The organism is Deferrisoma palaeochoriense (genome assembly GCF_054656955.1).
Genome location: NZ_BAAHXI010000021.1, coordinates 1 through 55,963 on the forward strand (window position 1 = coordinate 1; position 55,963 = coordinate 55,963).

General features: G+C 70.5%; 44 protein-coding genes, 5 tRNA genes and 2 pseudogenes. 39 read left to right on the forward strand and 12 right to left on the reverse strand.

Annotated elements, in window-relative coordinates; translation table 11 throughout:
• Positions 1-143 precede the first annotated feature (143 nt).
• Both ACYQ8L_RS07635 and ACYQ8L_RS07640 read right to left on the reverse strand, forming a co-directional pair.
• Positions 144-998: a DMT family transporter gene (locus ACYQ8L_RS07635; RefSeq protein WP_459941194.1), complete on the reverse strand. Its 855-nt coding sequence runs from the start codon at positions 996-998 to the stop codon at positions 144-146.
• Complete coding sequence (locus ACYQ8L_RS07640; RefSeq protein ID WP_459941195.1) at positions 995-1,627, reverse strand: methyltransferase family protein; 633 nt, start codon at positions 1,625-1,627, stop codon at positions 995-997. Before ACYQ8L_RS07640 ends, ACYQ8L_RS07635 begins: the two co-directional genes overlap by 4 nt.
• A gap of 237 nt (positions 1,628-1,864) precedes the next feature.
• On the opposite strand from ACYQ8L_RS07640, the gene ACYQ8L_RS07645 reads away from it, so the two are divergent.
• Positions 1,865-1,962, forward strand: a tRNA-Sec gene (locus ACYQ8L_RS07645).
• A 70-nt stretch (positions 1,963-2,032) separates the two neighbouring features.
• Here ACYQ8L_RS07645 and ACYQ8L_RS07650 read toward each other — a convergent pair.
• The gene (locus ACYQ8L_RS07650; RefSeq protein WP_459941234.1) at positions 2,033-2,929 is read right to left on the reverse strand and encodes a protoglobin domain-containing protein; all 897 of its coding nucleotides are present in this window, start codon (positions 2,927-2,929) and stop codon (positions 2,033-2,035) included.
• 159 nt (positions 2,930-3,088) lie between these two features.
• On the opposite strand from ACYQ8L_RS07650, the gene ACYQ8L_RS07655 reads away from it, so the two are divergent.
• Entirely contained in the window at positions 3,089-4,777 is a 1,689-nt protein-coding gene (locus tag ACYQ8L_RS07655; protein ID WP_459941196.1) for an acyl-CoA dehydrogenase family protein, read from the forward strand.
• A 391-nt stretch (positions 4,778-5,168) separates the two neighbouring features.
• Here ACYQ8L_RS07655 and ACYQ8L_RS07660 read toward each other — a convergent pair whose 3' ends face one another.
• Together ACYQ8L_RS07660 and ACYQ8L_RS07665 are read right to left on the reverse strand one after the other, a co-directional pair.
• Positions 5,169-6,329: an SIS domain-containing protein gene (locus ACYQ8L_RS07660; RefSeq protein ID WP_459941197.1), complete on the reverse strand. Its 1,161-nt coding sequence runs from the start codon at positions 6,327-6,329 to the stop codon at positions 5,169-5,171.
• Between the two features lie 4 nt (positions 6,330-6,333).
• Positions 6,334-6,711: a PilZ domain-containing protein gene (locus tag ACYQ8L_RS07665; RefSeq protein WP_459941198.1), complete on the reverse strand. Its 378-nt coding sequence runs from the start codon at positions 6,709-6,711 to the stop codon at positions 6,334-6,336.
• A 231-nt stretch (positions 6,712-6,942) separates the two neighbouring features.
• On the opposite strand from ACYQ8L_RS07665, the gene ACYQ8L_RS07670 reads away from it, so the two are divergent.
• The 23 genes from ACYQ8L_RS07670 (at position 6,943) to pcnB (ending at position 31,454) form a co-directional block, all read left to right on the forward strand.
• A tRNA-Lys gene (locus tag ACYQ8L_RS07670) sits at positions 6,943-7,018 on the forward strand.
• A gap of 150 nt (positions 7,019-7,168) precedes the next feature.
• Positions 7,169-7,252, forward strand: a tRNA-Leu gene (locus tag ACYQ8L_RS07675).
• Positions 7,253-7,358: 106 nt separating this feature from the next.
• Positions 7,359-8,684 (forward strand): trigger factor, encoded by a 1,326-nt coding sequence (gene tig / locus ACYQ8L_RS07680; protein WP_459941199.1) that lies wholly within the window; start codon positions 7,359-7,361, stop codon positions 8,682-8,684.
• Positions 8,677-9,270, forward strand: a complete 594-nt coding sequence (gene clpP / locus ACYQ8L_RS07685) for an ATP-dependent Clp endopeptidase proteolytic subunit ClpP (RefSeq protein WP_459941200.1) — start codon at positions 8,677-8,679, stop codon at positions 9,268-9,270. Before tig ends, clpP begins: the two co-directional genes overlap by 8 nt.
• Before the next feature lie 33 nt (positions 9,271-9,303).
• Positions 9,304-10,563 (forward strand): ATP-dependent Clp protease ATP-binding subunit ClpX, encoded by a 1,260-nt coding sequence (gene clpX, locus ACYQ8L_RS07690; RefSeq protein WP_459941201.1) that lies wholly within the window; start codon positions 9,304-9,306, stop codon positions 10,561-10,563.
• A gap of 16 nt (positions 10,564-10,579) precedes the next feature.
• A complete protein-coding gene (gene lon, locus ACYQ8L_RS07695) occupies positions 10,580-13,036 on the forward strand; it encodes an endopeptidase La (protein ID WP_459941202.1) in 2,457 nt (818 codons plus the stop codon).
• An 85-nt stretch (positions 13,037-13,121) separates the two neighbouring features.
• Positions 13,122-13,394 carry an HU family DNA-binding protein gene (locus ACYQ8L_RS07700; protein ID WP_459941203.1) on the forward strand — a complete coding sequence of 91 codons (273 nt, stop codon included), beginning with the start codon at positions 13,122-13,124 and terminating at the stop codon, positions 13,392-13,394.
• Between the two features lie 15 nt (positions 13,395-13,409).
• Positions 13,410-13,486: transfer RNA gene (locus tag ACYQ8L_RS07705), tRNA-Val, on the forward strand.
• Between the two features lie 26 nt (positions 13,487-13,512).
• Positions 13,513-13,589, forward strand: a tRNA-Asp gene (locus ACYQ8L_RS07710).
• A gap of 148 nt (positions 13,590-13,737) precedes the next feature.
• Positions 13,738-14,754 (forward strand): type I glyceraldehyde-3-phosphate dehydrogenase, encoded by a 1,017-nt coding sequence (locus ACYQ8L_RS07715; protein ID WP_459941204.1) that lies wholly within the window; start codon positions 13,738-13,740, stop codon positions 14,752-14,754.
• Between the two features lie 4 nt (positions 14,755-14,758).
• Entirely contained in the window at positions 14,759-15,775 is a 1,017-nt protein-coding gene (gene gap / locus ACYQ8L_RS07720) for a type I glyceraldehyde-3-phosphate dehydrogenase (RefSeq protein WP_459941205.1), read from the forward strand.
• Between the two features lie 473 nt (positions 15,776-16,248).
• On the forward strand, positions 16,249-16,539 hold the full coding sequence (gene groES / locus ACYQ8L_RS07725; RefSeq protein ID WP_459941206.1) for a co-chaperone GroES: 291 nt from the start codon (positions 16,249-16,251) through the stop codon (positions 16,537-16,539).
• Positions 16,540-16,574: 35 nt separating this feature from the next.
• A complete protein-coding gene (gene groL / locus ACYQ8L_RS07730) occupies positions 16,575-18,197 on the forward strand; it encodes a chaperonin GroEL (protein ID WP_459941207.1) in 1,623 nt (540 codons plus the stop codon).
• A 173-nt stretch (positions 18,198-18,370) separates the two neighbouring features.
• Positions 18,371-20,665 (forward strand): PAS domain-containing hybrid sensor histidine kinase/response regulator, encoded by a 2,295-nt coding sequence (locus ACYQ8L_RS07735; RefSeq protein WP_459941208.1) that lies wholly within the window; start codon positions 18,371-18,373, stop codon positions 20,663-20,665.
• 1 nt (position 20,666) lies between these two features.
• On the forward strand, positions 20,667-21,047 hold the full coding sequence (locus tag ACYQ8L_RS07740) for a response regulator (RefSeq protein ID WP_459941209.1): 381 nt from the start codon (positions 20,667-20,669) through the stop codon (positions 21,045-21,047).
• Between the two features lie 47 nt (positions 21,048-21,094).
• On the forward strand, positions 21,095-22,312 hold the full coding sequence (locus tag ACYQ8L_RS07745; protein WP_459941210.1) for a cytochrome c biogenesis ResB family protein: 1,218 nt from the start codon (positions 21,095-21,097) through the stop codon (positions 22,310-22,312).
• Positions 22,309-23,628 carry a protoglobin domain-containing protein gene (locus tag ACYQ8L_RS07750; protein ID WP_459941211.1) on the forward strand — a complete coding sequence of 440 codons (1,320 nt, stop codon included), beginning with the start codon at positions 22,309-22,311 and terminating at the stop codon, positions 23,626-23,628. Before ACYQ8L_RS07745 ends, ACYQ8L_RS07750 begins: the two co-directional genes overlap by 4 nt.
• Positions 23,629-23,693: 65 nt before the next feature.
• Positions 23,694-24,665 carry a TRAP transporter substrate-binding protein gene (locus ACYQ8L_RS07755; RefSeq protein ID WP_459941212.1) on the forward strand — a complete coding sequence of 324 codons (972 nt, stop codon included), beginning with the start codon at positions 23,694-23,696 and terminating at the stop codon, positions 24,663-24,665.
• A gap of 219 nt (positions 24,666-24,884) precedes the next feature.
• Complete coding sequence (locus tag ACYQ8L_RS07760) at positions 24,885-25,370, forward strand: TRAP transporter small permease (RefSeq protein ID WP_459941213.1); 486 nt, start codon at positions 24,885-24,887, stop codon at positions 25,368-25,370.
• The gene (locus ACYQ8L_RS07765; protein WP_459941214.1) at positions 25,367-26,638 is read left to right on the forward strand and encodes a TRAP transporter large permease; all 1,272 of its coding nucleotides are present in this window, start codon (positions 25,367-25,369) and stop codon (positions 26,636-26,638) included. Before ACYQ8L_RS07760 ends, ACYQ8L_RS07765 begins: the two co-directional genes overlap by 4 nt.
• An 85-nt stretch (positions 26,639-26,723) precedes the next feature.
• Positions 26,724-27,119: an Hsp20/alpha crystallin family protein gene (locus ACYQ8L_RS07770; protein ID WP_459941215.1), complete on the forward strand. Its 396-nt coding sequence runs from the start codon at positions 26,724-26,726 to the stop codon at positions 27,117-27,119.
• A gap of 277 nt (positions 27,120-27,396) precedes the next feature.
• Complete coding sequence (locus ACYQ8L_RS07775) at positions 27,397-29,904, forward strand: Lon protease family protein (RefSeq protein WP_459941216.1); 2,508 nt, start codon at positions 27,397-27,399, stop codon at positions 29,902-29,904.
• 233 nt (positions 29,905-30,137) lie between these two features.
• The gene (gene pcnB, locus ACYQ8L_RS07780) at positions 30,138-31,454 is read left to right on the forward strand and encodes a polynucleotide adenylyltransferase PcnB (RefSeq protein ID WP_459941217.1); all 1,317 of its coding nucleotides are present in this window, start codon (positions 30,138-30,140) and stop codon (positions 31,452-31,454) included.
• A 238-nt stretch (positions 31,455-31,692) separates the two neighbouring features.
• On the opposite strand, the gene gltA is transcribed toward pcnB, so the two are convergent.
• From gltA to ACYQ8L_RS07795, 3 genes are all read right to left on the reverse strand, one after another.
• Entirely contained in the window at positions 31,693-33,099 is a 1,407-nt protein-coding gene (gltA, locus tag ACYQ8L_RS07785; RefSeq protein WP_459941218.1) for an NADPH-dependent glutamate synthase, read from the reverse strand.
• A 70-nt stretch (positions 33,100-33,169) separates the two neighbouring features.
• Complete coding sequence (locus ACYQ8L_RS07790) at positions 33,170-34,027, reverse strand: sulfide/dihydroorotate dehydrogenase-like FAD/NAD-binding protein (RefSeq protein WP_459941219.1); 858 nt, start codon at positions 34,025-34,027, stop codon at positions 33,170-33,172.
• Positions 34,028-34,191: 164 nt separating this feature from the next.
• Complete coding sequence (locus ACYQ8L_RS07795) at positions 34,192-36,306, reverse strand: transglycosylase SLT domain-containing protein (RefSeq protein WP_459941220.1); 2,115 nt, start codon at positions 36,304-36,306, stop codon at positions 34,192-34,194.
• Between the two features lie 54 nt (positions 36,307-36,360).
• Between ACYQ8L_RS07795 and ACYQ8L_RS07800 the strand changes: the two genes are divergently transcribed.
• Positions 36,361-37,548, forward strand: coding sequence for a nickel pincer cofactor-dependent isomerase, group 22 (locus tag ACYQ8L_RS07800; protein WP_459941221.1), 1,188 nt, complete (start codon positions 36,361-36,363; stop codon positions 37,546-37,548).
• A 217-nt stretch (positions 37,549-37,765) separates the two neighbouring features.
• On the opposite strand, the gene tgt is transcribed toward ACYQ8L_RS07800, so the two are convergent.
• A complete protein-coding gene (gene tgt, locus ACYQ8L_RS07805) occupies positions 37,766-38,914 on the reverse strand; it encodes a tRNA guanosine(34) transglycosylase Tgt (RefSeq protein WP_459941222.1) in 1,149 nt (382 codons plus the stop codon).
• Positions 38,911-40,407 (reverse strand): sigma 54-interacting transcriptional regulator, encoded by a 1,497-nt coding sequence (locus ACYQ8L_RS07810; RefSeq protein WP_459941223.1) that lies wholly within the window; start codon positions 40,405-40,407, stop codon positions 38,911-38,913. Before ACYQ8L_RS07810 ends, tgt begins: the two co-directional genes overlap by 4 nt.
• 219 nt (positions 40,408-40,626) lie before the next feature.
• Between ACYQ8L_RS07810 and ACYQ8L_RS07815 the strand changes: the two genes are divergently transcribed.
• The 8 genes and pseudogenes from ACYQ8L_RS07815 (at position 40,627) to ACYQ8L_RS07850 (ending at position 48,638) form a co-directional block, all read left to right on the forward strand.
• The gene (locus tag ACYQ8L_RS07815; protein WP_459941224.1) at positions 40,627-41,748 is read left to right on the forward strand and encodes an ABC transporter substrate-binding protein; all 1,122 of its coding nucleotides are present in this window, start codon (positions 40,627-40,629) and stop codon (positions 41,746-41,748) included.
• 213 nt (positions 41,749-41,961) lie between these two features.
• Complete coding sequence (locus ACYQ8L_RS07820; protein WP_459941235.1) at positions 41,962-42,858, forward strand: branched-chain amino acid ABC transporter permease; 897 nt, start codon at positions 41,962-41,964, stop codon at positions 42,856-42,858.
• A gap of 10 nt (positions 42,859-42,868) precedes the next feature.
• On the forward strand, positions 42,869-43,981 hold the full coding sequence (locus ACYQ8L_RS07825) for a branched-chain amino acid ABC transporter permease (protein WP_459941225.1): 1,113 nt from the start codon (positions 42,869-42,871) through the stop codon (positions 43,979-43,981).
• A gap of 6 nt (positions 43,982-43,987) precedes the next feature.
• Positions 43,988-44,212: pseudogene (locus ACYQ8L_RS07830) on the forward strand (ATP-binding cassette domain-containing protein); the annotation flags it as partial.
• A gap of 411 nt (positions 44,213-44,623) precedes the next feature.
• Positions 44,624-45,187 (forward strand): annotated as a pseudogene (locus ACYQ8L_RS07835) (ABC transporter ATP-binding protein); the annotation flags it as partial.
• 10 nt (positions 45,188-45,197) lie between these two features.
• Complete coding sequence (locus ACYQ8L_RS07840) at positions 45,198-45,905, forward strand: ABC transporter ATP-binding protein (RefSeq protein ID WP_459941236.1); 708 nt, start codon at positions 45,198-45,200, stop codon at positions 45,903-45,905.
• A 173-nt stretch (positions 45,906-46,078) separates the two neighbouring features.
• Positions 46,079-46,528, forward strand: coding sequence for a universal stress protein (locus ACYQ8L_RS07845; RefSeq protein WP_459941226.1), 450 nt, complete (start codon positions 46,079-46,081; stop codon positions 46,526-46,528).
• Between the two features lie 22 nt (positions 46,529-46,550).
• Positions 46,551-48,638: a hybrid sensor histidine kinase/response regulator gene (locus ACYQ8L_RS07850; protein ID WP_459941227.1), complete on the forward strand. Its 2,088-nt coding sequence runs from the start codon at positions 46,551-46,553 to the stop codon at positions 48,636-48,638.
• Here the strand turns inward: ACYQ8L_RS07850 and ACYQ8L_RS07855 are convergent.
• Entirely contained in the window at positions 48,619-48,885 is a 267-nt protein-coding gene (locus ACYQ8L_RS07855; RefSeq protein WP_459941228.1) for a hypothetical protein, read from the reverse strand. The two genes, ACYQ8L_RS07850 and ACYQ8L_RS07855, sit on opposite strands and share 20 nt — an antisense overlap.
• A 100-nt stretch (positions 48,886-48,985) precedes the next feature.
• Between ACYQ8L_RS07855 and ACYQ8L_RS07860 the strand changes: the two genes are divergently transcribed.
• Positions 48,986-49,597, forward strand: a complete 612-nt coding sequence (locus tag ACYQ8L_RS07860; RefSeq protein ID WP_459941229.1) for an NUDIX hydrolase — start codon at positions 48,986-48,988, stop codon at positions 49,595-49,597.
• 34 nt (positions 49,598-49,631) lie between these two features.
• Positions 49,632-50,456: a diaminopimelate epimerase gene (dapF, locus tag ACYQ8L_RS07865; RefSeq protein ID WP_459941237.1), complete on the forward strand. Its 825-nt coding sequence runs from the start codon at positions 49,632-49,634 to the stop codon at positions 50,454-50,456.
• Positions 50,457-50,616: 160 nt separating this feature from the next.
• Here the strand turns inward: dapF and ACYQ8L_RS07870 are convergent, their stop codons facing one another.
• Positions 50,617-51,939: a M48 family metalloprotease gene (locus ACYQ8L_RS07870; protein ID WP_459941230.1), complete on the reverse strand. Its 1,323-nt coding sequence runs from the start codon at positions 51,937-51,939 to the stop codon at positions 50,617-50,619.
• On the opposite strand from ACYQ8L_RS07870, the gene ACYQ8L_RS07875 reads away from it, so the two are divergent.
• The 3 genes from ACYQ8L_RS07875 (at position 51,927) to ACYQ8L_RS07885 (ending at position 55,836) form a co-directional block, all read left to right on the forward strand.
• Entirely contained in the window at positions 51,927-52,502 is a 576-nt protein-coding gene (locus tag ACYQ8L_RS07875; protein WP_459941231.1) for a hypothetical protein, read from the forward strand. The genes ACYQ8L_RS07870 and ACYQ8L_RS07875 overlap by 13 nt on opposite strands.
• A 13-nt stretch (positions 52,503-52,515) precedes the next feature.
• On the forward strand, positions 52,516-55,119 hold the full coding sequence (locus ACYQ8L_RS07880; RefSeq protein WP_459941232.1) for an NAD(P)-dependent malic enzyme: 2,604 nt from the start codon (positions 52,516-52,518) through the stop codon (positions 55,117-55,119).
• Positions 55,120-55,221: 102 nt separating this feature from the next.
• Positions 55,222-55,836, forward strand: coding sequence for a hypothetical protein (locus ACYQ8L_RS07885; protein ID WP_459941233.1), 615 nt, complete (start codon positions 55,222-55,224; stop codon positions 55,834-55,836).
• Positions 55,837-55,963 lie beyond the last annotated feature (127 nt).

The window sequence follows — 55,963 nt, forward strand, 5'->3', positions numbered from 1 at the left end:
TTCCGGAACACCGCAAAGTTGAACATCGCCTTCCTCCCCGGGAAAACACCGGACCTCGGGATTCGCTCGTCCCGGCCCATCCGGCCGGGAAACGGCCGCAGGGTATCAAACGGCCCGGGAAAGTCAAGCGGCCAAACGCCCGTTCAAAACGACCCCGCGATGAGACCGACCCCCGCCACCATCACGGCGCCCGCGGCCAACCTGCGCCTCCACCCCGTTTCCCGCAACAAGGTTCCCCCCAGCAGGATCGACCACAGCACGCTCGTTCGTTTGAGCGCGATCATGTAACTGGCCGGCGCGATCCGGATCGCCGCGAAGTGGGCGAGGATCATGAGGGCCGAAAACACCCCCACGCCCAGGAGGTCGGGGCTCCAGCGGGGGGCCCCACCCTTCCCCGCCCCCAGGGCCCAGGGGGTCAGGCACAGGGTGAGCGCCGCGTAGTAGAGGAGCCCGAACGTGGCCGGGTCGGAGTGCACCACCGCGATCTTCCCCAGGGCCGAGGTCACGCTGTAGAGGGCGGCCACGGCCAGCATGAGCCGGCTCCCCCGCTCCCGGGCCAGGGCCCGCAGCGGCTCGGCCCAGCCGAGGCGGGGTTCCAAGTGCAGGAGATAGGCCCCCAGGCAGACGAACCCGATGCCGACATAGGCGGGGCCCGTGGGCACCTCCCCCAGGATCCACCGGCCGGTGAACACGAGAAAGGCAGGGGTGAACGCCAGATACGGCGCGGCGAGCCCCAGGGGCGAGGCCCGGAGGGCGTGCTGGTAGAGGAGCGCCGCGGCGATCTCGAGGGGCAGGGCGCAGGCGAAGGCGGCCCAGAAGACGCCGTCGGGCCGGGTCAGCCCGGTTCCGAGGGCCACGGCGGCGAGCACCGGGAGCGCCAGGGCCGTGCGGACCCAGGCCACCCGCACCGGCGGCAGGGTCGCGAGCGCCCGCTTGGCGAAGAGATCCGCGAGCGACCAGGCGATCGCGCTCGCAAGCGAGAGCGCAGCCCAGGTCACCCCCGCCGCCCCCCCGGCCACCGGGGGAGGAACGCCGGGGTTTCCCGCCGGTACCGGCGGTACGCCTCCCCGAACGCCTCCACGAGCCGGCGTTCCTCGTGCCACGCCCCGATCCAGAGGTAGGCGGACACGGCCAGCGCAAAGGCAAGCCGGTTCGCGGTCCACACCGGGTCGGCCCACACCACCACCATGCCCGCGGCGTACATGGGATGGCGTACGTACCGGTAGGGGCCTTCGACCACGAGGTCCCCGGCCTCCATGCCCGTGCCTGGGGGTTCCTCCCCCCGGCGCCAGGCCCGGAAGTGGTCCCACCCCAGGAACCGCCCCCATCCCACCCGCCGGACGCACTGGCCGATGAAGCCCAGGCCGGCGAGCCGCACCCCCCAGAGGAGCCAGACGACCGGGCCTCCGAGGCGCAGAATCTCCCGGTCGGGCAGCCGGGCGATCCCCGCGATCAGGAGCACCAAGAGAACGGTGGCCAGGGCGTTGTAGCCGAGCCGGAACGAGCCCCGGTAGGCCGCCTCCCCCACGGCGGCCCGCACGGCCCGGCGGGCCGGCTCCGAAAGGAGCAGCGAATGCACGGCCCCGTAAGCCGCCACCGCCAGGAACGTGATCGCGAATCCCGTCACGGCTCTATCTCCTGTGCCGCTCGGACGCCGGGACGTTCGGACGTTTGGACGTTTGGACGCTGGGACGTGCGGACGCGCGGACGCGAATCCCTCCGGCGATCCGGGCGCCGAGCCCGGGCCGGCCGCGAGCGCGCACGGCGGCTCCCGCGCCTGGCAGGATGTCCCCAACAAGCCCCAGGGGCCCACCGGAGCGGTTCCCCGTTGACCGATTCCCCCGCCCCCCCTACAATGCGCCGCGGAGGTGGCCAGGGCACTGGTGGCTCTCCCGGACTTCAAATCCGGTGGGCGGCGTGAGCAGCGTCGCCGGTGGGTTCGATTCCCATCCACCTCCGCCACGACGACGCAACGGGTTGCCGGACGGCCGGCAACCCGTTTTCGTTTCCCGGGCCGAAAACCGGGGCGGGATCATCCCGGCCCGGGGCCCGAGCGCTCCGCCCGGGCGATCAGGATGAAGAGCCCCCCGAGCACGGCGAGGGCCGCCAGGAGAAGGGCAAAATCCACCGCGTTCGTCTTCTCCAGGGCCGCGACGAAGAGCTTTCGGATGAAGGCCACGAGGGCGAGTTCCAGAAACACCCGCAGGGTGAAATGCCCACCCCGCAGGTAGCGCACCTCGGCGTGCAGAAGCTCGATCATCATCCAGAGGATGAGGAGCGACCCCAGGGCCCGGACCACCCCGACGTCGATCCTTCCGGTGGCCACCTCCACCACGTCCGAGACGAAGAGCGCCGTGATCGCCACGGTCATGGCCACGAGCCCCACCACGAGAAGCAGGTTGAGCCCGTAGGTGACCCGCTCGACCCACCGGATCAGCCCGGTCTCCACCCGCTTCGACAGGAACACCCGCCGGAGCTCCTCCTCCCGGTAGGCCTCGGTCATGGCGTCGAGGCTGAGATCGAGCAGCTTGTGGAGGGTGCCCGTGAGGGCCCGGGCCTCGGCCGGGTCGGCCGCCGCCTCCCACACCCGCTCCTCCAGGTACGCCCGGGTGAAGCTCATGGCCGCGGCCACGTAGTGGCCCGGAAGCCCGATGTCCACGTGGGTCTTGCCCGCCCGGCGAAGCCGCTTGAGGTAGCCCCCGTCCAGGGGGTCCCTCAAAAGGGCCACGAGCCAGGCCCGGCTCGTGGCCTTGCGCCGGGCCACGGCCTCGGGGGTCGGGAAGAACCCCTTCGTGTAGGGGTCGGCGGCCAGGTGCGCAAAGAACGCCTCGCTGAACCGGTCGGCCTCGGGCTCCAAGATCTCCCGCAACCGCTGCCGCCGGGCCTCGTCCTCGGGCCCGTACCCGTAGTGCTCCAACACCCTGGTCATGCGTTCCACGCGTCGTTCCTCCTGGGGAGCTCCGGGGTTGCTCGCCCATAGATACCCGAGCCTCGCCCGCCGCGCAAAGCACCGGGCTTCGTTTGACCATGGGCCGGCCCGGTGCTACAAGCGCCCCCGACCCCAAACCCCGCGTCCGGAGGAACCCCCATGGCCGAGAACTTCTTCCTCGACACCCCGGATCTCTCGTTCCGGCTCAGGCAGGCCGACCTCGAGCAAGCGGTGCGCCTCAGGGAACGGGACTTCACCGAGCGGGCCGAGTACCCCGAGGCGCCGGGGAGCTATGACGAGGCCCTCGGGCTCTACGAGGCCGTGCTCGCCATGGTGGGGGAGCTGTGCGCCCGCAAGATCCACCCCCGGGCCCGGCAGGTGGACCGAGAGGGGGTTCGGTTCGCGGACGGGGAGGTGTGCCTGGCCGAGGGCACCCGGCAGAGCCTCGAGGACCTGCGCCAGGCCGGGCTCATGGGGGTCACCCTGCCGCGCCGGTACGGCGGGCTCAACTTCCCCAACACGGTCTACAACCTGATGATGGAGATGGTGGCCCGGGCCGACGCGAGCCTCCACAACCTGGTGGGGCTCCAGGAGATCGGGGAGACGATCCACCGGTTCGGCTCCGAGGAGCAGCGGGAGCGCTACCTGCCCCGGCTCGCCTCGGGCGAGGCCGACGGCGCGATGGCCCTGACCGAGGCCGACGCCGGAAGCGACCTCCAGGCCGTGCGGACCCGGGCCCGGCAGGACCCGGAGACCGGGCAGTGGAGGTTGACCGGCACGAAGCAGTTCATCACCAACGGGTGCGCCCGGATCCTGCTGGTGCTGGCCCGGTCCGAGGAGGGGACCCGCGACGGCCGGGGGCTTTCGCTGTTCGTGTGCGAGGCCGGGCCCCGGGTGCGGGTGCGGCGGATCGAGGAGAAGATGGGGCTCCACGGCTCGCCCACCTGCGAGATCGAGTTCGACGACGCCCCGGCCGAGCTCGTGGGCGCCCGGAGGCGGGGCCTCACCCGGTACGTCATGTCGCTGATGAACGGGGCCCGGGTGGGGGTGAGCGCCCAGGCCGTGGGCATCGCCGAGGCCGCCTACCGCTCGGCCCGGGAGTACGCGGCGAACCGCCGCCAGTTCGGCCGGGCCATCGAGGAGTTCCCGGCGGTCTATGAGATGCTCGTGCGCTCCCGGGTGCGGGTGAACGCGGCCCGGGCCCTCCTGTACGAGACCACCCGGTACGTGGACCTCCGGGACGGGGCCGAGCGCGCCGGCGACGCGGCCGCAGCCAAGCGCTGGGACCGGATCGCCTCGGTCCTGACGCCCCTCACCAAGGCCTACTCCACCGAGGTGGCGAACCAGGTGGCCTACGACAGCCTCCAGGTCCACGGCGGGAGCGGGTACATGAAGGACTACGAGGTGGAGCGCCACTGCCGGGACGCCCGGGTCACGAACATCTACGAGGGGACCACGCAACTCCAGTACGTGGCGGCCCTGGGCGGGGTGATGAACCGGGTGCTCGACCCCCTGGTGGACGAGCTCGCGGGGCTCGGGTACGGGGGCCGCCTCGGGGACCTGGCCGGGGCCCTCGCCGAGGCCCGGGCGAAGCACCGGCGGGCCGTGGCCTACGTGGCCGAACGGCGGGAGGCCGACTACCAGGACCTCATGGCCCGGCGGCTGTGCCACACGGAGACCCTGGTTCTCACGGGGTACCTGCTCCTGCGCGACGCCCTGGCCGACCCGGGGCGCGAGGCGCTGGCCGAGCTCTTCGTGGCCGAGGCCCTGCCCCAGATCGAGCTCGACACCGGCGTGGTGCTCACGGGCGACCGGACGCTCATCGACCGGCGGGGGGAGGTGGTTTAGGCGGGGAAGCTGGGAGGCTGGGAGGCTAGAAGGCTAGAAGGCTGGAAGCTCCCCAGGCCGCGAGGCGCGGCCTGTTCGCAGGGACATAACTTCTCGGTTCCGGCCACAGGGAGGACCACCTCGGCCAGGACCAAGGGACCGAAGACCGGCGACCGTGTCAGGAGTCAGTGGACAGAGGACAGGGGGTTCTCTGACCTCCGGCTTCTGAATTCTGGCCCCTGATACGGCAGCCGCTCCCACGGGTTGGCCGACGCGATGACGCCGGAATCCCGAATGTTCTGAGCCGCCTAGCTGCCGAGCAGCCCAGCCGCCTAGCCGAAGTTACTTGGGAGGCTGGACGGCAAAGCGAACCCGGCCCTTCCTCCGTGTTCTCCGTGTCCTCCGTGGTGGTCTACGCCAGCACGCGGATGCGCGACCGGCGGATCATCCGGGTGGAGCCCGCCACGTAGCGGTCCTCGTCCACCCCGGCCCGGAACCGGTCGGTGTTGACGCCCCAGGCCCGGGCGAGGGCCCGGACCCAGTGGGCCGCGGCAAACGGCAGCAGGATCCCCGCGACCCCGGGCGGCACCGCCGGCAGGGGAACCGCCCAGCCCGGGGGAGGCCCCTCGGGGGTCCAGGTGCAAAGGGCCTGGACCGTGGCCCCGATCTCCCCGGCCACCACGGCCTCGATCTCCCCCACCCGCTCGAAGGCGGGTTCGTCGTGGACGAGGAAGAGCACCAGGTCCCCCGGCCCGGTCACCAGGTACCCGGTGTGGCAGAACTCCTCGGTCTCGTAGGCCGCCGCGGGGATCACGAGTTCCAGGAGCTTGTAGGCCCCGAACCGGGCCGCCGGCCACCCGGGGCCGGTGCCGGCCAGGCCGATCCGGCACCCCGGCCGGGCCCGCTCCGCGGCCCGCGCCCCGGCGGCGGCCGCTGCCCGGCCCGCCGGCCCGGCCGCCCCCGGCAGCGCCCCCCAGGCGCCCAGGGGCCTTCCCGCCAGGGCCTCGCCCACGGCGGCGAGCCCGAGCTGCATGGCCCCGAAGGTCTTGGTCTGGGGAACGGCCCGGTGGTACCCGGAGTAGGCCGCGGCCCCCGGGTCGCGGTAGTCGGTGCGGTCCAGGGCCTCGGCCGGGGCGGTGCCCAGGCACAGCACCCCGTCGGCCTCCCGGGCCAGGGGGGAGCCGGGATGGTCGGTGAGGGCGAGGGTCCGGGCCCCCCGGGCCCTGGCGCAGGCCACGGCCTCGAGCACCCGGGGGGTTTTGCCCGACACGCTGAGGGCCACCAGTAGCGTCCCCGGCCCCAGGAGGTGCGGCCGGGCCCGGCTCACCTCCATGGCCGCCAGGCCCCGCACCGGCACCCCCAGGTGGGGCTCCCAGAGCCACTCGGCCCACTCGGCCGCGGCGTGGCAGTCGCCGCACCCGGCCACCACCACCCGTTCGGGCCGCTCGCCCCCCAGCGCCCCGGCCACGGCGGCCCGGGCCTCCCCGAACCGGCCGAGGAGCGCCCCCCACACCCCGGGCTGCTCGGCGAGCTCGAGCCCCATGGCGTCCCGTGGGCCTTCCCCGGGCGACACGGCGTCAGTTCTCCTCGCCCCGCCGGAACGCGGGCTCCAGGATCTCGGCCTCGATCTCGTCGGGGTCGGGCGCGTTGTACTGGACGAGCCGCAGGAGGTGGGGGAACGACTCGGCAGGCACCTCCACGAAATCCAGGGCCACCCCCCCCTCCTCCACCCGTACCGCCCGCGCGGCCAACACGAGGTCGAGCTCCGCCGCCCCGGGCTCCAGGTGGATCCGGCAGGTCACGCCCTGCCCCGCCTCGGGCCGCGGGCCGGGCGCCGCCGCCACGTAGGCCCCCTTGAGGCTCAGGTCCCGGAGCGCCCCGTGGAGGCTCTGGGCCCCCCACTCCACCGTGGCCTCCTTGCCGGCCGCCACCCTGGTTCGCCGCCGCCGCTGCATCGGATCCCTCCTCGGTACGGATTTCGGGTCCTCGGTCGCCGGGCTCCGCTCCCGCCCCGCGTCCCTTCGGTACGCCTTCCGATCGGACGGGAATGCCCGGCACTTTACGCCCGGGGCGCCAGGCGGGCAACCGGCCCGACGGCGGTGGGCTCGGCCCGGGTGCATTTTCTTGGGGGTGGAGGCCTTGACAACCCCCCCGGGGGTTCGGTACCGTTCGCGCTTCCAAGCCGTGGGCCGTTAGCTCAACTGGTAGAGCAGCTGACTCTTAATCAGCGGGTTCGGGGTTCGAGTCCCTGACGGCTCACCACCCGACAACCAACGGGCGCCGCCCCCCTGGGCGGCGCCGTTTTCCATGTCCCTCCCGCCATTCGCGGGTGCGGGCACCGCGTGGCACCCTTGCGGCCGTCGACCAAAAGGCCCACACTCCGCGTGCACGGGACCTTCAGCGCGAATCCAAGCGAGAGTGGCGGAACTGGTAGACGCACTGGACTTAGGATCCAGCGGCTCGGCCGTGGGGGTTCGAGTCCCCCCTCTCGCACCATTTCCTTCTTCCCGTTTCGTCGCCCCCTGATTCCCGGAAGTTGTCGAAGCGAGGCCGGAGGCCCCGGAGGGAACCCGGTCCGCGTGTGCCGCCGAAGGAGAGCACGATGAAAACCGAGGTCGAATCCATCAGCCCCGTGAAAAAGAAGCTTTCGGTGGAGATCCCGGCCGAGCGGGTGGCCCAGGAGGAAGAGGCCGCCCTGCGGGACCTGCGCCGGTCGGTCACCCTGCCCGGGTTCCGCAAGGGCAAGGCGCCCCTCAGCCTGATCCGCCGCCATTACGGCGACCGGGTCCGGGCCGACGTGCTCGGCCGCCTGATCGAGGAGTCGTACCGGGAGGCGGTGCTTTCGGAGAACCTCGTCCCGGTGTCCGACGCCGACATCCAGATCCAGTCCATGCCGGAGGAGGGCGCCCTGGCCTACACCGCGGTGATCGAGGTCCGCCCCGAGGTGGAGGCCCGGACGTACACGGGGCTTACCCTCAAGAAGGAGCGGGTCGAGGTGGACGAGGCCGAGGTGGACGAGCAACTGGAGCGTCTGCGCCAGTCCCGTGCCACCTTCGAGCCGGCGCCCGAGGGCCACGAGGCGGCCGAGGGCGACATGGTCGTGATGGACTTCACGGGCACCGTGGACGGCGAGCCCCTGGAGGGCGGGAGCGGGGAGGACCGCTCCGTGATCCTCGGGACGGGAACCCTGGTGGAGGGGTTCGAGGAGCAGCTCAAGGGGGCCAAGGCCGGCGAAGAGCGCACCGTGGAGATCACCTTTCCCGACGATTACCCCAACGAGGCGATTGCGGGGAAGACCGCCCAGTTCCAGGTGACGGTCAAGGAGGTCAAGGTCCGCACGGTGCCCGAGCTCGACGACGAGTTCGCGAAAGACGTGGCCGAGGTGGAGGGGCTCGAGGAACTGCGCGACACGATCCGGGACCAGATCCGGGCCGAGAAGGAGAAGGCGGCCGAGAACCGGTTCCGAGACCGCTTGATCGACGCGCTCCTGGACGCGAACCCCTTCGAGGTGCCCCCGAGCCAGGTCCAGGAGCAGCTGGAGTTCTCGATGGCCCGGATCAAGGAGGACCTGGCCCGGCGCGGGCTCGACCTCGCCCAGATCGGGATCGACGAGGGGCAGTTCCGCGAAAACCAGCGGGCGGCGGCCGAGCGCACGGTGCGGTGGGCGTATCTCGTGGGGGCCATCGCCCGGGCCGAGGGCATCGAGATCACCGACGCCGACGTGGACGCCCGGATCGAGGAGATCGCCCAAGCCGACGGCCGGCCGGTGTCGCTCGTGAAGAGCTTCTTCGAGCAGGGCGGTCGCCTCGAGGGGCTTCGCAATTACCTGCTGGAGCAGCGGGTGATCGAGAGGGTGGTCGAGGGGTGCACCGTGGAAGAGGTGGATCCCGAGGAACTGGAGGGCCAGGGGGAGGCCGGCGATGAGTAACCTGATCCCGTTCGTGGTGGAGCGCTCGGGCCGGGGGGAGCGGGCCTACGACATCTACTCCCGGCTCCTCAAGGACCGCATCGTGTTCCTGGGCTCGCCCGTGGACGACAACGTGGCGAACCTGGTGATCGCACAGCTCCTCTTTCTCGAATCCGAGGACCCCAAGGCCGACATCTACCTCTACATCAACAGCCCCGGGGGGCTCGTGACGGCCGGCCTTGCCATCTACGACACCATGCAGTACGTTCGTCCCGACGTGTGTACCCTGTGCCTCGGCCAGGCCGCCAGCATGGGGGCGCTCCTGCTGGCGGCCGGGGCGCCGGGCAAGCGCTGGGCCCTGCCCCATTCGCGCATCATGATCCACCAGCCGATGGGGGGGTTCCAGGGCCAGGCCACGGACATCGAGATCCACGCCCGGGAGATCCTGCGGCTGCGCGAGGAGCTCAACCGGATCCTCTCGCACCACACCGGCAAGGACATCGAGACCGTGGCCCGGGACACCGATCGGGATTTCTTCATGGACGGTCGCCAGGCCCTTGAGTATGGTATCATCGACAAGGTCATCGAACGGCGACCCGACACGTAAGGGCGACCCGTCTCGCCCGGGAGAAGGCACGACGTGAATCCCAGGAAAGGTAAAGGCTCGGGGCTGTACTGCTCCTTCTGCGGCAAGGGGCAGGACGAGGTCCGCAAGCTCATCGCGGGCCCGTCGGCGTACATCTGCGACGAATGCATCACCCTGTGTAACGACATCATCGCCGAGGAGACCTCGGTGCCCGAGGGGCTCGCCGAGGGGCTCCCCTCCCCGGCCGAGATCAAGGCGTTCCTGGACGAGTACGTGATCGGCCAGGAGTCGGCCAAAAAAATCCTGTCGGTGGCGGTGTACAACCACTACAAGCGGATCCACACGCCGCCCCGAAGCCGGGACGACGTGGAGCTCGAAAAGTCCAACATCCTCCTCATGGGGCCCACGGGGTGCGGCAAGACCCTGCTGGCCCAGAGCCTCGCCCGGATGCTCCGGGTGCCCTTTGCCATGGCCGACGCCACGAGCCTGACCGAGGCCGGCTACGTGGGCGAGGACGTGGAGAACATCATCCTGAACCTGCTGCAAAACGCCGACTACGACGTGGACAAGGCCTCCAAGGGCATCGTCTACATCGACGAGATCGACAAGATCGCCAAGAAGTCCGAGGGGCCCAGCATCACCCGGGACGTGAGCGGCGAGGGGGTGCAGCAGGCGCTGCTGAAGATCCTCGAGGGCACGGTGGCGAGCGTGCCGCCCAAGGGCGGCCGCAAGCACCCCCAGCAGGACTACATCAAGGTGGACACCCGCAACATCCTGTTCATCTGCGGCGGGGCGTTCGTGGGGCTCGAGGACATCGTGGAGCAGCGGATCGGCAAAAAGTCCATCGGGTTCGGGGCGCAGGTGGCGAGCCGGGAAGAGAAACGCAAGGCCGGCCTCCTGGACCTGGTGGAGCCCCAGGACCTGGTGAAGTTCGGCCTGATCCCCGAGTTCGTGGGCCGGATCCCGATCCACGCGGCGCTCCACGAGCTCGACGAGGACGCCCTCGTGCGGATCCTCACCGAGCCGAAGAACGCCCTGGTGAAGCAGTACCAGAAGCTCCTGGAGCTCGAAGGGGTGGAGCTCACCTTCACCGACGGGGCCCTTAGGGCCATCGCGGCCGAGGCCATGCGCCGCAACACCGGGGCCCGGGGACTCCGGGCGATTCTCGAATCGGTGATGCTCGACGTGATGTACGAGGTGCCGAGCCTCAAGAACGTGCGCGAGGTCATCGTGAACGAGGACGCCATCACCCGCAAGGAACGCCCCATCTTCTGCTACGAAGAGGACGAGGCCGGCCGGGTCGGCACGGCCTGAGGATCGACAAACGCCCATGACAACCCGCTGGTTTGCCCGTGGCCGCTCCCTGCCGCTCATTCCGCTCAGGGATGTGGTCGTGTTTCCCCATATGGTCATCCCGCTGTTCGTCGGCCGGGAAAAGTCCATCGCCGCCCTCGAGGAGGCCATGGCCGGCGACCGGGACATCCTGCTCGCGGCCCAGAAAGAGGCCAAGATCAACGACCCCTCGCCCAACGACATCCACGAGGTGGGCACGATCGGGGCCATCATCCAGCTGCTGAAGCTCCCCGACGGCACGGTCAAGGTGCTGGTGGAAGGGAAGCGCCGGGCCCGGATCCGGGGATTTTTGGCCTCGGACCGCTATTTCCTCGCCCAGGTCGAGGAGATCCCGGAGCCCGAACTCGCCTCCAGCGAGGGCCGGGCGCTGATGCGCACCGTGGTCGAGGGGTTCGGCGAGTACGTGAAGCTCAACCGCAAGCTGCCCTCCGAGCTCGTGGGCTCGGCCGAGACGATCGAGGAGCCGGGCCGGCTCGCGGACACGATCGCCTCCCACCTGACCCTCAAGACCGCGGACAAGCAGGAACTGCTGGAGATCATCGACCCGATCCGGCGCCTCGAGCGCCTCTACGAGATGATGCGCGCCGAGACCGAGGTGCTCGAGCTCGAGCAGCGCATCAAGCGCCGGGTCAAAAAGCAGATGGAGCGCACCCAGAAGGAGTACTACCTCAACGAGCAGATGAAGGCGATCCAGAAGGAGCTCGGCGAGGGGGAGGACGCCCAGGCCGAGATCCGGGAACTCGCCAAGAAGATCGAAGAAAAGGACATGCCCGACGAGGCCAAGGAGAAGGCGCGCAAGGAGCTCCAGCGGCTCCGGATGATGTCGCCCCTTTCGGCCGAGGCCACGGTGGTGCGCACCTACATCGACTGGATCCTCGAGCTGCCCTGGAACGAGGTGACCCAGGACAAGGTCGAGATCCCCGAGGCCCAGAAGATCCTCGACGAGGACCACTACGGGCTCAAGGAGGTCAAGGACCGGATCCTCGAGTACCTGGCGGTCCTGAAGCTCGTGGGCACGACCAAATCCCCGATCCTGTGCTTCGTGGGCCCGCCGGGGGTCGGGAAGACCAGCCTCGCCCGGTCGATCGCCCGGGCCGTGGGCCGGAAGTTCGTGCGGCTGAGCCTCGGCGGGGTGCGCGACGAGGCCCAGATCCGGGGCCACCGCCGCACCTACATCGGCTCGATGCCGGGCAAGATCCTCCAGAGCCTCCGGAAGGCCGGCAGCTCCAACCCGGTGTTCCTGCTCGACGAGGTCGACAAGATGAGCATGGACTTCCGGGGGGATCCGGCCTCGGCGCTCCTGGAGGTGCTCGACCCCGAGCAGAACGACACCTTCAACGACCACTACCTCGATCTCGACTACGACCTGAGCCGGGTTCTCTTCATCACCACGGCCAACTACCTGCCCAACATCCCGGAACCCCTGCGCGACCGCATGGAGGTGATCCGGATCGCCGGGTACACCGAGCTCGAGAAGCTCGAGATCGCCAAGCGCCACCTGGTGCCCAAACAGATCGAGGCCAACGGGCTCTCCTCCGACCGGATCCGGTTCACGGACGCGGCGCTCCTGGAGATCATCCGGCGCTACACCCGGGAGGCCGGGGTCCGGAACCTGGAGCGCATGATCGCGAAGATCTGCCGCCGGGTGGCCAAGGCCGTGGTGACCGAGGGCCAGACCTCGAAGACCCACCGGATCACGCCCTCGGTGGTGCACCGGTACCTGGGCGCCCCCAAGTACAAGTACGGGGTCAAGGAGGAAAAGAGCGAGGTCGGGTTCGCCACGGGGCTCGCCTGGACCGAGACCGGCGGCGAACTCCTGGGGATCGAGGTGGCCCTCGTGCCCGGCAAGGGGAACCTCACGATCACCGGGAAGCTCGGGGACGTGATGATGGAGTCGGCCCGGGCCGCGGTGACCTACGTGCGCAGCCGGGCTCTGAAGCTGGGGGTGGAGCGGGACTTCTACCAGAAGCTCGACATCCACATCCACGTGCCCGAGGGGGCGATCCCCAAGGACGGCCCCTCGGCCGGCATCACCATGGCCACGGCGCTCACCTCGGCCCTCACCGGCATCCCGGTGCGCCGGGACGTGGCGATGACCGGCGAGATCACGCTGAGGGGCAAGGTGCTCGCCGTGGGCGGGATCAAGGAGAAGCTCCTGGCGGCCCACCGGGGCCACCTCGCCACGGTGCTCCTGCCCCGCGACAACGAAAAGGACGTGGCCGACCTGGATCTGCCCCGCAACGTGCTGAACGACCTCCAGCTCGAGTACGTGGACCACATGGACCAGGTGCTCGAGCGGGCCCTGGAGACGGCGGAACCCCAGGCCATCCTCTCCGGTCCGGCCGGCCATGTGCGCACGGTGGAGGAGATCCTGGGGCTGCCGCCGGCACCCCGGCCGGCCGTGGGGGACGAAGGCCCCCGGGCGCTCCAGTAGCACGACAAAACACGCTTGACACCCGAGGGCGCGGCCTGTTATAACCCGCGCCTGTTCCCGGAACCCCTGACCAAGGAGGAAGGCCGTGACCAAGGCGGAACTGATCGAGGCCATGGCGGAGAAGGCCAACACGTCCAAGGCGGCGGCAAAGCGGTTCCTTGATGCGTTCACGGCGACCGTCACCGAGGCCCTGAAAAAGGGCGACAAGGTGACCCTGGTCGGGTTCGGGACGTTCAGCGTGTCGGAGCGCAAGGCCCGCACCGGCCGGAACCCCCGCACCGGCGAGACCATCCAGATCGCCGGCGGGAAGAGCCCCAAGTTCAAGCCGGGTAAGGCGCTCAAGGACACCGTCGCCTAGCTCGATCGGTTTTTCAGGCGGATAGCTCAGTTGGTGAGAGCGCCGGCCTTACAAGCCGGAGGTCGCAGGTTCGACTCCTGTTCCGCCTACCAGCCGCAACCCAACACAGCCCGTTTGCGGGGGCGTAGTTCAGTCGGTTAGAACGCCGGCCTGTCACGCCGGAGGTCGCGAGTTCGAGTCTCGTCGCTCCCGCCATCTTTTCGAAAAGGGCCGCCCGATCGCGGGCGGCCCTTTTCCTTTCCCCTCCCCAAAGGCCCCTTGCCCCTCCGGCCCGAAGCCTTAGATTACGCCGCGTTCGACGCCTTCCCCACCGAACCCGTCCGGCGACTCGGAGGAGGACCCCATGGCCATTCGGATCGGGATCTCCGGATTCGGAAGGATCGGCCGCAACCTCGTGCGGATCGGGTACAAGGACCCCGAGCTCCGGTTCGTGGCCGCCACCGACATCGCCGACATCGAAAGCCTCGCCTACCTCCTACGGTGCAGCACCATCGAGGGCCGCCTCCCGGACCCCGTGCGGGTCGAGGGAAACCATATCGTCGTGGGCCCCCAGCGCATCCGGTACATCCGGGAATCGACCCCCGGCTCGGTTCCCTGGGACGTTCTGGGCGTCGACGTGGTGATGGAGTGTACCGGCCGGTTCCGCCGCCGGGCGGAACTGGAGCGCCACCTCAGGGCCGGAGCGCCCCGGGTGCTCCTGTCCACCCCGGCCCTGGACCCGATCGATCGCACGGTGATCAACGGTGTGAACGACCACGAGCTGCGGGCCGACGACCGCATCGTCTCCAACGGCTCGAGTTCGAGCCACGCCCTGGGGCTGGGCCTGCGAGTCCTCCTGGAGGGCCCGGGGGTCGAGTGGGCCACCATGACGACGGTGCACGCCGTGACCGGGGATCAGCAGCTCAGCGACACGGCCCAGCCGGGCCCCCGGTGGAGCCGCAGCGCGGCGAAGAACATCATTCCCAACCCGTCCTGGGCTCCCGAGGCGGTGGCAGCGCTCCTTCCCGAACTCGAAGACCGCCTCGAGGGGTTCGCCCTCAACGTGCCGGTGCTCGCCGGCTCGTGCCTCGACCTGGTGGTGCGGCTTCGGTCCCCGGCGGGAGCGGACGGGGTGCGACGGTTGTTCCGGGAGGCCGCCGCCGGCCCCTACCGGGGCCTCATCGAGTACACCGAAGACCCGATCGTATCGAGCGATGTGCGTGGAAGTCTCGCATCGGCCGTGTTCGACGCCGCAGCCGCCATGAGCATCGGGGAGGATCTCGTGAAGATCCTCCTGTGGTACGACAACGGGTGGGCTTACGCGGCCCGGATGCTGGAAACCGCCAAGCGGTGGGTTGGGCTTGGAGCCCGGGAGGGATAAAGCGATGCGCGTCGCCATCAACGGGTTTGGCCGCATCGGCCGCGCCGTGTTCCGCCTGCTCAACGAGCACCCCCAGTTCCGGGTCGTGGCGGTGAACGACCTGGCCGAACCGGGGGTGTTGGCCTATCTGCTCCGGTACGACACCGTGATGGGTCGGTTCCCCGACCGGGTCGAGCTGGACGGGGAGATGCTTCGCACCTCCCGACAGACCGTGCGCATGCTCCGGGTCCCCGAACCCTCCGCCCTGCCCTGGGGCGACCTGGGGGTCGACTGCGTGGTGGAGGCCACGGGCGCGTTTCGGCGCCGAGCGCAGCTCCAGGCCCACCTGGACGCCGGGGCCCGGCGGGTCCTTCTGACCGTGCCGGCCAAGGACGAGATCGACACCACGGTGGTGATGGGGGTCAACGACCAGGAACTGCGGCCCGAGCACCGCATCGTGTCGAACGCCTCCTGCACCACCAACTGTTTGGCCCCCCTGGTCCTGGTGCTCGACCGCGCCTTCGGGATCGAGCGGGCGCTGATGACCACGGTCCACGCCTACACGAACGACCAGCGGCTGGCCGACGTGCCCCACACCGATTGGCGCCGGGCCCGGGCGGCCGCCGAAAACATCATCCCCACCACGACCGGCGCGGCCCGGGCCGTGGGCAAGGTTCTCCCCCACCTGGCGGGCCGGATCGACGGCCTCGCCGCGCGGGTCCCGGTGCCCGACGGGTCGGTGGTGGATCTCGTGGCGGAGCTGCGAACCCCGGTCTCCCCCGGCGACGTCAACCGGGCCGTCGCGGAAGCGGCCGCCGACCCAACCCTGCGCCGGATCATCCGGTACGTGGAGGGGCCCGTGGTGTCGAGCGACGTGATCGGGGATCCCCATTCCTGCGTGTTCGACGCCGAGTACACCCGGATGATCGGGGACCGGGTGGTCAAGGTACTGGCCTGGTACGACAACGAGTGGGGGTACTCGAACCGGGTGGTGGACCTTTTGGAGCGCCTCCAGGCCCTGGGACCTCCGCCCCCGGCGTGAGCCGGGCGCGTCGACCCGCACGGGCCCCCGCGGGAGCGCGGACCCCATCCCGGGCCGGCCCGATCCCTTTCCCGCTGGGATGCTGGGAGGCGAGGACGCTGGAACGCCAAAAGCCCTTGTGATTCCAGCGCCAGCGGCTGTCCCAACCCGTGGGAGCGGCTGCCGTATCAGGGGCCGGAATTCAGAAGCCAGAAGACAGAGACCCCCCTTTGAGGGCTGACCTCTGTCCTCTGAGGTCCGATTTCTGATACGGGGGCCCCTTGCCCCGCCCGCCAGCGCGCGCGCCGGCGCCAATGCGTGTCAGTGTGTCGCGAACAAGCCGCGCCTCGCGTCCTACTGGAGCTTCCAAAAAATTTCGCCCCGGCCCTTGACGTCCGGGAGGCGGCTGGTTATCTTCCGCGCTCGTTAGCACTCAGGGGTAGTGAGTGCTAACGAAACGGTCCTCAACCCATACCGACACGAAGGAGGGAATCATGAAGCTTCGACCGCTGCAGGACCGCGTGATCGTCAAGCGCCTCGAGGAGGAGGAGAAGACCGCCGGCGGGATCATCATCCCTGACACGGCGAAGGAGAAGCCCCAGCGGGGCGAGATCATCGCCGCCGGGCCGGGCAAGAAGAACGAGGATGGCAAACTCCAGCCCCTCGACGTGAAGCCCGGGGACAAGGTGCTCTTCTCCAAGTACGCCGGCACCGAGATCAAGGTGGAGGGCGAAGAGCTTCTGATTATGCGCGAAGACGACATCATGGCGGTGATCGAGGGCTAACGCCCCCAACCCGATCTGGATAAGGAGGAAGCACGATGGCTGCGAAGGAGATCAAGTACGCCCAGGATGCGCGCGCCGCGATCCTCAAGGGTGTGGACACCCTGGCCAACGCCGTGAAGGCCACCCTCGGCCCCAAGGGCCGCAACGTGATCATCGAGAAGAGCTGGGGCAGCCCCACCGTGACGAAGGACGGCGTCACGGTCGCCAAGGAGATCGAGCTCAAGGACAAGTTCCAGAACATGGGCGCCCAGATGGTCAAGGAGGTCGCCTCCAAGACCTCGGATGTGGCCGGTGACGGGACCACCACCGCCACGGTGCTCGCCCAGGCCATCTTCCGCGAGGGCTCCCGGCTCGTGGCCGCGGGCCACGACCCCATGGACATCAAGCGGGGCATCGACGCGGCGGTCGAGAAGTGCGTGGCCAAGCTCAAGGAGCTCTCCAAGCCGGTGAAGGACCGCAAGGAGATCGCCCAGGTCGGCACGATCTCGGCCAACAATGACCCCAGCATCGGTGAGATCATCGCCGAGGCGATGGACAAGGTGGGCAAGGAGGGCGTGATCACGGTCGAAGAGGCCAAGAGCATGGAGACCACGCTCGAGGTGGTCGAAGGCATGCAGTTCGACCGCGGGTACATCAGCCCCTACTTCGTGACCAACGCCGAGCGGATGGAGGCCGAGCTGAAGGACGCCTACGTGCTCATCCACGACGGCAAGATCAGCTCGATGAAGACCCTCCTGCCCATCCTCGAGAAGATCGCCAACACGGGCAAGCCGTTCCTCGTGATCGCCGAGGACGTGGAGGGCGAGGCCCTGGCGACCCTGGTGGTGAACAAGCTCCGGGGCACCCTGCAGTGCGCGGCCGTGAAGGCCCCGGGCTTCGGCGACCGCCGCAAGGCCATGCTTCAGGACATCGCCATCCTGACCGGCGGCCAGGTCATCAGCGAGGAGGTGGGCCTGAAGCTCGAAAACGCCCAACTCACCGACCTCGGCCAGGCCAAGACGATCCGGGTGGACAAGGACACCACCACCATCATCGACGGCGCCGGCAGCGCCCAGGCGATCCAGGACCGGGTCAAGCAGATCCGGGCCCAGATCGAGGAGACCACCTCCGACTACGATCGTGAGAAGCTCCAGGAGCGGCTCGCCAAGCTGGTGGGCGGCGTGGCCGTGATCAACGTGGGCGCGGCCACCGAGGCCGAGATGAAGGAGAAGAAGGCCCGGGTCGAGGACGCCCTGCACGCCACCCGGGCGGCCGTGGAGGAGGGCATCGTGCCCGGCGGCGGCGTGGCCCTGATCCGGTGCATCGATGCCCTGAACGACCTGAAGTTGCCCGAGCCCCAGATGGTGGGCGTGAACATCGTGAAGCGGGCCCTCGAGGAGCCGCTGCGGCAGATCGTGGCCAACGCCGGCCTCGAGCCCTCCGTGGTGGTGAACGAGGTGAAGGGCCGCAAGCTCACCGAGGGCTTCGACGCCTACCAGGAGAAGTACGTGGACATGATGGAGGCCGGCATCATCGACCCGACCAAGGTCACCCGCACGGCCCTCCAGAACGCCGCCAGCGTGGCGGGCCTGCTGCTCACCACCGAGGCCATGGTGGCCGAACTCCCGAAGGAGGAGAAGGGTTCGGCCGCGCCTGGCGCCGGCATGGAGGACTTCTAAGCCCTGCCACGCCGTACGAGCGCTCCGACGGGGCCCGGGGACAACCCGGGCCCCGTTTTTCTTTGCAATACTTTCCACCGACTAAACTTTTTTCCGTCTCTGCACTCAAGTGAAACACGCCCCCGGCCGATCGGAAACCGGTCCGGGGGCGATCCCCTTCCCGCGGAGGATGCATGACCGACCCGAGCCCCAGGGACTGGGCGCGCCTGGTGGTGGAGGCCACCGACGACCTCGTGTACGTGTGCTCCGAGGACCTGCGGATCGCCTACATGAACCCGGCCCTCGTGCGGCGCACCGGCCGGGACGCCACGGGGGAACGCTGCCACGAGGCGCTCCACGGCCTGCCGGAGCCGTGCCCCTGGTGCCCCAACGACCTCGTGATCGGCCAGGGCCGGGCCCACACCTGGGAGGTGCAAAGCCCCCAGGACGGCCGGTGGTACCACGTGGTCAACGTGCCGGTGGAGCGGGGTGGGCGCCGCTACAAGGTGGCGATCATCCGGGACATCACGGCCCGGCGGGAGGCCGAAGAGAGCCTGGCCGGGCGCAAACGGTTCCTGCGGGATGTTCTCGACTCGGCCGGGGTGGCCGTGTTCGCCATCGACCGGGAGCACCGCTGCACCCTCTGGAACCGGGCCTGCGAGCGGCTCACCGGGGTTCGGGCCGAGGAGGTCGTGGGCACCAACCGGCACTGGAGCGCGTTCTACGACGAACCCCGCCCCACCCTGGCCGACCTCGTGCTCGACGGCCGGACCGATCGCGGGCCGGAACTCTATCCGGTGTTCGGCCCCTCGCCCCTGGCCCCGGACGCGGTGCGGGCCGAGCGCGCCTTCCGAAGCCTCGGCGGGAAGGTGCGCCACATCGCCTTCGAGGCGGCCCCGGTCCGCGACGAGGCCGGCCGGATCGTCGCCGTGGTGGAGACCCTCCACGACGTGACCGAGCTGAAGCGGGCCGAGGCCGACCGGGAGCGCCTGGCCCTGGCCGTGGACCAGGCGGCCGAGGCCATCGTGATCACCGACCACGAGGCCCGCATCCTGTCGGCCAACCCGGCCTACGAGGCCATCCTCGGGGTTCCGGTGGACCGGGCCCGGGGGCTGCCCCTCGGCGAGGTGCTCGAAAACACCGACCCCGGGTTCGACCCGGAGGAGGCCCGTAGGCGCCTGCTCGCCACGGGGCGCTGGTCGGGCCGGGTGGGCAAACGGCGCCCCGACGGCCGGGAGATCGTGCTCGACGTCACGGCCACGGTGGTGCGAGACGACCGGGGAACGCCTCGCTACGGGTTGTGCATCTTCCGGGACGTGACCGAGGAGGTGCGCTGGGAGCGGGAGCGGCTGCGGGCCGAGCGGCTGCGGGCCCTGGGGACCCTCGCCGGGGGCATCGCCCACGATTTCAATAACCTGCTCATGGGCATCCTGGGCAGCGCCGAACTGCTGGAAACCGAGGTGCGCCCCGACGGGCCCGGCCCCAAACATCTGGAGCGGATCCTGCGGGCCGGGGAGCGTGCACGGGATCTGGTGACCCAGATCCTCCAGTTCTCCCGGGCCGACCCCGACGGAGACGGCCGGGCCGATCTGCGGGCCGAGACCGAAACGGTGGCCGAGATGCTCCGGGCCACGACCCCCTCGGTGGTGGAGGTGGAATGGACCGCCCCGGCCCACCCTTGCTTCGTGCCCGTGGACCCCGCCCAGGCCCAGCAGGTGGTGCTCAACCTCGCCACCAACGCCGTCAAGGCCCTGGGCCCGGGCCCGGGCCGGGTGTCGCTGGCGGTGGAGCGGGTGGACGCCTCCCCGCCCCTACCCCCAGATCTCTCCCCCGGGGTCTACTACCGCCTGTCGGTGGCCGACACCGGCTGCGGCATGGACGCCGCCACCGCCGACCGGATCTTCGAGCCGTTCTTCACCACCCGCCCCGTGGGCGAGGGCACGGGCCTGGGGCTCTCGGTGGTGTACGGGGTGGTGCGGGCGGCCGGCGGGACGATCCGGGTGGAAACCGCCCCGGGCCGTGGTAGCCTGTTCGAGGTCTTCCTGCCCGCGGTAGACGGGGGCGCGGAGCGGGGTCCCGATCCCCGCCTCGCCCCAGAGGTCGCCCAGCTTCGGGTGCTGGTGGTGGACGACGAGGAGGCCGTCCGGGAGATCACCCGGGACCTCCTGACCGGGTTGGGCCACGAGGTGGTCCTGGCCGCCTCGGCCGAGGAGGCCCTGGAGATCCTGGCCCGGGAACCGGGGGTGGAGGTGGTTCTCACCGACCGGTCGATGCCCGGGATCCCGGGCGAGGAACTGGCCCGGCGCATCCGGGAAGCGTTTCCCTGGGTGGAGGTCGTCCTGTTCACGGGCCACATGGAACCCGAGGTGGCCGAACGGGCCCGGGCGGCCGGGGCATCGGAGATCCTGACAAAACCCATCCGGCGGACCCAGCTGGCCGGCGCGCTCCGGAGGCTCGCGGCCCGGAAGGCCGCGCAAAGGGAGGACTGAGATGGCAAAAATCCTGGTGGTGGACGACGAGGAGCACGTGCGGGACGTGGTGCGGCAGATGCTCGAGCAGGCCGGCCACGAGGTGCGGGAGGCCGCCGACGGGGAGCAGGCGCTGGCGCTCTACCGCTCCTGGCCCCCGGACGCCGTGCTGACCGACATCCTCATGCCCAACAAGGGCGGGCTCGTGCTGATCAAGGAACTGAGGGAGCGCGATCCCCGGCTGCCCATCGTGGCCACCTCGGGCGGGGGCCGCACCGGGAAGCTCAATTTCCTCTCGACCGCCCGCACCTTCAAGGGCGTCGTGACCCTGAAAAAACCCTTCTCGAGGCGGGAGTTGCTAGACGCGGTGAACCAGGCCCTCGCCGGCGGACCCCCGTCTTGACGCATCCCCTCGGGCTCCCCTAGCATCGGTTCCTTTGCGAGGATCCGATGCCGACAGTCCTACGCCGCCTGGGCTCGGTGCGGCTCGCCGTCGCGCTCCTTTTGGTGCTCGCGGCCGCCGCGGCCCTGGGCACCTGGCTCCCCCAGAACCTCGACCCCGGCGAGTTCCTGCGCCGGTTCCCCCGGGCGGGGCCGCTGCTCCTGACCCTGGGGTTCGACCGGTTCTTCCAAAGCCCCCTGTACCGGGGGCTTCTCGCGCTGTTTACCCTGAACCTCCTCGCGTGCGCCGCGGGCCGGTCCCGCAGGGGGTGGCTCGCCTTTCGCGGCCGGGCCCGCCCCACCGTGCGCGTGCCGGGGCCGGCCGCCCCCGATCTTGCCGAGCGGCTCCGGGCCGCCGGGTTCCGGATCCGCACGGCCTCGCCCCTCCGGGCGAGCCGGCGGCCCTGGGCGTTTCTCGGGTTCCCCCTGGTTCATCTGTCGCTCCCCGTGATCTTTGCCGGCGCCCTGTGGGGCAGCCTGGCCGGGTTCGTCGGGACCCAGACGGTTCACGTGGGCGACGAGATGCGCGCCTTCTACGACTGGTCAGCCGGCCGGGACCGCCCCCTGCCCTTCCGGCTGCGGGTGGCCGAGTTCCGGGAACTCCACTACCCCACGCCGCTCAGGATCCGTCTGGGCCTCCCGGGTAGGGTAGCCCGGGAGGTGGTGACCCGGGAGGGGGCCCGGATCGAGGTGCCGGACTCGCCCTACACGGTGCGCCTGGGCCGGTTCGACCGGGAGACCAAGGACCTCACCTTCTGGGTCGAGGGGCCCGGGGGAACCCTGGGTCCCTTTTCCCGGGACCGGCGTCAGGGGTGCCCGGTGGACTTCACGCCCTTGGGGTTTCGGGACCCCGAGGTGCGGCGGGTCGAGGCCAGGGTGGAGGTGCTCGCGCCCGACGGCACCCCGACCCGAACGGCCGTGATCGCGGTCAACGAACCCCTCGTGCATGGGGGGCTCCGGATCTTCCTCACGGCCTGGGGGGCCGACCCGTACGGGTTCCCGTGGGTGGGGTTCCAGATCACCCGGGACCCTGGCCAGCCCGCGGTGTGGCTGGGTTCGGCCGGCCTTGTCGCGGGACTCGCCCTCCTGTGGGCCGGCCGGGGGGCCTGGGTGTGGGAGGAGGAGGGGGAGGTGCGGGCGGTGGCCACGGGCCGGATGGCGGCAGAGCTGCGCGCCCGTCTGACGGCGTCCGGGGGCGGGGCGGACGACCGGGAGGTGGCCCCGTGAGCCCCCGGGACTGGCCCGCCGCCCTGGGGCTCGACGCCGCCCGCCGCCGCGCCCGGATCGGGTTCCTGGGTCTCACGCCCGCCGACCGGGAGGCCCTGCGGGATCTTCTCGCCATCCTCGACCCGAGGCTCGAAGGCCTCGTGGACCGCTGGCACCGGTTCCTCCTCAAACGGCCCGAGACCCGGGACCTGATGGCCCGCGCCGGCGTGCAAGACCATCTGCGGGTGGTCCAGACCCGGTACTTCCGAAGTCTTCTCACCGGACCTTACGACCGGCGGTACTTCCACGAGCGGCTGCGCATCGGGTTCGTGCACGAGCGGGTCGGTCTCGAACCCCCGTGGTACACCGGGTCGTACCGGAAATTCCTCGAGCTCGTGAGAGAGGAACTCCTGGCCGCCGGCGTCGGCTCTCCCACGGCCCTCGGATGGATGGCCGCCCTCGAGAAGGTCGTGTTTCTGGACCTCCAACTCGCCCTCGACGCCTACTTTCACACCCGAAACGAGGCCATCGTCCGGGCCAACCAGAGGCTTCGGGAGTTGGCCCAGGAGCTCGAGGCCCGGAACCGGGCGCTGGCCGAGGCGTTTTCCCGTGCCCAGGAGGCCGCCCGGCTGAAGGAGGCGTTCCTCGCCCAGGTGAGCCATGAACTGCGCACCCCCCTCAACGCCATCCTGGGGTTCGCCGATCTCCTGGCAGACGGGATCGAGGGACCGGTGAACCCCGAGCAACGGGAGGCCCTCCGCCGGATCCGCCGACACGGCGAGCGGCTGGTGGAGATGGTGGACCAGATGCTCGACGCGGCGAAACTCGCGGCCGCGGCCCTGGGGCGCCCCGAGCCCTTCGACCCCGGACCGGTCGTGGACGAGGTGTGCCGCGCCGGCGAGGACCTGGCCGCCGGCAAGGGAATCGGGTTCGAGGCCGAGATCGAGCGGCCGCTTCCCCTCGTCGAGGGCGACCCCGAGGCGCTCCGGCTCGCCCTGGGACACCTGGTGGAGAACGCGGTCAAGTTCACCCGGTCCGGCCGGATCGGCGTCCGGGCCCGGAAGACCGACGGCCGGCTCCGGCTGGAAGTCTGGGACACCGGGCCGGGCGTGCCCCCGGAGCACCGGGAACGGATCTTCGAACCGTTCCACCAGGTGGACGCGGGGGACACCCGAGAGGTCACCGGGCTTGGTATGGGATTGCCGCTCGCCCGGAAGGCGGTGGAGCGGATGGGGGGCCGGCTCGTCCTGGCCGAGTCGGGCCCGGGCGGGAGCCTGTTCGTTCTGGAGCTACCGGTGGCCGGGGGCGGCGTTGACTCGGGCACCGGGCGGGATTAAGGTTTTTCGCCGTTCGTTTTGGCGCCCGCTTCCCCAGGCGCCCTTCCTCGGAAAGGAGGCTCGCCATGCGGAAACTCCTCGTGTCCCTCGCCCTCGGCCTCGCGATCGCGGCCCCGGCCGCTGCCAAAACCGAGATCAAGCTCGGGGTGGTCACAAAACCCGGGTCGGCCCAGAACGTGGCCGCCGAGAAGTTCAAGGAGATCGTCGAGACCCGGTCCGGCGGGGACGTGACCGTCAAGATCTACCACAGCGCCTCCTTGGGCTCGGAAACCGAGATCCTCCAGCAGATCCAGATGGGCAGTGTGCAGATGGGGGTCATCACCCTGGGGCCCATCGACGCGTTCGTGCCCGAGGTGGACGTGGTGGCGTTCCCCTTCCTCTTCAAGAGCTACGAACAGGTGGACCAGGTGCTCGACGGCCCCCTGGGCGCCGAGATCCTAAAGCGCATGGAGTCGGCCGGGTTCAAGGGGCTCGCGTTCACCGAGAACGGGTTTCGCCACCTCACGAACCGGGTGCGGCCGGTCCACACGGTGGACGATGTGAAGGGCCTCAAGATCCGGGTCATGGAGAGCACCCTCCACAAGGAACTGTGGCGCGCCCTCGGGGCAAACCCCACCCCCATGGCCTGGCCCATCTATACCGAACTCGAGCAGGGCACGATCGACGGCCAGGAGAACCCCCTGTGGGTGGCCTGGACCTACAAGCTTTACGAGGTCCAGAAATACCTGTCGCTGACCGGCCACGTCTACTCGGCCCACGCCGTGCTCGCCAACCTGGACTGGTTCAACGGCCTGCCCGAGGCCACCCGGAACCTGCTGGCCGAGGCGGCCCGGGAGGCGGCCCGGTACGAGCGGAACTGGAACCGGTCGAACGAGGCCGACTTCTTGGCGAAGCTCAAGGAGGCCGGCATGATCGTGGACGAGCACCCGGACATCGACTCGTTCCGGGCCAAGGTGGCCGGGCTCAAGGACCTCGAGATGTTCCGGAGGCCCGGCACGGCCGAACTCCTGGAGAAGTTCCTGGCCGCCACGAAGTGAGGCGGCGGGGAGGCCGGAACGCCGGACGGCCGCCCCACTCCAGGGTGTACCCGGCGGGTAGGGGCGCGTGGGAAGGCGCGGGGCGCCCGAGGGCGGGTTCCGGGAGGGGGAACCCCACGGGGGGTGCGAACCCGCGCGGCAGGCGGCCGCTGAGCGGATCTGGGAACACCGGGCCGGAGGTTTCGCCATCCGGAACCGTGCCCAGAGGGACAGGAACGGATGAAACATCTCCAGGCGGCCTCCGCGGCGCTCAATCGCGCCGTGGAGGCCCTGTTGTGTGTTCTGGCGATCGGCATGTCGGCCCTCACGCTGGCCCAGGTGGTGGCCCGGTACGGGCTCAACCACTCGATCTTCTGGAGCGAGGAGGTGGGCCGGATGATCCTGATCGCGCTGACCTTCCTCGGCGCCTCGGCGGCCTGGGCCCGGGGCGCCCACATCGGGATCGACGTGTTGACCGGCCGCCTACCCGGTGGGGTCCGGCGTTGGGCCCGGGCCTTCGCCTGCCTGTGCGGGATGGCGTTCGGGCTCTTCCTGGCCATCTACGGCGCGGAGTTCGCCTGGTTCGCCCGGCGGGGGGTCATGAGCGCCACTGGGCTGAGCCGGAGCGTGCCGGCGGCCGTGGTGCCCCTGGGGGGCGCGATCCTCGCGTTCCACGCCTTCGTGGACCTCTTGGCCACGTTGCGGGGTGGGGGGGCCCGCGAATGAGCGTGACCGGCGTCCTCCTCGGGGTCCTGGCGGGGCTTTTTCTCCTCGAGGTCCCCATCGCCGTGGCGATCGGGCTCGCGTCGGTGGCCGCGTTCGTGGCCGGCGGGGACTTCCCGCTGATCACGGCCGTCCAGCGGATGTACGGCGGGGTGGACTCGTTCCCGCTCATGGCCGTTCCGCTGTTCCTTTACGCCGGGGGCCTCATGGAGGCCGGCGGCATCTCCCGGCGCATCGTGGCCTTCGCCGACGCCCTGGTGGGCTGGCTTCCGGGGGGGCTGGCGGCCGTGGCCGTGGCCTCGGCCATGTTCTTCGCCGGCATCTCCGGTTCGGCCGCCGCCGACACGGCCGCGGTGGGCGGCATCCTGGTGCCCGCCATGATCTCCCGCGGCTACGCCCCGGCCTTTGCCGGCGCCGTCCAGGCGGCCGGCGGCAGCATCGGGGTGGTCATCCCGCCCTCGATCCCGATGATCATCTTCGGGTTCCTGACCGGCGCGAGCATCGGCAAGCTGTTCGCCGCGGGCATCCTGCCCGGGGTGCTGATGGGCACGAGCCTCATCGCGGTGAGCGCCCTGGTGTCCCGCCGCCGGGGATACGGGGCGAGCCAGGCGTTCTCGCTGGCGCGGGTCTGGACCACGTTCCGGGACGCCCTCTGGGCCCTCGGCGCCCCGGTGGTCATTCTCGGCGGCATCCTGGGCGGCGTGTTCACGGCCACCGAGTCGGCCGCCGTGGCCGTGGGCTATGCCGTGTTCGTCGGACGGTTCGTGTACCGGGAGCTACGCTGGCGCGATATGCCGCCGATCTTCGTGCGAGGCTCCATCACGGCCGCCGTGATCCTGTTCATCATCTCGGCCGCGAGCGCGTTCTCGTGGCTCCTAGCCATCGAGGACATCCCCTCGCGCCTGAGCGCGGCGCTCCTGGGGATCACCGAAAACCCGGTGCTCCTCATGCTGCTCGTGAACGCCGTGCTTCTCGTGGCCGGCACGTTCGTGGAGACCACCGCGAGCCTCATTCTGCTGGTGCCCGTGATCGTGCCGCTGGCGCCCAAGCTTGGGGTGGACCTGACCCAACTCGGGGTCATCGTGGTCATGAACCTCGCCATCGGCATGCTGACCCCGCCGCTGGGAATCTGCCTGATCGTAAGTTGCGCCCTTGCCAACGAACGCATCGCGGCCATCAGCCGGGCGGTGCTGCCGTTCCTCCTGGTGCTTCTCGCCGATCTCCTGCTCGTGAGCTTCTGGCCGCCGCTGACCCACTGGTTTTCCGGATAAATCGGGGAGCCCAGCGGTTTTGACCCCGCGGGAACGCGGTGTTAGGTTTTTGGGCGCTTTCGTCCCCCTGAACCGAGGTTCGCCCATGGCGAGGGAATGGTTCTGGCTCTCCTGCCGTCACGAGATCGACCGACTGTTCGACACCCTGGTCCACACCGCCTGGGGTCAGACCCCGGGCACCGCGCCCGCCTGGAGCCCCGCCGTGGATGTCGTGGAGGAAGAGGACCGGTACCGGATCGAGATGGATCTGCCGGGCGTCGAGACGAACGACCTCAGCATCACGGCCGAACAGGGCGCCCTGCGGATCGAGGGCGTTCGCCGCCGCAGGCCCGGGGGAGGCGGGATCCGCCAGCACCTCTCCGAGCGCCCCGTGGGGCCATTTCGCCGGAACTTCCGGCTCCCCTCCGACGCCGACCCGAACACGGTCCGGGCTCGCCTGCGGGACGGCGTGCTCGTGGTCGAGGTCGCAAAGCGCGGGTGAGCGTTTCAGAACCGCCCCGCCCAGAGCGGGATGCGGCCGGAAAGGCGGCCTCTCGCTCGGAACACGAACGAAGCGTCGAACTGTGGGGGTGGCAGCCTGCCTGCGCCGAGCACCGCAGATTTGCACGTCCTCCCCGAGGGTCGATCGCGGGAGCCGATCCGGGCGTCACGTTACGTCACGGCCCCCGGACCCGCCAGGGATTATCCCATGGTTTCACAAGGCCAAGGCCACGTGCCGCCTAGCCGGCCGGTTGCCTAGCAGGAGGAGTCTCGATCCCATGGCCCGAAAGAAACGCGCGAGGAAACCGAGGGAACTCGGCCCCGAGGACCTGGGGCCCCCGATCCGACCCGAGGAGTTTCCGTTCGAGACCACGGGCGAGGTGGAGCCCCGCCGGAGCCCCCTGGGCCAGGAGCGGGCCCTGCGCTCGCTGCGGCTCGGGACCCGCATCCGGGCCCCGGGGTACAACGTGTTTGTCCTCGGGCTCACGGGCAGCCGCAAGGAGGCCCTGCTCCGGGACCTCATCCGGGAACACCTGCCCCCGCTCCCCCCCCCACCCGACTGGGTGTACGTGTACAACTTCCGGGACCCGGACCGGCCGCTGGCCCTGCGGCTCGAACCGGGCCAGGGCCGCCAACTGGCCCGGGACATGGAGGGGTTCGTCGAAACGCTGCGCCGGAAGATCCCCGAGGCCTTCCAGACCGAAACCTTCGAACAGGAAAAGGAGGCCCTCTCCAAGAAGTACGACGCCCAGATCCAGGAACTCCGGGAGCGGTTCGAGGCCTCGGCCCGGGAGAAGGGCCTGGTGGTCCAACCCACTCCCCAGGGCCAACTGCTCTTTATCCCCCTCATCGACGGCAAGCCCATCGAGGACCCGTCCCAGTACGAGGCCCTCCCCGACGAGGAGAAGCAGCGTATCCGGGAGGCCCAGGAGGCCCTCGGCCGGGAGGCCCGGGAGCTGTTCAAGAAACAGCGGGAACTGATGGAGGCCCTGGGCCGGGAGGTCCAGCAGATCGTCAAGGTCTACGCGGCCCGCATCGTGGATCCCCTGGTGGAGGAGATCGCGGCGCGCTACGGGAACCCCAGGGTGGCCGAGTACCTCAAGGCCGTGCGGGACCACACCTTGGAAAACCTGGAAAAGTTCCGGCAAGAGGACGAAAAGCCCGCCCTTCCGTTCCCGCTCCCGATGCTCCGGGCGCTGCAGGCCGACCGATTCCTCGAGTACCGGGTGAACGTGGTGGTGGACAACGAGGGCCGCGACGCCGCCCCGGTGCTGACCGAGGAGAGCCCCACTTACCGGAACCTGTTCGGCGCCATCGAGAAGGTGGTGGACGAAACCGGGAAGCTCGTGACGAACTTCACCCGGATCAAGTCCGGGAAGATCCTCCAGGCCTCGGGCGGGTACCTGGTGTTCAACCTGGAGGACGCCATCACCGAGCCCTTCGTGTGGAAGAGCCTCAAGCGGGTGCTCCGGAGCGGGCTCGTGGAGATCGAGAGTTACCAGCCGCTCAGTTTCCTGAGCGTGGCGGGGCTCGTGCCCGAGCCGATCCCGGTGAACACCCGCATCGTGGTGTACGGGAGCCGGCTCCTGTTTCACATCCTGTCCTTCTGGGACCCCGAGTTCGCCGAGTGCTTCAAGGTGATCGCCGACTTCGGGCCCGACACCGACCGGGACGGCGACGGGGTGCTGGCCTACGCCCAGCGCATCGCCCACATCTGCGAGGTCGAGGGATTCCCCCCCTTCGACCGGGGGGCCGTGGCCGAGGTCGTGCGGTTCGGGGCTCGCCGGGTGGAGCACAAGGAGAAGATCTCGGCCGTGCTGGAAGACGTGGACGACCTGGTGCGGGAGGCCGGGTTCTTCGCCGCCGAGGCAGGCGCGGCCCGGGTTTCGGCCGAGCACGTGCGCCAGGCCCTGGAGGACCGGATCTTCCGGTGGAACCGCGTGGAAGAGCGGATCCGGGAACTCATCGCCGAGGGCACCCTGCTCGTCGACGTGGACGGGAAGAAGGTGGGGCAGGTAAACGGGCTCGCCGTCTTGAGCCTCGGGGAGTACGCCTTCGGCCGGCCGTCCCGGGTCACCGCGAGCCTCGGCATGGGCACGGCCGGCATCGTGAACATCGAGCGGGAGGCCCGGCTTTCGGGCTCCACCCACGATAAGGGCGTCCTGATCCTCGCCGGCTACCTCCGGAACCGGTTCGGCCGGAACCGGCCCCTGTCGTTCTCGGCGTCGCTCGCGTTCGAGCAGTCGTACTCGGGGATCGACGGCGATAGCGCCTCGTCCACCGAGCTTTACGCGCTCCTTTCCCGCATCGGGAACCTTCCGCTGCGCCAGGACATCGCCGTGACCGGGTCGGTGAACCAAAACGGGGAAATCCAGGCCATCGGCGGGGTCAACGAGAAGATCGAGGGCTTCTACCGGGTGTGCAAGGCCGTCGGCCTCACGGGCCGCCAGGGCGTCATGATCCCCGAAGCCAACGTGCGCCATCTCGTCCTCCACCCCGAGGTGGTGGAGGCCGTGCGGTCCGGCCGCTTCCACATCTACCCCGTGCGCACGGTGGACGAGGGGATCGAGATCCTCACCGGGATCCGCGCCGGGCAACCCGGGGAACCCGGCACGGTGAACGGCCTCGTGGACGAGGCCCTCGAGGAGTTGGACCGGCGCCTGAGGGAGCGAAACCAAGGCAAGGACAGGAAGGAAAACGGCCGGGACAAGACGGAAGAGCAGGAGGGCCCCCGGGAACCGGCCCCGCCGCCGAAACCGCCCGAACCCGAGGGCGGGGAGTCGTGAGCGCACAGGGCCCGCCCCCGGCGGCCCGCCTTCCAACGGGGAGAGACGCCCCGGACGGGGGCGCGGCCGCCGGTCACGGGGGTGATTGCGCCACCCCCACGGCGGATACCGCCGGAACGTCGGCCCCTGGTGCGGAACCGGCTCTTACAGGCGGGGCTCGGCGGTATCTCCCGAACCCATGGGGTTCGGCCTTCCAGCTTTCCAGCCTCCCAGCTTCCCAGCGGTGAAGATTCATGGACGACGCACCCGATGTGAACCCATCCCGGCCGGTGGTGCTCCCCCGGTCGGAACACCCCATCAGCCGCAAGCTCATCGACCCGGATGCCCTGTGGATCCTCCGGCGGCTCCACCGGGAGGGGTACCTCGCCTACCTCGTCGGCGGGGCCGTGCGCGACCTCATGCTGGGACGCGAGCCCAAAGACTTCGACGTGGGCACCAACGCCCGGCCCAGCGAGATCCGCCGGCTCTTCCGCAACTCCCGCCTGATCGGCCGGAGGTTCCGGATCGTCCACGTGTACTTCCGCCGCAAAGGGCAGCCGGAGAAAATCATCGAGGTGAGCACGTTCCGGGGCCAGGCCACCTGGGACGAGGAGCCGGATCCCGGGGAGATCCCCCCCGAGGACCTGGACCTCACGGGCAACGTGTTCGGCACCCCGGAAGAGGACGCCTGGCGCCGGGACTTCACCGTGAACGCTCTCTTTTACAACATCGCGGATTTCACGGTGGTGGACCACGTGGGGGGGATCGAGGACCTGCGGCGGGGGGTGATCCGGATCATCGGCGATCCGGACGTCCGGTTCACCGAGGATCCGGTGCGCATGCTCCGGGCCGTGGAGTTCACCACCCGGCTGGGGTTCCGCCTCGAGCCCGAGACCGAGGCCGGCATCCGGCGAAACGCCCCCCGCATCGCCGAGGCCTCGCCGGCGCGGCTACGGGAGGAACTTCGGCAGCTGGCGGAACGGGGCATTTTGGCCGAGGTGCTGGCCCGGGCCCACGACCTGGGCCTTTTCGAGGCCCTGCTGCCCGATGTCGAGGAGGTGGAGGGGGTGTTTCCGCTCCTGGAGCGGCTGGACGAGGCGGCACGGGCCGGCGAACGGGTGCTCGAGTCCCGCACCCTGGCGGCCCTGGTGCTCCCCACCGTGGCCCGGCGCTACCCTCTGGCCCCCGGCGCGAACCTGGAAGAGGCCCAGCAGGCCATCGCCCCGCCGGTGGAGTCCCTGGGCCGGCGGTACAACATCTCGTCCTTCATCCGGCACGAGGCCCGGGAACTTCTCCTCTCCCTCTACCGCATCGCCCGGGGCAAGGCCTACCGCACCAAGGGCCGGTTTGTCCGGAAGCCCGAGTTTCCCGAGGCCTGGGCCTGGTTCAACGCCTGGGCCCGGATCGCGGGCGACCTGGACGAGGTGGAGGCCTACTGGGAGAAGTACCTGGAGAACCTGAACCGTCCAAAGGGGCCCGGGAACCGCCGCAAGCGAAAACGCCGGCGCAGGAAGAAGACCGCCCCGTCCGGCCCGGACGCCTCATCCGGCGAAACCCCGGGCGGCGAGTAGAACCCGCCGTTCCCCCGAGGGATCCGCCGTCCTCGGCGTCCGTCGGAAGCTCTGAAAACAAAACCGGGCCGCCCCGTCGGGGCGGCCCGGTGCGCTTCTGGGGTCGGCTTCCCAGCTTCCCAGCCTTCGAGCTTTCTAGCCTACTAGCCCCCCAGCTTTCCAGCCTTCTAGCTTTCCAGCCTTCTAGCTTTCCAGCTTTCCAGCCTTCCAGCCTTCCCGCTTTCCCCCTTCCCGCCCCTCACCCCCCCTTTCCCGTCAGGTACTCGTGGATCGCGTCGGCCGCCTTCCGGCCGGCGCCCATCGCCAGGATCACGGTGGCCGCGCCGGTCACCACGTCGCCGCCCGCGTACACCCCGGGCATGGTGGTGGCGCCGGTGGCCTCGTCGGCCTGGATGGTGCCCCACCGGGAGGTCTGGATGGCCGGGGTGGTCGACGGAATCAGGGGGTTCGGAGCGTTCCCGATGGCCACGACCACCGCATCCACCTCAAGCTCGAACTCCGACTCCGGGATCGGCACCGGCCGGCGGCGGCCCGACTCGTCGGGCTCCCCGAGCTCCATGCGCACGCACTCCAGGGCCCGAACCCAGCCGTTCTCGTCGCCGATCACCCTCTTCGGATTCGTCAGGAGCTGGAACTCCACCCCCTCTTCCTCGGCGTGGTGGATCTCCTCGATCCGGGCCGGCATCTCGTCGCGGCTCCGGCGGTACACAATGATGGAGCGCTCGGCCCCGAGCCGCAGCGCCGTGCGCGCCGCGTCCATGGCCACGTTGCCGCCGCCCAGGATCGCGACCCGCTTCGCCCGGGCGATGGGGGTGTCGTACTCGGGGAACAGGTAGGCCTTCATCAGGTTCGACCGCGTGAGGTACTCGTTGGCCGAGTAGACGCCGTTCAGGTTCTCGCCGGGGATGCCCATGAACTTGGGCAGCCCTGCGCCGGCGCCCACGAACACGGCGTCGAACCCGTCCTCCTTGATGAGCTCCTCGACGGTGCGCATCTTGCCCACCACGAAGTTCGTGACGATCTTCACCCCCATCTTCTGGAGATAGTCCACCTCGGCCTGGACGATGGCCTTGGGGAGCCGGAACTCCGGGATCCCATACACCAGCACCCCGCCGGGCTTGTGGAGCGCCTCGAACACCGTGACGTCGTGACCCTTTCGGATGAGGTCGCCGGCCACCGTGAGCCCGGCCGGGCCGGAGCCCACCACGGCCACCTTCTTCCCGGTTTTCGGCGGCAGTTCCGGGATCTTGACGGCGCCCTGGGCCCGCTCCCAGTCGGCCGCAAACCTCTCCAGTCGGCCGATGGCCACGGGGTCACCCTTCTTGCCCAGGATGCAGTAGGCCTCGCACTGGTTTTCCTGGGGACACACCCGGCCGCACACGGCCGGCAGGCTGTTCTTCTCTTTCAGGATGTCGACGGCCCGCTGGAAATTGCCCGCCTCGATCTCGGCGATGAAATCCGGGATGAACACCTCCACCGGGCAGCCCTTGCGGCAGGCGGGCTTTTTGCACTTCAGGCACCGCGACGCCTCCAGTTGGGCCATCTCGGGGGTGTAGCCCAGGGGGACCTCGTCGAAATTCCGTGCCCGCACCTTCGGGTCTTGCTCGGGCATCGGGGTGCGGGGGGGACGCTCTTTCTTCGCCATGGCTCCATGACCTCCGTCAGGGGGCGTTCCGCCCCCGGTTTGTCTGGATGGGTAACCGAACCGCCGGACCTCAGCCGTGACACTGGTGGCCGGCGTGCTGCTCCGACCAGATCTGCATGGCCCGGCGTTCGTCCTCCACGTACATCCGAAGCCGCTTCGCCAGCTCGTCGAAATCCACTTGGTGGCCGTCGAACTCGGGCCCGTCCACGCAGGCGAACTTGGTCTCGCCGCCCACGGTGACCCGGCAGGCCCCGCACATCCCCGTGGCGTCGACCATGATGGGATTGAGGCTCACTACGGTGTGGACCCCGTAGGGCTCGGTGACCCGGCAGCAGGCCCGCATCATGGGCACGGGGCCGATCGCCACCACGAGGGAGACGTTTTCCTTGCCCTCCCGCTCGATCACCTGCTTTAGGACGTCGGTCACGAACCCGTGATGGCCGTAGGACCCGTCGTCGGTGGCCACGAGGAGCTCGTCGCTCGCCCGCCGCATCTCGTCCTCCATGATGAGGAGCTCCTTGGTGCGGGCCCCGATGATGGAGACGACGCGGTTCCCCGCCTCCTTAAGGGCGCAGGCGATGGGATGCACCGGCGCCACCCCGATGCCGCCGCCCACGCACACGGTGACCCCGTCGAACCTCTCGATGTGGGTGGGCTTGCCGAGGGGACCGGCCAGGTCGAGGAGGGCGTCCCCGGCCTTCAGGGTACCCAGCTCGCTCGTGGTCTTGCCCACGGCCTGGAAGACCAGGGTGATGGTGCCCGCCTCGGGATCCTTGTCGGCCACGGTCAGGGGGATCCGCTCCCCTTTCTCGTGGATCCTGAGGATCACGAAGTTGCCGGCCCGGTGCTTCCGGGCGATCTCGGGGGCCTGGATCACCATGCGGTGCACCGTCGGCGCCAGGGTCTGCTTTTCCACGATGGTAAACAAGCCTCTTCCTCCCGCCGAAAAACACGGCTTCTGCCAGGGTTGCGAAAGTTCCCGCGCGCACATATAGAAGACCGCCCCCTCCGGTGTCAACCCGGCTCAGAGAACAGACTTCGGAAGACAGAGTTCAGCTTCCGGAAGTACCCCGGCGGACCTCTCCTCCGGTCTCAGGGGGAAGGCCGGACCGAAGGTTTCGTGGGCCCGTCCAGGAGCGCCCGATCCGGGTCGAGCCGGTCGTAGGCGTCCAGGGCCGTGAGAACCTTTTTCACGTAGCGCCGGGTCTCCCGGTACGGGATCGACTCCACGAACACATCCAGGGGTTCCCCGGCCCACCGCTTCCTCCACCGCTCCACGGCCGCGGCGCCCGCGTTATAGGCGGCCACCGCCGCCACCAGGTCGCCCCCGAACCGGTCCAGGAGGTCCCGCAGATGACGGGCCCCGAACCGAAGCGCCAGGGCCGGGTCGAAGAGGTCCTCGGGCTCGAAGGGGTCCACCCCGAGCCGCCGGGCCACGACCCCGGCGGTGGAGGGGATGAACTGGGTGAGTCCCCGGGCCTCCCAAGGGGAATAGGCCTTCGGGTCGAAATGGCTCTCGGTGTGGGCCAGGGCCAGGAGGAGGTGGGGGTGGATCACGGCCTCGGCCGCGGCCCCGGCCGCCTCCTCCGGAAACGCCACCGGAAACGCGAGGCCCTCGGCCGACAGTGGGTCCGGCTCGCCCGTGGGGGGCCAGTCGGCCCAACCACGGGAGGCGGCCCGGACCGCCCCGGCGTAGTCCCCGGCCCAGTACCGCAGCCGGGCCGCCGCCTCGCCCCGGGCCGGGTTCTCCGCGAGGAGACGCCGGGCGGCTTCATCGAGCCCGAGGCGCAGGTACACTCCCGGCCGGCCGGCGGCCTGCAGGTCTTCCAGGGCCGGGGGCCAGTAGGGCAGGGCGCTCGACACCGGGCGTCGGGGATCGGGGAGGGCCCAGCCTTCCGGGCTCCCTTCGTCCTCCCACTGGGCGGCGAGAAGGGCGTAGTACCCCAGGGGGTGCTCGCCCACGAGGGACTCCCGCACCGCCTCGGCTGCCGGGCCGTCGCCGGCCGCTTCCAGGGCCCGGGCCTGCCAGTACAGGCCCCGGGCCCGCTGCCACCCGGGAACCGCCCCCCGGGCCGAGGCCGCGAAGGCCCGGGCCGCCTCGGCAAACCGCCCCTGGCGGAAGGCGTCCCAGCCCAGGTTGAACCGGGCGTCCCGGGCCTCGGCGCTCCCGGGGTAGGCCGCGAGCAGCCGGCCCCGGGCCCGGGCGGCCTCGTCCCACAGGCGGCGGCCCTCAAACACCCGGTAGGCCTGGTAGAAATAGAGGGGCGCCCGGCGGCTCCGGGGGTACCGCTCGGCGAGCCGCACCAGGTCCGGGGCCCCCTCGTCGCCCCGGTCCAGACCGAACAGACACCGCGCCCGGTAGAACCGGGCCTCCTCCTCGGTCCTGGGATCCCGGGCCGCCCGGCCCAACGGCTCCAGGGCCTCGTCATACCGCCGAAGGAAATAGAGCGCCTTCCCCAGCGCCAGGTCCAGCTCCGGCTCGATACGGCTCCCCGGGATGAGCCGGCGGCGAAGCTCCCGCAGGGTGGCCACCGCCTCGTTCCGGCGGCCCCGGTCCAGAAGGCGCTTCCCCCGAGCGAAAATCCTCTCCCCGGCCAACGGCTTGAACGGATCGCCTCCCCCGGCCGCGGCAAGGACCGGCTCGGCCGCCCGGCTTTCGGCCCGGTGGGCGAACTCCACCCACAGCCGCTCGGCCACCCGGAGAGCTTCCGCCCGCCGCCCGGCGGAGCCGAGCGCGGCGAGCTGCCCCACGAGGGCCCGTACCTCCCAATCCTCGTCGGGGGCCACCTCCGCGAGGCGCGCGTAGTGCGCTGCCGCCTCCGCGTGGCGACCCTCCGCCGCGGCCGCCTCGGCGAGGAACACCAACGCCTCGGGGAGAAACGGGCTCGGGGGGCTCGCCTCGGCCACCGCCCTCCAGTGGGGCGCCGCCTCGTACGGCGGGAGGAGTCGTCCGAGGGCCGCGTGGGCGGCGTCGGCCGGCTCGAACCCCGCGGCTAGGAGTTCCCGGTAGATCGCCACGGCGGCCCCGGGATCCCCCGCCTCCAGGCCCCGGGCCTCCCGGAACCGGGCCTCCGCGGCGGAAGCCGTGGGGAATCGCTCCCACACGGCCGCCCGGGCGACAACCGCCGCCGCCCACGGTACAATGGCGACCAGCAGGAAGCGGGCCGCGAGCCGCGCGGGGCCGCTTCGTTGCATCCGACCGTTCACGCTGCCTCCTCGGTCCGGGGACCGGCCCGGTCCGGGGTGGGGAGGGAACCCGCCATGTACCGGACCTCGCCCGGCCCCATCCGCTGGATCCCGGTTCGACAGGACCTGCCTTCCCCCCGCCTTCCCGACCCCGCGGCGGCGCTCCGGCGCGCGCTCGAACGCGCCCCTCGGCCGCCCCGGGGCCGTGTCGCCGTTCCCGTGGGAAGCCGGCACATTCCCGGCCTCCCGAAGCTGGTGCGGGAACTGGTGGACTGGCTGCGGGCCGAAGGCGCCGACCCGTTTGTGGTGCCCGCCATGGGAACCCACGGGGGCGGCACCCCGGCCGGGCAGAGGGACACTCTTGCGCGGCTGGGGATCACCGAGGAGACCGTCGGGGCGCCGGTGGTCTCCGGCGGCGAGGTGGTGCGCCTGGGCGAGGCCGCGCCCGGGCTTCCGGTGTGGTGCGACCGGGCCGCGGCCGAGGCCGCGGCCGTGGTGCCCTTGCACCGGGTCAAGCCCCACACCGCGTTCCGAGGGGTTCTCGAAAGCGGGCCCACGAAGCTTCTGGCCGTGGGGCTCGGGAAGGCCGAGAGCGCCCGTGCGGTTCACCGGTACGGCCCGGCCGACGCCCTGCCCAAGGTCCTTTCGTTCTGGCTCGCCTCGGGCCAGCTCCCCTTCGGGATCGGGCTCGTGCCCAACGCCCGGGGCGAGGTGGCCCACCTGGAGCTCCTGGAGCCCCGGACCTGGCTCGATGCCGAGCACCGGCTCCTCGAGCGGGCCCGTGAGCTCGTGCCCCGGCTTCCCTGGGATGACCTCGATCTGCTGGTCGTGGACCGGCTGGGCAAGGACGTCTCGGGTACCGGCATGGATCTCCACGTGATCGGGCTCGAGCGGCGGTTTCCCGGATGCGGGGCCACGCCCCGCGTCCGCAGGGTCGTGGCCCTCGAGCTCACGCCGGCCTCCGGCGGGAACGCCAACGGCGTGGGCTACGCCGACGTGGTCACCCGCCGGCTCGCCGACGCGATCGACTGGGACGCCACCTACGCCAATGCCCGGGCCACCGGGTTTCTCGAGGCCGCCCGGCTGCCCTACGTGGCCGCCGACGCGGACGAGGCCGTCACCGTGGCCCTCGACGCGCTCGGGTCCGATGCCGAAACCGTCCGGGCGGTGCGGATCCCCGACACCGGCCATCTGGAGCGGTTCTGGGTCAGCCCCGCCCTCGCCGGCGAACTTCCCCCGGGTGTCCACAGGGACTGTGGATAACCTGTGGATGGCCCTGTGGACGATCGGCCCGAAGGCCGTGGTTTCGGCCCCTCCTCCGGGGTGCACTCTTTTTGTGCGACCCGGAAAGAAATTACAAAAACCCCACAATTCCAATGCTTTCCACCAACACTGAACACCAAGATCGATCCGGCCGGGCCCCGCGTGCCGGAACCCGCCGCCTGGCTTGCGAGTTTTCCACACGCCGCGCCGCGGGCTTCTATGGCGCCGTGTCCCCTGGGCGTTTCCGGCGATCCAGGTAGTCCGCGTAGAACGCCCGCTTGAAGGAGGTGAATCGGTCCTCCAGAATCGCCTCCCGGGCCCGGGCCATGAGCTGGGTGTAAAAGTGGATGTTGTGCACCGTGGCCAGGGCCTTCCCCAGGGGCTCGTCCACCGCGAACAGGTGGTGGAGGTACGCCCGGGAGAACCGCTGGCAGGTGGGGCAGGCGCAGGAGGTGTCCACCGGGTACCGGTCCTTACGGTACTGGGGCCGTTGGATCCGCATCTTCCCGGTCCAGGTGAACAGGGTCCCCCCCCGGGCGAACCGGGCCGGGATGATGCAGTCGAACATGTCCATGCCCCGCTCCACGGCCTCGAGGATGTCCTCGGGCTTTCCCACCCCCATGAGGTACCGGGGCTTATTCTCCGGCAGGAACGGCTCCGACATCTCCACGGCCCGTTTCATGAGCTCGTGGCCCTCCCCCACGCTCACCCCGCCCACGGCGTACCCCGGAAAGTCCATGGACGCCAGGGCCCGGGCGCACCGCTCCCGCAGGTCGGGGTACACGGAGCCCTGGACGATGCCGAAGAGCGCCTGGTCGGCTGGCTGGCGGTGGGCCTCGAGGGAGCGCCGGGCCCAGCGTAGGGTCCGCTCCACCGAGGCGGCGGCGTAGGCGTGCTCGGCCGGGAAGGGGATGCATTCGTCGAAGGCCATGATGATGTCGGCCCCCAGATCGTTCTGGGTGCGGATCGACTCCTCCGGGGTCAGGAGCAGGGTCTGGCTCCCCTCCTTGTCCAGGGGAAACCGCACCCCCTCCTCCTCGATGACCCGACCGGGCAGGCTGAACACCTGGAATCCCCCGGAGTCGGTGAGGATCGGGCCCGACCACCCCATGAACCCGTGGAGTCCCCCGCACCGGCGCACCACGGCCGGCCCCGGCTGGAGCAGGAGATGGTAGGTGTTGGCGAGCACGATCCGGCCGCCGGCCCGGGCCACGAATTCCGGGTCCACGATCTTCACCGCCGCCTGCGTGCCCACGGGCATGAACACCGGGGTCTCCACCGCGCCGTGGGGGGTGAGGAGCACCCCCGCCCGGGCCCGGGTCCCGCGGTCCCGGTGGACGAGTTCGTGTCGGACGGGTTGGCTCACGTTCGGTTCATCCGGTCGAGTTTGGCGTAGAGGGTGTTCCGGTTGATTCCCAGAAGCTCGGCCGCCCGGATCCGAACCCCCCCGGCCCGGTTCAACGCCCGGGCCACGGCGATCCGGTCGAGGCGGTCCACCAGCGCTCGGTACACCCCCTCCGGGGGCGGCCGGTCGAGGAGCTCCTCCACCCACCGGCCGAGCACCTCCTCGGCGCTTCCCGCCGGCACGACGTCCCGGCCCGGCCCGTCCACGTGTTCGGCACCGACCTCGCCCCCGCCGGCCCGGGCCGCGGCCTCCCGCACCACCCCCTCGAGCTCCGCCACGTTCCCCGGCCAGGCCCGGCTCCGCAGGGCGGCCTCGGCCTCCTCGGAGAACCGGGCCCCCGGGCCCGCCACCCGCGCCAGAAGGGCCCGGGCCAGGGGCACCACATCGGCCTTGGCCTCGACGAGCGACGGCAGATGGATCGGCAGGGCGGCCAGCCGGCGGTAAAGATCGTCCCGAAAGCTTCCCCGCCGCACGGCCTCTGCGAGTTCCGGCCCGGCCGAGGCCACGACCCGCGGATTGCCGGTTCGCAGGAACCGGAGGAGCACGGCCTGGAGGTCGGCCGGCAGGCTCTCCACATCCTTGAGATACAGGGTGCCGCCCGCGGCCTGCTCGGCGGCCCCGCCGGGCCCGAACAGGGCCCGCTCCAGGTCCCCGGGCTCCCTTCCGGCGCAGGGGACCTCCACGAACGGGCCCGGAAGGGCGGACGCGGCATGGATCGCGCGGGCCACGAATCCCCGGCCCGTGCCGGGGGCGCCTGTGATCAAGGCGGGGGAACGGCCCCGGGCCGCGAACCTCACCTGGTCCCACACGGCGGCCCGGGCCGGGCTCTGGCCCACCCAGGCCGGGGGGCCGTAGCGCTCCTGGAACGCCTCCCGGAGCCGCCGGTTCTCCTCCTCCAGGGCCCGGCGGTCGCTCCGCAGCCGCTGCTGTGTGCGCACCGCCTGGGCCACCAACGCCGCCACCACCTGGAGCACCCGCAGATCGTCCTCGAGCTCGTCCCCGACGGCGGGCAGCCGGTCGGCCGAGAGCACCCCCACGGTTTCGCCGGCCACCTTGACCGGCACGCACAAGAACGCCACCCGGGAGCGGTCGAGCCCGGCCCGGGCCCCCGTGCGGTCGAGGAACAACGGTTCCGCCCCGATGCTCGGGATCACCATCGGCTCGCCCCGTGCGAGCACCCGCCCCATGACCCCCTCGCCCACCCGGTACCGGCCCCGCCGGATCTCGGCCGGGGTGAGCCCGTGGGCCACCTCGATCACGAGTTCCCCGGTGCCCGGCTCCACGAGCGCCAGTGTGCCCCGCTGCATGCCGAGCTCCTCGGCCAGGATCCGAAGCACGGGCTCCACGGCCTCGGTGAGTTCCAGCGACGCACCCACGGCCTGGCTGATCCGGTACAGGGCCCGGAGCTCCTTGACGGTGCGGGGCAGGGGGCGGGATGTCGCGGACTCGGTCATGGGCGGCCTCGGCGCGGTAGGGGAAGGGATCCGAGTATAGGAGGCGCCAGCCGGGGGGTCAAAACCCCGGCCGGTTTGGCCTCCCCAAAACCAAATCCCACGGTTTCACACCCCGTTTTAGGTTCTTGACACCCCTAGGGTCCTTCACTAAGATGCGCGCCACCCTGGATCTGGGCCGGGGGACGGACCGTTTCGTTTTGCCAAAAAGGAGGTCGACCCATGCGTAAGAAGCTTCTTCTCACCGCGGCGGTGGCGTGCCTGGTCGGATCGGCGGCTTGGGCCGCCGACACCATCAAGATCCCCGTGGCCTCGCCGTTCACCGGGCCCCTGGCCTCCTTCGGCGAGGGGGTGAAGAACGGCGCCCTGCTCAAGGCCGAGGAGATCAACGCCGCCGGCGGCATCAACGGCAAGAAGGTGGAGATCCTCCTGGAAGACGAGCTGTGCGACCCCAAGGAGGCCGCCAACGTGGCCACCAAGCTCGCCGGCGACAAGGAGATTGCGATCGTGGTGGGGCACCTGTGCTCCTCGGCGAGTCTCGCGGCCGCGCCCATCTACAAGGACGCGAAGCTCCCGGCCATCTCGCCGGCCTCCACCAACCCCAACCTGTGTAAGTCGAGCCCCTACTACTTCCGGAACGTGTACAAGGACGACTTCCAGGGTGCGTTCCTCGCCCGGTACGTGGACGAGGCCCTGGGCTGGAAGAAGATCGCCATCTTCTACGAGACCAACGACTACTCCATCGGCCTGAAGGACGCCTTCGTGGCCGAGGCCAAGGAGCGGGGCGTCCAGATCGTGGGCACCGAGGCCTACACCTCCGACACCACCGACTTCACGCCCCAGCTCTCCAAGTTCAAGATGATGAAACCCGACGCGATCTTCATCCCCGGGTACGCGCCCCAGGGCACCCTGATCGTGAGCCAGGCCGCCAAGCTGGGCATGAAGGTGGGCTTCTTCGGCGCCGACGGCCTCGATGACGACGTGATGCTCAAGAACCCCGACGCCGAGGGGCTCTTCGTGACCACGCCGTTCCTGCCCGACGCGGCCGGCCCCGAGGCCCAGGGCTTCATCAAGGCGTACAAGGAGAAGTACGGGATCGAGCCCAACTGGTTCGCGGCCAACACCTACGACGCCGTGGGCCTGGCGGCCCAGGCCATCGCCAAGGTGGGCCTCGACCGGGAGAAGATCCGGGACTACCTGGCGAGCCTGAACTCCCCGGAGAAGGCCTACAAGGGCGTGACCGGCGCCACCTATTTCGACGAGAACGGCGACTGCCTCAAGTCGGCCTTCATCAAGGAGATCCGGGGCGGCAAGTGGGTGAGCGCTAAGAAGCAGCTCCAGTAGCCCCGATCTGAGTCGGGACGATCCGGGAACAGGTAGGCGGGGAGCCTACCTGTTCCCGCGTTTGGGCCCCGCGTTTTTCGGACGGGTGGGGCCTTCGGTCGCCCACCCGCCCCGATGTGAACCCCTGGAACCCCCATCGGGGTTCCCCCTGACCCGCTTGGCTGCGAGGCGGCCGAGGAGGACCCGGCGGTGGACTGGCAAAACCTGTTCGACATGTCGTCGCTCTTCCTGCAGCAGCTCGTCAACGGGCTCACGGTGGGCGGCGTGTACGCCCTCATTGCCGTGGGCTACACCATGGTGTACGGGGTGATCGAGCTCATCAACTTCGCCCACGGCGAGATCTACATGTTCGGGGCGTTCATCGCCTACCACCTGGTCACGGTGTACGAGGTGCCGTTCTTCGTGGCGGGGCTCGTGGCCGTGGCCACCTGCGCGGTGATCGGGGTCCTTCTCGACCTCGTCGCCTACCGCCCCCTGCGCAACGCCCCCCGCCTCGCCGCCCTGATCACGGCCATCGGGATGAGCATCTTTTTCCAGAACGTGGCCCTCATCAAATGGGGCGCCACGATCAAGAGCTACCCGCTCGAGGCGCTGCCCGCGTTCTTCTCGGACGTGGCGGTGCAGATCGGCGACGTGCAGGTCACCTGGCTCCAGGTGTTCATCCTGGCCACGACCCTGGTGCTCATGTACGTCCTCCACACCATCATCCACCGCACCAAGGTCGGCACGGCCATGCGGGCCATCGCCCAGGACAAGCGCGCCGCGGCGCTCATGGGCATCAACGTGAACCGGGTGATCTCGTTCACCTTCGCCCTGGGCTCGTCGTTGGGGGCCGTGGCCGGGATCCTGGTGGGCGTGTTCTACAACGCCATCTGGCCCACCATGGGGTACATCGCCGGCATCAAGGCCTTTGCCGCCGCGGTGCTCGGGGGGATCGGGTCGGTTCCGGGGGCGATGCTCGGCGGGGTGGTGCTGGGGGTGGCCGAGGTGTTCGGAGCGGGCTACCTCTCGTCCCAGTACCGCGACGGCATCGCCTACGCCGTGATGATCCTGGTGATCGTGTTCAAACCCTCCGGCCTTCTCGGCAAGGCCACGATCCAGAAGGTGTGAGGAGGGCACCATGGGTAACGGCATGCGCCTTCGGGCCTATCTGGAAGACCATCCCCGGGCCACCGTGGCCGGGATCCTCCTGTTCGCCCTGGTGCTCCCCTGGCTGCCCCTGGGGGAGGCCTCGGGGTACGTCACCCGTGTGGCCACCCTGACCATGGTCTACATGGGGCTTGCGCTCGGGCTCAACATCGTGCCCGGGTTCACGGGGCTCCTGGACCTGGGGTACGTGGGGTTTTACGGCATCGGCGCCTACACGGCCGGGCTCCTCACCATCCACTACGGGCTGTCCTACTGGGTGATCCTCCCCCTGGCGGCATTGAACGGGGCCCTGTGGGGCATCCTGCTGGGGGCCCCGACCCTCCGGCTCACCGGCGACTACTTCGCCATCGTGACCTTCGGGTTCGCCGAACTCGTGGGCCTGGTGATCCGAAACGAACTCTGGCTCACCCGGGGCCCCATGGGCATCCCCGGCATCGCCGCCCCCTCGATCTTCGGTCACGTCCTGAGCAAGGAGTGGGAGTTCTTCTACCTGATGCTCGCGCTCCTCGCCTTTGTGGTAATCCTGGTCCGGCGGGTCGAGGACTCCCGGCTGGGCCGAGCCTGGTTCGCGATCCGGGAGGACGAGATCGCGGCCGAGGCCTGCGGGGTGAACATCATCCGGTACAAGATCCTCGCGTTCGCGGTGAGCGCCTCCATCGGGGCCCTGGTGGGATCGTTCTACGCCCGGTGGTTCCGGTTCATCCACCCCGACATGTTCAAGTTTTGGGAGTCGATCCTGGTGCTGTGTCTGGTCGTGCTGGGGGGCATGGGATCGGTCGTGGGGGTGATGCTGGGGGCCCTCGTGATGATCCCCATGACCGAGATCCTCCGGGTGGGCCTGGGGGCCTTCGTGGACTGGGCCGGGCGGGCCGAGATCACTTGGATCAGTCCCGACCTCGTGAACGCCCGGTACCTCATCTTCGGACTCATCCTCGTGCTCATGATGCGGTTCCGGCCCGAGGGGCTCTTCCCCGAGGTCCGGGTCCGGGGCGAGATGCACCCCGGCTCCGACAAGGAGCGGGAGGCCGAGGACGAGAGCTTCTATGAGGTCGCCACCGACCACGACAAGAACTCCCTGGGGTAGCCAGCCATGATTCTCGAAGCCAAGGGTGTGACCAAGGTGTTCGGGGGCCTCACCGCGGTCTCCGACGTGGACGTCTCGGTGGGCGAGGGGGAGATCGTGGGGCTTATCGGGCCGAACGGCGCCGGGAAGACCACGCTGTTCAACTGCCTCACGGGGGTGACCCGGCCCACCAAGGGGACGATCCTTTTCCGAGGCACCGACATCGTGCCCCCCGTGGAGGAGTCGGCCCGGCGCACCGTGGAGCGGGCGAGCGCGCTCACCCTTCTGCTTTCGCTTCTCTGGATCCCGGTGTTCGCCTCCGCCGTGCTGCCCCACGTGTTCTTCCAGGTGGAGACGTTCCTGGCCGTGTTCGGCCTGGGGGTCCTGCGGGCCTACACGGCCCGGCGCATGCGCACCGGCGTCGAGTGGACCCGGGGGCTCACGTTCCTGTTTGCCGGCATCGATTTCTGCACCGGCCTGTGGTGGCTCACCCGGCTCGGCCAGTACGGGGACCTGCGGTTCTTCCCGGTGCCCGAGGCGTTCCAGTTCATGCCCCTGAAGCCGGTGCTCGCGGCGTTTTCGGTGGTGTACCTGGTGTACGCCCCTTGGGTTGTCGTCACGCTCCTGCGACCGAAGGTCCGGGCCGTGTTCGGCATCTTCATGCGGCCCGACACCGTGAACGTGCTCGGCATGGCCCGCACGTTCCAGAACATCCGGCTCTTCGGCAACCTCTCGGTGATCGACAACGTGAAGATCGGGCTCCACGGCCGCACGAAGGTGGGCTTTCTGGGTGCCGCGCTACGGACCCGCGCCTTCCGGGAGGAGGAGGCCCAGATCACCCACAAGGCCATGGAGGCGCTTCGGTTCGTGGGGCTCGAGCACCGGGCCGGGGCCCTGGCCCGGAACCTCCCCTACGGCGAGCAGCGGCTCCTGGAGATCGCCCGCGCGATGGCGAGCGACCCCAAGCTGCTCCTCCTGGACGAGCCCGCCGCGGGCATGAACCCCCAGGAAACCGCGAGCCTCGTCCATCTGATCGACCGGATCCGTAAGCAGGGCATTGCGATCCTGGTGATCGAACACGACATGAAGGTCATCATGCGCATCTGCGACCGGATCGTGGTGCTCGACCACGGCGTCAAGATCGCCGAGGGCACCCCGGCCGAGATCCGCACGAACCCCAAGGTGATCGAAGCCTACCTGGGACGGGAGGCCGCCGCCCATGCCTGACGCCCAGCCCATGCTCAAGCTCGAGAACGTCCACACCTATTACGGCAACATCCACGCCCTCAAGGGGGTGAGCTTCGAGCTCCAGGAGGGCCAGATCGGCTGCCTGATAGGGGCCAACGGGGCCGGCAAGTCCACCACCCTGATGACCATCTCGGGGATCGAGCGGTGCCGGGAGGGCTCGATCGAGTTCCTGGGCAAACCCATCCACCGCACGCCGCCCGACGAGATCGTGCGCATGGGGATCTGCCAGGTGCCCGAGGGCCGCCGGATCTTCCCCCGGCTCACGGTGCGGGAGAACCTGCTGCTGGGGGCGTACATCCGCAAGGACAAGACGAGCATCCAAAAGGACATGGACCGGGTGTTGGGCTACTTCCCCCGGCTCGCCGAACGGCTCAACCAGGACGGGGGCACCCTATCGGGCGGCGAGCAGCAGATGCTCGCCATCGGGCGGGCGCTCATGAGCCGGCCCCGGCTGCTCCTCCTGGACGAACCGAGCCTGGGGCTCGCCCCGCTTGTGGTGGAGACAATCTTCGAGATCATCGCCGAGATCGCCAAGGAGAAGATCACCGTGCTCCTGGTGGAGCAAAACGCCAACGCCGCCCTTCAGCTCGCCGATTACGGCTGGGTGTTGGAGACCGGCCGGATCGTGCTCCAGGACGAGGCCAAGGCGCTGCTCGCGAACCCCAAGGTCCGGGAGGCCTATCTGGGGGAGGGATAGGGGCTCCGTTGCCCCGCCCACGGGGCGTTGTTCGCGCGAGCCGCCACGCCGCGCCCTTCAGGGCGCGGCGTTTCTGTGCCCGCGCCGTGCTCGCCGACCGGCCGGATGCGTGGTAGATTCGGCGATACCGATAGGCCTCCGTGCCGTTTCACCCCATCGATGGGAGGAGTGTCATGAGCGCAAGCCCGATCCGTCTGATCCTGGTGGCCGTGGACCTTTCCGACGACGGCTCGAGCGTGTGCACCTTCGCCAAGACCCTCGCCACCACCATCGGGGCCGACCTCACCGCGCTGTACGTGGTGGAGTCGCTCCCCGAGGGGCTGATGGGGCTCGATCTCCCGGCCCTCCGGTCCGATGACGCCGTTCCCGAGCTCGAGCAGGAGGCGCTGCGGGCCCTCCGGGATCACGCGCTGACAAACCTGGGGGAGGGGGTGGGGCTCCACGTGACCGCCGGGGATCCGGCCGAGGAGATCCTCCGGGTGGCCTCGGAGCGCAACGCCGACCTCGTGGTCCTGGGGAACCACGGCCGAAGGGGGCTCGCCCGGGCCCTCTACGGCTCCACGGTGCAGCGGGTGGTCGAGGCGGCCCGGTTCCCGGTACTGGCCGTCCCCCTGCCCGCCTGACCCCCCAGCCGACCCGAGCACCGTGGGACTTCCGGACCCGCTCTCCCTCTGGCCCGACCCCGAGCGGCTCGGCGAGGATCCGGCCGCCGAGCTGGGCCGGCTCGCCCATCTCACCCGGGCGGCCGCCGCGGCCCTCTGGCACGCCGAGCGACCGGCCGTATGTCTGGCGTGGCCGGAAGCGGCGGTCGCGCTCTGCGATTGGCTCGGGGCGGACACCCCCGCCCCTCCTCCGCCGTTCGGCGCCGCACGGCGGATCCCCCTGCCCGGCGAACCGGCCCGGCTCGGGCTCTTTTGGGAGACCGACGCGCCCACCCCCATCACCGGCCTGGACGGGGCCGCGGCCCGGCTGGGGCCGGCCCTGCGGCTCGCCCGGCGGTTCCGGGAGGTGGCGGAGCGGGAGGCCCGGTACCGCCGGATCTTCCGCGAGATCCCGGTGTCGATCTGGGAGGAGGACTTCTCGGCCCTAAAGGAGGAGCTCGACCGGCTCCGGGCCGAGGGGGTCACCGACGTCGAGGCATACCTCGCGGCCCACCCCGAGTTCGCCGTGCGGGCGGCCCGGTTGGTCCGGATCCTGGACGTCAACGACTACACCCTGAGGCTGTTTCGGGCCCGCTCGCGGGAGGAACTCCTCGGTTCGCTGGACAAGATCTTCACCCCCGAGACGTTCCCCGTGTTCGCCAAGGAGGTGGCGGCCCTCGCCCGGGGCGAGCGGTTTTTCGAGTGCGAGGGGCAAAACCACACCGTGGACGGCCAGCCCCTCGAGGTGCTCATGCGGGTGGAGTTCCCCCCGGAGAAATCCGACCTCTCCCGGGTCACCGTGAGCATCACCGACATCACCCGCCGCAAGCGGGCTGAGGAGGCGCTCCGCCAGGCCCGGGAGGAGCTGGAGGCCCGGGTCCAGGCCCGCACGGCGGAACTCGAGGAGGCCAAACGCCGGCTCGAGGAGGACATCCGGGCCCGGGAGCGGGCCGAGGCCGAGCGGGAGCGGTTCCGAAAGGAGCTCGAGCGAAGCCGACTCTTCGAGGCCGTGGGACAGCTCGCGGGCGGCGTGGCCCACGACTTCAACAACCTCCTGGGGAGCATCCTCGGCTGCCTCTACGGCCTGCGGCTCCGGCTGGAGGGCGATCCCGAGGCCCTGGCCGAGCTGGACCGCGTCCGGGACCTGTGCAAGCAGGGCGGGGAGCTCACCCGGCAGCTTCTGGCCATCGCCCGGCGCCAGGGCGGCCGGGACGAGGCGGTGGCCGTGGGCCGGCTCGTCCAGGAGGCCGCCGCGCTCCTCCAGCGGACCTTGCCCCGGACCATCCGGCTCGCCATGGAGGTGGAGCCGGAACTTCCGTCGGTGCGGGGCGACCGGTCACTCCTGACCGCCGCGCTCCTGAACCTCGGCGTGAACGCCCGGGACGCCATACCCCAGGGCGGGGAGATCCGCATCGGGGCCCGGTCGGCCGGGGACGGGTGGGTGCGGATCTGGGTGGAGGACACCGGGGTGGGCATTCCCCCCGACGTCCAGGACCGGGTGTTCGAGCCGTTCTTCACCACGAAGCCCGTGGGCCAGGGCACGGGGCTCGGGCTCTCCATGGTGTACGCCACCGTGACCGAGGCCGGGGGGCGGGTGACGCTCCACTCCGAGCCCGGCCGGGGCACCCGCATCGAGCTCGCGCTTCCGGCGGTAGAGGGGTCCTCCCGTCCGGCGGCCGGGGGGGACCCTCGGCCGTCATCTCACCCCCTGTGCTCGGCCACGGTGCTCGTGGTGGAGGACGAACCCCCGGTGGCCGAACTCGTGGACCATGCCCTGCGGGGCGCGGGGTACCGGACCCGCTGGGCCCGGGACGGGATCGAGGGGCTCGAGGCCGTGCGGGACCTGGGGACCGACCTCGGAGCGGTGCTCCTCGACCTCGTGCTCCCCCGGGCCGACGGAACCGCGGTGTACCGGGTGCTCCGGGAGCTTGCCCCCGAGGTCCCCGTGCTCTTCATCACGGGCCGCGAGGACCTGGCCCGCAACCTGGCCCCCGGGATTCCCGTGCTCGCGAAGCCCTTCGACGGGGCGGACGTATTGGCGGCGGTCTCCGAAGTCCTGGCCGGTCCCCCGTTCACCAGATGCGGCTCTTGATCTTCCCGAACGGTTTGAGCAGGAAATCCACCAGGGCTTTCTCGTAGTACCCCCGGGACCGGAGATCCTCGGCCACCCGCTCCTCGTAATGGCGCCGGCCTTCCGCAATGGCCGCCGCCAGGAGCTCGAAGAGTCGGTCCTCCACGATTCCCCGTTCCACTTCGTTTTTGTGGTAGGCGGCCAGGTCGCTTACAATCGTCCGGGCGAGTCGCCGGGCCTCTTCCTCGTCGCGGATCGGTTCGTCCATGCTCTCCATCCCCGGTGGGCCGAAGGCCGCTTTTTCAGCCATGGCGCGACGATAGCACCCGCTCCTTACGCCCGGCAAGCGCAGGCTCCGAGGAGGAAACGTGACCACGCTGGATGAGGTGGCCGAGCGCCTTTCCCGGTACCGCCCCCCGTCGGGAAGAACCGTGGCCCCGGTGCGGGCCGCGGTGGCCCTGTGTCTGCAGGAGCGCCCGGAGGGACTCGAGGTGCTGTTCATCGAGCGGGCCCGGTGCGACGGGGACCCCTGGTCCGGGCATCTGGCATTCCCGGGCGGGCGGATCGACCCCGGCGACGCCGACCCCCGGGCCGCGGCCGAGCGGGAGACCCTGGAGGAGCTGGGGCTCGACCTCGCCCGGGCGCGCTACCTCGGCACCCTGGGCTCCCACCACGCCGAGCGGCTCCCGGTGGTGGTGTCGTGCTTCGTGTATGGCCTCGGCGGGGATCCCGTGCTGCGCCCCAACCACGAGGTGGCCTCCGCATTCTGGGTTCCCCTGGCCCACCTCGTGGACCCGGCACGGCACCTGGTGAAAACGTTCCGGTTCGGGGGCAAAGACTGGGCCCACCCGGCCGTCCAACTCCTGGGGCCCGGGCGACCGGTGCTCTGGGGCATCACCTACCGGCTCGTGGAGCGGTTCTGCCGAGCCATGGGCCTGGCGTTTCCCGCCGCCCGATCCGAAGGCGCCGCGGCGCCCTGAACCGGCGTTGGCCCCGAGGAGGAATCCGGTGGAGATCCCCTTCGTCAAGATGCACGGGCTTGGAAACGACTTCGTCGTGGTGGACTGCCGCGACACCGACTGGGGGGACTGGTCGCGCCTCGCCCCGGCCCTGGCCCACCGCCGGTTCGGGGTGGGCTGCGACCAGGTGCTCCTGGTGCGGCGCTCGGACCGGGCCGATCTGCGGATGGACATCTACAACGCCGACGGCTCCCGGGCCGAGATGTGCGGCAACGGCATCCGGTGCTTCGCCCGGTACGCGCGCGACCGCCTGGGCTGGCGCGGCGAACGCCTTCAGGTCGAGACGCTGGCGGGGGTGGTGGTGCCCCGGTTCGTGGGCAAGCTCGTCGAGGTGGACATGGGGGAGCCCGCGTTCGACCCAGCCCGGATCCCCGTGGAGGCCGAGGCGCCGGTGCGGGAGGCGCCGCTGCCCATGGACGGGCCCGACGTCAAGGTGACCTGCGTGTCCATGGGAAACCCCCACGCCGTGGTGTTCGTGGACGACGCGAAAACCTACCCGGTGGAAGAGATGGGCCCCCGGATCGAACGCCATCCCTGGTTCCCCCGGCGAACCAACGTGGAGTTTGTTGAGGTGCTCGGGCCCGACCGGATCCGGATGCGGGTGTGGGAGCGCGGGGCCGGGGTGACCCTGGCCTGCGGCACGGGGGCCTCGGCCGCGGCCGTGGCGGCCCACTGGACCGGACGGACCGACCCGGAGGTCACGGTGATCATGGACGGTGGGGAACTCGAGATCCGCTGGGACCGCGCCTCGGGTCGGGTGTTCATGACCGGCCCGGCCGTCGAGGTGTTCGAGGGCGTTTACTTCGCAACTTCCCGCTAGGACGCTGGGAGGCTGGGAAGCTAGGACGCCAAAATCATTTGTGATTCCAGCGCCAGCGAGTGTCCCAGCCTGTGGGAGCGGCTTCCAAGCCGCGATACGATCCTTTCGGGCTTTGGGCCCGGATCGCGGCGGGGCGAAGCCCTTGCCGGCCCCGCCCGCCTCACCCCCTCGTCCGGATGTAGCCCCACTCCGAGAGTCGACGAAAACAGTACTCCGCCATCGGCCCCTTGCGGACCTTCTGGAGGACGGCCGCGTACTCCTTGGCCGCGGCCTCCCGGTTTCCCTGGGCCTCGTAGTTCCGGCCCCGGAAGAACGCCACCGTGGGCTGCCCCGGCACGAGTTTTTCCGCCACCGCCAGGTGCTCGAGGCTCCTGCCGTGCCGGCCCGCCTCGAAGGCCAGCACGCCGGCCGTGAACCGCGCCCGGAAGAGCTTTGGGGCCAGGGTGGCCGCCCGTTCGGCCGACCGGAGGGCCTCGTCGAGCTTTTCGGCCTTGGCCTCGGCGGCCGCCCGGAATGCCCAGATCAGGGCGTGCCCCGGCGCCAGCTCGGTGGCCTCCCGCAGCAGCCTGAGGGCCGCGTCCACCTTTCCCTTGGCCAGGGCCTTTCGGCCCTCGTCCATTTTGGCGTAGGCCGGAGCGACCTTCCGAAGACCTGCCGTGGCCTTTCGGAACGGCTCGGCCCGGAGCCGCTCCGGGGTCTTGAGTCGCGCCGGCTGCAGCCCGGCCATCTCCCGGGCCCGGGCCAGGCGCTCCGAGGTCAGGGGGTGGCTCAGAAAGAGCGCCTCCACGGCCGAGGGCTCCCGGTCGTGGCTCGCCTTCAGGATCTCCATCACCTGGACCATGCCCTCGGGGTTATAGCCGGCCGCGGTCATGTACTCCATGCCGAGCTCGTCCGCCTGGCGCTCCTGGTCGCGGCTGTACTTCATGAGCACCAAGTTCGTGGCGAGAAGCCCCCCCTGGGCCAGGAGCTCGCCCCCCTGGACCCGGGCGGTTTCCAGGGCCACGAGACCGACGGTGGTCAAGACGCCCGCGAGCACCTGCCGGGTGTAGCCCGCGGCCTGGTGGCGGGCCGCCACGTGCCCGATCTCGTGGCCCAGCACGGCCGCAAGCTGCGCCTCGTTCTCCATGCGGGTCAGAAGCCCCCGGGTGATCGAGATCTTTCCCCCGGGCAGCGCGTAGGCGTTGATCTCGGAGGCGTTCACCACGTTGAACTCGTAGGGGAGGCCAGGCCGGTGGCTCAGGGCCGCCAGCCTCCGGCCGACCTCGGCCACGTAGGCCTGGAGGCCCGGATCGGGAAACTCCCCCTCGGAGATCTGGGTGTAGACCGGATAGGCCTCCTCGCCCATGCGCAGCTCCTGCTCCTCGGCCAGGAGCACAAACTCTTGCCGTCCGGTCACCGGGTTGACGGCGCACCCGGCGAGGAGGAGCATGAGTGCGGCGCCGAACCCCAGAGCTCCCCCAAAGCGCATCGATGATCGCCTCATCGTTGGAACCCTCCTTTCCCGCGCTCGCCGCCGCCCGGGCCTACGCGGCCCTGGAGGCGGCCGTGCGCGACCGGATCGACCGGCTCACGGCCCGGGTGTGCCCCGGCTGCCCTTCGCCGTGCTGCCGGTCGTGCTACTGCCGCAGAACCTTCGAGAACCCCTGGTACCGGTCGGTCAACCGGGTGGCGGCTCCGCTCGCCCCGCCCCCGGACTGGCGCAGGACCCGGCACCCCTTCGGCCTGGGCCCCCGGGGTTGCGAGATCCGCGCCGGGCGGTATGTGTTTTGCTACAGCTACAACTGCCGCCGGCTCCTCGGGGCCCTCGAGACCCGGGAGGCCCGCCGGGCGTTCCAGGCCCTGTCGGACCTCCTTCTCCACCCGAACCGGCTCCCCGACGGCCGGCTGCTCCACGAACTGGGCCCCGGGGCCCGGCTTTCGGGGGGCGACGTGGAGGAGATCGGCCGCCGGGTGGCCGAGGCCCGACGGGCCCTCTCGGCCCTCGACGCCTCCGGCATGCTAACGCCGACCCGCGGGCGGCTCAACCCGGCTTCCCGTACCCCCTGATCGGAGACGCTCCATGCCCGAACGCTTCTACGACCGGCCGCCGAGCCTCTACTACCGCCAGAAGTACCACGGCCTCATCGGCATCCAGTCCAAGGTGCCGATCCGCGACACCTCGGTGCTCTCGCGCCTCTACACCCCCGGCGTCGGGGCATGCTGCCTCCAGGTGGCCGACGACGAGGACGCCTCGTTCGAGCTCACCTGCCGGGGCGACAGCGTGGCCGTGGTCACCGACGCCTCGGCCCTCTACGGCATCGGCCGGGTACCCCCCGAGGCCGCGCTTCCCATGCTGGAGGCCCGTGCCGTGTCGTTCAAAACCTTCGCGAACATCGACGCCTTCCCCTTCGCGGTCCGGGCCGCCAACCCCGACGACCTCACCGAGATCGTCCGACTCCTCACCCCCACGTTCGGCGGGGTGGTGCTCGACGACATCCGGGCCCCGGACTGCTTCGCCGTGGAGTACCGGCTGCGGCGGGCGCTCCCCATCCCGGTGTTCGACTCGGACCAACACGCCACCGGCATCGTGGTGGCCGCGGCCCTCCGGAACGCCCTGAAGGTGGTGGGCAAGCGCCTGGAGGAGGTGAAGATCGTGATCGCCGGGGCCGGGGCCTCCGGGGCCGGCACGACCCGCCGGCTCCTGCGCCTGGGGGCCCGGAACATCGTGCTGTGCGACACCCGGGGCGCCCTCTACCCGAGCCGGCTCGAGCACATGAACTGGGCCAAGATGCTCCTGGCCCGGCGCACCAATCCCGGGGGGCTCCGGGGCCCGTTGGAGGAGGTGATCCGGGGCGCCGACGTGTTCATCGGCCTGTCGTCGGGGGGCGTGCTCACGGCCGACATGGTCCGGTCCATGGCCGAGCGGCCCATCGTGTTCGCCCTGGCCCTGCCCGAGCCCGAGATCGGCCCCGAGGAGGCCGAGGCCGGCGGCGCGGCCGTGTACGCCTCGGGCACCAGCGTGTTCCCGGTGCAGATCCGCTCGTCCACGGTAACCCCCGGGTTCCTGCGGGGCTGCCTGGACGTGCGGTGTGCCGACATCAACACGGCCATGCTGAACACCGCCGTGGACGCGATGGCGGGCCTCGTGCCCGAGCGCAAGCTCTCGGCCCACCACATCCTGCCCGATCCCCTGGATCTCCTGGTGGGGCCCGCCATCGCCGAGGCCGTGGCCCGGGCCGCCGTGGACTCGGGCCTCGCCAAAACGGCTCCCCCGCCCGGGGCCGTGGCCGAGCGGCTGCGCACCTTCCTTTACGAGGGCGACCGGGCCTGGTACGAACTGGGGCCCCACGCCCGGGTACCGCGGGGCGCCGGGGTCGAGGAGGAGGCCCTGGCCCTCCACCGCAAGTACCACGGCTGCGTCGGGGTCACCCCCAAGATCCCGATCCGCGACGAGCACATCTTCGTGGACCTTTACTCCCCCAAGGCCGCCGTGGAGCCGGCCCGGGAGATCATGGCCCACCTGGCGCGGGTTTACGACTACACGGCGAAGGCGAACCTGGTGGCCGTGGTGTCCGACGGCTCGGCCGTCCTGGGGTTTGGGAACATCGGGCCCTGGGCCGCGCTGCCCGTGATGGAGGGCAAGGCGATCCTGTTCAAGACCTTCGGCGGGGTGGAGGCCTTCCCCCTGTGCCTCGCCACCCAGGAGGTGGACGAGATCGTGCGGGCCGTGGAGGCCCTGTCCCCGGCCTTCGGCGGCGTGAACCTGGAGGACATCTCGGCCCCCCGGTGCTTCGAGGTGGAAGCGAGGCTCCGGGAACGGCTCGACATCCCGGTGTTCCACGACGACCAGCACGGCACCGCCGTGGTGGTGCTGGCCGGGCTTCTCAACGCCCTGGAGATCGTGGGCAAGCCCCTCGACGGGGTGAAAATCGTGGTGAACGGCGCCGGCGCGGCCGCCCTTGCGGTGACGCGCCTCCTCCTGGACGCCGGGGCCCGGAACGTGATCGTGTGCGACCGGACCGGGGCCCTCTACGCCGGGCGGAAGAAGGGCATGAATCCCTACAAGGAGGAGATCGCCCGCCGAACGAACCCCGACGGGGTCAAGGGCGGCCTGGCCGAGGCCCTCCGGGGAGCCGACGTGGCCATCGGGCTCTCGGTGGCCGGGGCGTTCACCCCCGAGACGATCCGGTCCATGAACCCCGGGGCCGTGGTGTTCGCCCTGGCGAACCCGGTGCCCGAGATCCTGCCCGACGAGGCCCGGGGGGCCGGGGCCGCAGTGGTCGCCACCGGCCGGAGCGATTTTCCCAACCAGGTGAACAACTGCCTGGCGTTCCCGGGGATCTTCCGCGGGGCCCTGGACGTCCGGGCCCGGGAGATCAACGAGGCCATGAAGATCGCGGCGGCCCACGCCATCGCCCAGGCCGTGCCGGCCTCCCAGAAGGGGCCCGACCGGATCATCCCCGACGCCATGGACTTCACCGTGCCCCCCCGGGTGGCCGAGGCCGTGGCCCGGGCCGCCCGGGAGACCGGGGTGGCCCGCCTCGACCTCGACCCGGCCGAGGTGGGCCGCCGGCTCACCGAGTACATCTACGAGGCCCAGATGCTCGGGGCCGAGGAGGCGGCGGCGGACCAGGCCGCCTGCATCCTGCCGGGTGGCCCGGAGGTCGACGAACCCCCGACCTAGGCCTCACCAAGGCGTCGCCGGGGATCCGGCAAGGCTTCCGCCGGCAGGTGTAAGGAACCCTCCGGCCCCGGGACCCAAGTGGAGGGGGGAAGGAGGCGTGCCATGGAAAGAACGCTTCGGTGGACCGCGGTGGGTTTCGTCCTCGGCGCACTCGTCCTCTCGGCCTGCGCCGGGGCCCGCCCCGGCCCCCGGACCCTGCCGCACTGGATCGAACTGCGGGTCGAGGTGGCCGACCCCTACCCCGTGCTGGTGGGCCCGATCGAAACCTACCAGTATCTTCCCGTTGGCGCGGACCTCCGGGCCTCCCTGGAGCAGTGGGCGGGGGCGGTGAACCCTCCGGCCGGGGCGCGGCTCACGGTCACCGTGCAAGACCTTTCGGCGGGCTACGACGAGGTGGGGGCCGGGCCCCCGGCCGAACCCCTGCGGCTCGCCTCGCTTCGCCTCGCGGACCTCGAACTCGACGGCGCGGACCTCAGCATCCCCGAAGAGATCCGAAAGAGCCTGCAACTCGTGGCCGGGATCCGGTTCTCCGCCCCGGGCGGGCCGCCCCTGGAGCGGACCGAGACGATCGAGGCCACCCGGGTGGTCCGGTGGGAGGAGTACGACCGGTGGGCCTACGACTACCGCCCCGTATGGGGGCAGGCCCTCCGGGACCTCGTGACCCGCCTCGACCGGATGGCGGAGGAGGCGGGGTGGGCCCGAGCCAAAGCGAGGTAGATGCTGTGCGGACCAGTGGGAGCGGTAGGGTCCCCTTCTACCGTTGGCGGAGAAACTCCTCCACCGCAAACCCCGCGTCCCGTGCGATCTGGCGGAGAAGGATCGGGGAAATGTCCCGCCCCTTGTG

Coding starts and splice junctions, on each gene's coding strand:
- ACYQ8L_RS07810 (WP_459941223.1), bottom strand. CDS start 40,407: ATGACCGAGTCCGCGACATCCCGCCCCCTGCCCCGCACCGTCAAGGAG.
- ACYQ8L_RS07800 (WP_459941221.1), top strand. CDS start 36,361: ATGTACCGGACCTCGCCCGGCCCCATCCGCTGGATCCCGGTTCGACAG.
- ACYQ8L_RS07755 (WP_459941212.1), top strand. CDS start 23,694: ATGCGGAAACTCCTCGTGTCCCTCGCCCTCGGCCTCGCGATCGCGGCC.
- pcnB (WP_459941217.1), top strand. CDS start 30,138: ATGGACGACGCACCCGATGTGAACCCATCCCGGCCGGTGGTGCTCCCC.
- ACYQ8L_RS07820 (WP_459941235.1), top strand. CDS start 41,962: ATGTCGTCGCTCTTCCTGCAGCAGCTCGTCAACGGGCTCACGGTGGGC.
- clpP (WP_459941200.1), top strand. CDS start 8,677: ATGAGTAACCTGATCCCGTTCGTGGTGGAGCGCTCGGGCCGGGGGGAG.
- ACYQ8L_RS07715 (WP_459941204.1), top strand. CDS start 13,738: ATGGCCATTCGGATCGGGATCTCCGGATTCGGAAGGATCGGCCGCAAC.
- ACYQ8L_RS07770 (WP_459941215.1), top strand. CDS start 26,724: ATGGCGAGGGAATGGTTCTGGCTCTCCTGCCGTCACGAGATCGACCGA.
- ACYQ8L_RS07855 (WP_459941228.1), bottom strand. CDS start 48,885: ATGGACGAACCGATCCGCGACGAGGAAGAGGCCCGGCGACTCGCCCGG.
- ACYQ8L_RS07740 (WP_459941209.1), top strand. CDS start 20,667: ATGGCAAAAATCCTGGTGGTGGACGACGAGGAGCACGTGCGGGACGTG.
- ACYQ8L_RS07840 (WP_459941236.1), top strand. CDS start 45,198: ATGCTCAAGCTCGAGAACGTCCACACCTATTACGGCAACATCCACGCC.
- ACYQ8L_RS07845 (WP_459941226.1), top strand. CDS start 46,079: ATGAGCGCAAGCCCGATCCGTCTGATCCTGGTGGCCGTGGACCTTTCC.
- ACYQ8L_RS07735 (WP_459941208.1), top strand. CDS start 18,371: ATGACCGACCCGAGCCCCAGGGACTGGGCGCGCCTGGTGGTGGAGGCC.
- gap (WP_459941205.1), top strand. CDS start 14,759: ATGCGCGTCGCCATCAACGGGTTTGGCCGCATCGGCCGCGCCGTGTTC.
- tig (WP_459941199.1), top strand. CDS start 7,359: ATGAAAACCGAGGTCGAATCCATCAGCCCCGTGAAAAAGAAGCTTTCG.
- gltA (WP_459941218.1), bottom strand. CDS start 33,099: ATGGCGAAGAAAGAGCGTCCCCCCCGCACCCCGATGCCCGAGCAAGAC.
- ACYQ8L_RS07875 (WP_459941231.1), top strand. CDS start 51,927: ATGATCGCCTCATCGTTGGAACCCTCCTTTCCCGCGCTCGCCGCCGCC.
- ACYQ8L_RS07880 (WP_459941232.1), top strand. CDS start 52,516: ATGCCCGAACGCTTCTACGACCGGCCGCCGAGCCTCTACTACCGCCAG.
- ACYQ8L_RS07815 (WP_459941224.1), top strand. CDS start 40,627: ATGCGTAAGAAGCTTCTTCTCACCGCGGCGGTGGCGTGCCTGGTCGGA.
- ACYQ8L_RS07760 (WP_459941213.1), top strand. CDS start 24,885: ATGAAACATCTCCAGGCGGCCTCCGCGGCGCTCAATCGCGCCGTGGAG.
- groES (WP_459941206.1), top strand. CDS start 16,249: ATGAAGCTTCGACCGCTGCAGGACCGCGTGATCGTCAAGCGCCTCGAG.
- ACYQ8L_RS07665 (WP_459941198.1), bottom strand. CDS start 6,711: ATGCAGCGGCGGCGGCGAACCAGGGTGGCGGCCGGCAAGGAGGCCACG.
- ACYQ8L_RS07870 (WP_459941230.1), bottom strand. CDS start 51,939: ATGAGGCGATCATCGATGCGCTTTGGGGGAGCTCTGGGGTTCGGCGCC.
- ACYQ8L_RS07775 (WP_459941216.1), top strand. CDS start 27,397: ATGGCCCGAAAGAAACGCGCGAGGAAACCGAGGGAACTCGGCCCCGAG.
- ACYQ8L_RS07885 (WP_459941233.1), top strand. CDS start 55,222: ATGGAAAGAACGCTTCGGTGGACCGCGGTGGGTTTCGTCCTCGGCGCA.
- ACYQ8L_RS07745 (WP_459941210.1), top strand. CDS start 21,095: ATGCCGACAGTCCTACGCCGCCTGGGCTCGGTGCGGCTCGCCGTCGCG.
- ACYQ8L_RS07825 (WP_459941225.1), top strand. CDS start 42,869: ATGGGTAACGGCATGCGCCTTCGGGCCTATCTGGAAGACCATCCCCGG.
- ACYQ8L_RS07655 (WP_459941196.1), top strand. CDS start 3,089: ATGGCCGAGAACTTCTTCCTCGACACCCCGGATCTCTCGTTCCGGCTC.
- groL (WP_459941207.1), top strand. CDS start 16,575: ATGGCTGCGAAGGAGATCAAGTACGCCCAGGATGCGCGCGCCGCGATC.
- ACYQ8L_RS07650 (WP_459941234.1), bottom strand. CDS start 2,929: ATGACCAGGGTGTTGGAGCACTACGGGTACGGGCCCGAGGACGAGGCC.
- ACYQ8L_RS07765 (WP_459941214.1), top strand. CDS start 25,367: ATGAGCGTGACCGGCGTCCTCCTCGGGGTCCTGGCGGGGCTTTTTCTC.
- lon (WP_459941202.1), top strand. CDS start 10,580: ATGACAACCCGCTGGTTTGCCCGTGGCCGCTCCCTGCCGCTCATTCCG.